The sequence below is a fragment of the Actinomadura scrupuli genome (assembly GCF_050971785.1).
Lineage (GTDB): Bacteria > Actinomycetota > Actinomycetes > Streptosporangiales > Streptosporangiaceae > Actinomadura_E > Actinomadura_E scrupuli.
In genome coordinates this window covers 110,876-166,034 of record NZ_JBPCCU010000013.1, presented here as the reverse complement: position 1 = coordinate 166,034, position 55,159 = coordinate 110,876, and the positions used below count along the sequence as shown (strand labels likewise).

The window sequence follows — 55,159 nt, the reverse complement described above, 5'->3', positions numbered from 1 at the left end:
TCAGATTCGCATCGAGGTCCAGGGTTCGTCGTCCTGTCAGGGTATTGATCAGCACCACCCGAAGGATGGGCGGCAAGCCGAGCGCCAGCATTGAAAACGTCTCACTGATGCCGGGATCGGCTGCGCAGGAGAACGGAAGCACCTGCACGGTGATGTGGTCCTGGTCGAAGACGTCGAGCAGTCGGTGCAACTGGGCGCGCATCGTCTCGGGACCGCCTCTGGGCCGCCGCAGCGCGGCCTCGTCGATCACCGTGTGGAACCGAGGCGGGTCGGCTCTCCGCAAGATGCGCTGCCGGGCCATGCGAAACGCGAGCAGATCATCCGTCCTGCCGAGCAGGCTCCCGCTCAGGCTCGATCGCATGATGGCGTGCGCGTATTCCTCGGTCTGGAGTAACCCGGGAATGAACTGGGTCTCCACGGAATCAAGCCGTGCCGCGTCCCACTCCAGTGAGGCGTAGTCGAGATCCGGGGCCGAGATCACGTCCTTGAACTCCGACCACCAGCCGTTCTGGCGTTCCTGCTCGGCCAGGGTCATCAGGGCCCGGTGCGGGCCGGGGGCGACGTCGTACACGTCGAGGATGTATTTGAGATCACGGGGGCGGAGCGGCTGCTGGCCCTGCTCGATCCGGCTGAGCGACGAGGCGGATCTGTCGAGGTGACGCTCGGCCGCCTTGAGCGTCATCCGGGCCCGTTCGCGGAGTTCGCGCAGGCTCCTGCCGATGTGGCGGAGCCGGACGGAGGACACCACTTCTTCCCGCATGAGGTCACAGTGTCACGCTCCGCAGTCATTCGGGCCGGGAGCGGACGGTTGTGGATTTCCCATTACGGGTCCTCCGGCCGTTGACGGAACGTGTTGTCCGGGTCGCCTTCCGCGACGAGGCTGGCGAGCGGCAACGAGGGGAAGGAACGGCGATGGCGCCTTGTGAGATCCGGTACGGGCTGCTGGTCCGGCCGGCGTGGGAACTGCGGGCGATCCCGGTCGGCACCTGGCTGGTGCTGCCGTGCCGCGCGGAGCCGGTGCTGTACGTCGCCGCCGGCAACGGCCGGAAGGACACGATCGTCGTCGTCCGGCGTGACGGTCACTGGCGGCTGCTGTGGCGGGGCGCGGAACTGGACGGCGGGCATCTCGGCGTGGCCGCCCGGCACATCGCGGCGGGGACCGCCGTATGACGGCGGAACCGGCGGAACCGGCGGTGCTCGGCTCGATCACGCTGCCCGGGGTCACGCGCTCGGCCGCCTGCGCCCGGCGCTTCACGCGGGACGTGCTCGGGCCGGAGCATCCGTCGCTGCACGACGTGCGGACCTGTGTCAGCGAGGGCGTCACCAACGCCGTCCTGCACACCGCCTCGGGCCGGGGCGGCACGGTGACCGTCACCTTCCGGGCCGCCGGAGGCATGATCGTCACCGAGGTGACCGACGACGGCGCCGGCGGGGCCCGGCCGTACGTCCGGGACGAGCCGTCCGCGGTGCACGGGCGGGGGTTGCGGATCATCGACGCGCTCACCCTCGCGTGGGGTTTCCGCGCGGACGGGGACCGGACCACCGTGTGGATGCGGTTCCCCGGGCCGGTGCCCGCGGTCCCCGGCACCGGCGGTTCCGAGCTCGCAAGATCGCCTGCGTATACGTCCCTGTCCAGCGGGTAGGCGTCATTGACCAGGGAAAATCGACCTCGACCAGTGAAAATCGACCCGAAATCGATTCGCACTCGGAGATCCTCATGACCACGACGAAGAGTCCGCAGGGGAAGGTACGCCCGGACCCCGGGCTGCTGGGCATCTATCTCAACGATCATCTGACCGGCGCCACCGCGGGCATGGAACTGGCCCGCCGGATGGCCGGATCACAGCACATGCCGGATGCGCGGGACGAGCTTCGGCGGCTGGCGGACGAGATCGCCGAAGACCGCGCCGCCCTCACCCAGATCATGGAAACGCTCGGCGTGCCCCTCCGGCACTACAAGGTCTACCTCGGCTGGGTCGCGGAGAAGGTCGGCCGGATCAAGCCAAACGGCCGGCTGGTGGGCCGCTCGCCGCTGAGCGACCTGCTCGAACTGGAGTCCCTGATGCTGGGCGTGGAGGGCAAGGCGGCGCTGTGGCGGGTGCTGCGCAACATCGCCGGAGCCGAGAGGCGGCTGGAGACGCGGCGGCTCGACAAGCTGATCGAGCGGGCCCAGTCCCAGTCGCGGACGCTGGGGGAGCTGCACCTGAAGGTCGCCTCGCGGACGTTCCACAAGACCTGACCGCCCGGCGGAAAGGGTCTCGCCGCAGGCGGGCGCGCGGTCCGGGCGTCAGCGTGCCCCGGGCGTCAGCGTGAGTCGTTGCGGACCAGCAGCGGCAGCAGCACCGTGTCGACCAGCAGCTCGGCCAGCTGGGCGTCCGGCATCGGGTCGCGCAGCAGCACCCGGTAGGTCATCAGGGCGGGCACCAGCCGCAGCATCATGCGCGGGTCGACCTCGGGGCGCAGGTCCCCGCGCAGCATCGCCCGGCCCAGGACCTTGCGGCCGCACTCGATGCGGGGGGCCAGGAACCGCTCCCGGAAGGCCTGGTCCAGCTCGGGATTGTCGCGCAGCTGGGACATGATCCGCACCAGCAGGTCGCCGTGGGCGGCGAACTCGCGGGCCATCCAGGTCGTCACGTACACCAGCTCGACGCGCAGCGAACCCTCGTCCGGGGGCTCGCTGGGCACCGGGCCGATGGCGTCCAGCAGCGCGTCCATGATCAGGTCGGCGGGGCGCGGCCAGCGTTCCTGCACCAGCCGGACGTCCGCCTCCGCGCGCTCGCCGACCTCCTGGTGGGTGAACTCGCGGTAGGAGCGCTCCGAGAGCAGGGCGAGCGCCGTCTCGAAGACGTCGCCGATCAGCAGATCCGTTCCGCCGTCCAGAGCGTGCACGACATCCCCTTCACCAGTCGACGGGTGTAGCGCTGGGTTTCCCGAGCGAGGCGCCCCCCGGCGCGCCCTGTCATGGGATGGCACTATATGGCCGCAGTCAACAATTTCGACAATGCCTGCCCGGATACGCCCGTTCCTGAGAAGGTTATCCGGCAGAGCCGGGGGCAAAAGGGACGGGCGGGGACCGTGGTCACGGGGCAAAGGCGCGCCCGTCACCGGCCCGCATCCATCCGTGAACCCGAATACTCCGATCCCTCCCGAGGAGACGACATGCCGTACGGACAGCTCGCCGAAGGCCAGGGCGCGATCACGCCGATCTCGCTGCCGAAGGGCCGCTACAAGACCATCGGCTTCATCGCCGACAACGGCCTGCAGAGCCTGCCGCCCGCGGCGTTGCGGGTGGCGGTCTACCACGGCGGCGGTGCCTGGAAGGTCGACCAGGTGACGGTCGACTCCACCAAGGGCCAGACGGTCGTGACCTTCACCGACCCGGCCGACACGTCCGGTATCTCGGTACGGCGTGAGGACGCGGGAGACGTGCACGTCGCCTGGGAGGTGTCCTGACCGGTGGCCGGCCTCCCGGGCCGCCGGCGCGCCGATGCTCCCCGCGCGCGAGCGTAGGGGTCAGCCGGGCCGCGCCGCCGCCGCACGGCGTGCCCGGCGGCGGCGCAGCGCCACCGCGGCCCGCACCAGCCGGATCGTGACCAGGGCGAACACCACGAGCGCGATCAGGGCCAGCACGGGCGCGAGCACCGCCAGCAGGCTCATGGTCAGCGAGACGGCGTCCTCGGCCGCGCTCACCACCGGGGTGCCGGTGCCCGCGGTGCCCACGTTGACCGCGGGCCGGACCCCGGCCTTGGTCAGGTGGACGGCGAAGGCCACGGCGATGCCCAGGACCCAGCCGATCCACGGGTTGTCGTGCATGAAGGACGAGGAGTCGACCTGACCGGCGGCGCTGGTGGCGGCGAAGACCGCGCCACCGGCCGCGGGCCGGATCAGCGTCTGGATCGCGTCGTTGAGGTGGTCGACCACGGCGACCTTGTCCAGCACGACCTCGGCGGCCAGCAGCACCGCCACGATCGCGAGCACCCAGCCGTTGCTCATCCAGCCGTACTCGTCCGGCAGCGTCACCGTGTGGGTGAGCATCGCCAGCAACCCGACCACCAGCACCGGGATATAGGCGTTCAGGCCGGCGGCGGCCGCCAATGACAGTCCTGTGACCATCGCGAACATCGAGTGGACCCCCGAATAGACGAGTGCTGCTTGGACCGACCATTCCCCGCGGCGGTTCCCTGTCCTCCTCCGGAGTGAGAAAACTCACCGGCGCCGCCCGGGAACACGACCGGCACCCGCGGACGTCCTCCAGTGGGGACAACTCCAGAGGGGGTGGCGGGTGACGCGATGGCGCAGGGTGCGGGAGCGTCTGGGCAGGCGCGGCACCACGGCACTGGCGGTGACGTCCGCCCTCGTCCTGATCGCCGTGATGGCGATCCCCTTCTCGCTCGGCGACGGCCCGCGGCGCTGCACGGGCCGCGGGTGCCTCACCAGGCCGTGGCCCGGGATCCCGTCGCCCCCGCGGCCGATCACCCCGCTGGAGGCCGCGACCCAGGGCGGCTACGTCGCGCTCGGGGACTCCTACTCCTCCGGGGAGGGCGCCTACGCCGTCACCGCCGACCGCGCCGTCGGCAACCGCTGCCACCGTACGTCCCAGGCCTACTTCCATCTCGTCGTGCAGGCCTTCCGCTTCGCCCGGGGCGCGGCGTTCTGGGCCTGCTCGGGCGCGACGACGTACAGCGTGCTGCACGGCAAGGGCGGCGAGCCGCCGCAGACCGACCGGCTCAGCGGAGACACCAGCCTGGTCACCCTCAGCGTCGGCGGCAACGACGCGGGCTTCTCCCGGGTGCTGGCCGGGTGCATGGTGCGGCTGCCGTTCTCGGCGGGCTGCCGCGAGCAGGGGCCGGCGATCACCGAGCGGCTGCTGGCGCTCCGCGCCGACCTCAGGACCGTGCTGGACACGGTGGTGCGGCGGGCCCCGGCCGCGCGGGTCCTCGTCCTGGGCTACCCGCGGCTGTTCTCGGAGGTCTCGGGCGGCTCGCTCGACAACCTCACCGTCGGCGACCAGCAGTGGCTCAACGGCCAGGGCCGCGTGCTCGACGAGCTGATCCGGCAGGTCGCCGCGGACGCCGACCGGCGGATCGTCGCGGCCAGGGGCAAGGGCAGCGTCGAGTTCGTGGACGCCTACCACGCGTTCGCCGGCCATGAGGTCGGCAGCGGCGAGCCGTACGTCAACGGGCTGGGCGTCGACCTGGTGAACCTGGTCGCCGAGTCGCGCAGCTTCCACCCCAACGCCTCGGGCTACCGCCACCTCGCGCAGCTGATCACCGCGCAGATCAAGACCGGCCCGCCCCGCCCCCTCCTCCAATTCCGCTGAGCCGGCCGCCCCACCGCCCCACCGCCGGTGGCTCAGGTTGAGGTGATCTTGTTGAGGCGCTCCAGGGCGTCGGCGAACTCCTCGACCATGTCGTAGACGACCTGGCGGGCGGGCTTGACGGTGTTCATCAGGCCGACGCACTGGCCGACGAAGTAGTTCGCCAGCTGCCGGGCGCCCTCGTTGCCGCTCTCGCTGACCTTGTTGACGTGCCGCAGCGCCCCCTCGGCGACGATCATCTGCAGCGGCATGGGCAGCGCGCCGGGGCTGTCGGGCCCCTCCCACTCCTCGGTCCACGCCGACCTGAGCTGGCGCGCGGGCTTGCCGGTACGGGACCGGGAGCGGATCGTGTCGCGGGAGGTGGCCGCGATCATCTTGGCCTTCACCACCGGCGGCGTCTCCGCCTCCTCGGTGGTGAGCCAGACCGAGCCGCACCAGACGCCGGAGGCGCCCAGGGCCATCGAGGCGGCCATCTGCCGGCCGGTGGCGATGCCGCCGGCGGCCAGCACCGGGACCGGGGCGACGGTGTCGACCACCTCCGGGACGAGCACCATCGTGGAGACCTCCCCGGTGTGCCCGCCCGCCTCGCCGCCCTGGGCGACGATCAGGTCCACGCCCGCGGCGACCTGGCGGCGGGCGTGCTCGACCGTACCGACCAGCGCCGCCACCGGCACCCCGGCGGCCCGCGCCTTCTCCACCATGACGGGCGGGGGAGCGCCGAGCGCGCTGGCGATGAGCCGGATCGGGTGGGAGAGCGACACGTCGATCAGCTCGGTGGCGCCCTCCTTGGTGACCTGGCGGGCACCGCCCTGGGCGGCGCGGGCGCCGTCGGCCCGGGAGAGGTCGGGGGCGGGCACGCCGTACTTCTCGAACAGGTGGGCCACGAACGCCCAGTGCTCGGCGGGGATGGCGCCGAGCACGGAGTCCATGCCCCCCTCGCCCCGGCCCGCCCGCTCCGCCGACGAGTCGATCTTGCCGGGCACCAGGACGTCCACGCCGTACGGCCGCCCGCCGACGTGGTCGTCGATCCAGCGCAGCTCCTCCTCGAGCCGCTCCGGGGTGTACGCCACGGCGCCGAGCACGCCGAAGCCGCCGGCGTTGGTGACGGCGGCGACCACGTCGCGGCAGTGGCTGAACGCGAACAGCGGGAACTCGATCCCGAACGTCTCGCAGACCTCGGTCTTCATGGCCGCTCCCTGGGTGCTTCAGGTGGTGCTTCGAGTGGGCTTCAAGGGATGCTGTCAAGGATGGCGGGTCAGGCCGGGCCGAAGAAGAGGTAGGCCTCGCCCTCCGGCGGGTGCCCGAAGCGGGCGCGCAGCGGCATGCCCTCGTGGAGGTCTCCCGCGCCGTCGAGCCGGGTGTGCAGCCACGGCCCCTCGTCGAGCTCGACCAGGGCCAGCACCACCGGTTCCGGTACGGTGCCGTCCTCGCGGGGCCGGCCGTGCGTGATCGTCCAGGTCACCAGCGTGGCCTGGCCGGACGACCGGGCCCAGGCGGGCTCCTCGCCGCCGCAGCCGGGGCAGGTGCTGGTGTCGGGAGCGGACCACCGGCTGCAGGCCTCGCACCGCCTGATCATCAGCCGGTCGGCCGCCGCGCCGTCGAAGAAGGCGTCGGTACGGCCGTCGCGCCGCAGGACTCCGAGGTCGGGGTGAGCGCCCATCTCAGGCTCCCTTGGCGTGCGGGCTGACGATCAGCGTGGAGTGGTGGTCGAGGATGCCGCCGTTGCCGCTGACCAGGACCACGTCGTTGGCGGGGACCTGCCGTTCGCCGCCCTCGCCGCGGGCCTGCACGACCGCCTCCGACAGCGGGGTCATGCCCCACATGTAGTAGGCCGACAGCTGACCGCCGCCGGTGTTGGTGGGCAGCGAGCCGCCGGGCCCGAGGGCGCCCGACGCGGCGAAGGCCCCGCCCTCGCCCTTGCCGCAGAAGCCGTAGTCCTCCAGCGACACCAGGACCGTGAAGGTGTAGCAGTCGTAGAGCTGGCACACGTCGACGTCGTCCGCGGTGATCCCGGCCATCTTCATCGCGATCGGCCCGGAGGTCGCGGCTCCGGTGGTCAGCCCGAACCCGCTGCCGCGCTCCTTGCGGTGACCGGGGTGGCCCTGGCCCCAGCCCCAGACGTGCACGGGCGGCCGGGCCAGGTCCCGCGCCCGGTCGGCGCCGGTGACCACGACGGCGATGGCGCCGTTGGAGACCAGGCAGCAGTCGAGCAGGTGCAGCGGCTCGGCCACCCAGCGGGAGTTCTGGTGGTCCTCGAGGGTGATCGGGTCGCGCAGCTGGGCGAGCGGGTTCATGGCCGCCCACTGCCGCGTGCTCACCGCGATGGCGCCCAGCTGCTCACTGGTGGTCCCGTAATGCGCCATGTGGCGCTGGGCGGCGAGCGCGTAGAAGGAGTTGACGCTGCGGAAGCCGAGCGCCGCCGTCATCCCGCCGTAGCCGTAGAACTCGCGGGCCGCCGGGGCGGCTCCGCCCCGGGCGGACCGGGCGGAGAAGTCGTAGGCGCTGCCCGCCGACTGCCGGGGCTTGAGCGGGGCGTCGGCGAAGACGCAGGCGACCGTGGTGGCGGCGCCGCTGAGCACCGACATGGCCGCGTACGACACCATCGCGCCGGCGGTCGCCCCGAAGGCGTTCACCTGGGTGAGCAGCCGCAGATCCGTCAGCCCGAGGGTCTCGGCCAGCTCGATGCCGGGCGAGCCGCCCATGCCGTGGCTGACCAGCAGGCCGTCGAGGTCGCCGAGCCCGAGGCCCGCGTCGGCCACGGCCCGGCGGACCGCGTCGGCGGCGAACCGGCGCGGGCTGGGACCGTACACCTTGCCGAGCTCGGTCATGCCGAGCCCGGCGATCGCCGCTCCGCCGCTCCGCTCACTCATGCGCCACCGCCGTGCGTCCCTCCACCTCGGCTACGTTCCCCCGGGCCACCGTACCGAATCACATTCGGTACGGCCACGGGGGGTGGGGACCGGGCCCGGCGAGACCGTCAGCCGGTGGCCTGCTCACAGCCGCCCGCCGGCGGATCGCCGTCCGCTCCACCCTCCGGCCTGCCCTCGTCCTGCCCCGGGTGGAGGAGCCGTGTCGTCCCCAGGTGCTATGTCGGGCTCGTACCATGGTGCGACGTGCAAGGGTCGGCGCATGTCTAGGGTCGGAGCGTGACAACGGGACGAGTGGTGGGCTATGCCCGGACGATGCGCGCACGGGCACCCTGGCGGTGGCTGACGCCCTCGGTGCGCTCCCGGGTCTTCGACGGCCTCCTCGCGCTCTTCGTCGTCACGGTGGACCTGGGGGCCCTGGTCCAGAAGACCGATGACGGCATCTCGGCCCGGGTCGTCCTCGTGGGCGTGCTGGTCCTGGTCCGCGGCGCCGCCCTGCTGCCGCGCCGGCGGCACCCGGTGGCCGTGCTCGCCGTCGTGGTGCTCCTCGACATCGCGACCCACGCGCTGCTGCCGAGCGCCGCCGATCTGCAGAGCGGCCCCGCGCTGATCGCGATGTACAGCTGCGGCAGGTACCGGCCGGTGGCGGTCGGCTGGATCGCCGGCGCCGCGGCCGCCACCGCCTTCAGCCTCTCCCTGCTGTTCTGGCCCGCGAAGAACGTCTTCAGTGGCTTGATCATCTTTGCGCTGACCATCGCGCTCGGCCAGTACATGCGGGTCCGCCGGGAGATGGCGGTGCGCCGCGGGGTCGAGCAGGCCGAGACCGCGGTGCGGATCGAACGCCAGCGGATCGCCCGCGAGCTGCACGACGTGGTGGCCCACCACATCAGCGTGATGAGCGTGCTCGTCGGCGCCGCCCGCACGACGATGGCGATCGACCCGGCGAAGGCGGCCGAGGCCCTGCTCACCACGGAGCGCACCGCCCGGGAGGCGCTGGCCGAGATGCGCCAGCTGCTCGCGGTGCTGCGCGCCGAGGGCACCGACGACCCCGAGCCCGCGCTCGGCGCCCGCGCCGCCGAGGTGCCCGCCCTGGTGGCCGCCGTGCGGGCGACCGGGCTGCGCGTCCACCTCGAGGTCGCCGGCACCGTCCGGGAACTCCCCGCCTCGGTGGACCTCGCGGTGTACCGCATCGTCCAGGAGGCGCTGACCAACACCCGCAAGCACGCGGCCGGGGCGCAGGCCTGGGTGTGGATCCGCTACGAGCGGGCCGCGGTCGCGGTGGAGGTGCTGGACGACGGCGGGAGCGGGGCCGCCGCGTCCACCGCCGCGCAGCCGGGCGGCGGCTACGGGCTGGGCGGCATGGCCGAGCGGGTGGCGCTGTGCGGCGGCCGGCTGCAGTCCGGTCACCGCCCCGAGGGCGGCTTCCGCGTGCAGGCCCGCATCCCGGTGCCGGTCACCGCCGAGATCGTCGCGCCCGCCGCCGTGGAGTCCCCGGCCGACCACGGTTCCTGAGCCGCGCCCAGGCCGGGCCCCCGCCACGGCCCGGACGGCGGCACGGGCTGGGCGACGGGCGCTCGCCGGCAGGGTTGACGTACGAGGGGACCGCGTGCCACGGTGTGCGCCTGGACCAGTGGCTGATCCACTGGACCACTTGCCCGCGGACCGTGAAGGTGCGACATGATCACCCCGATCACCCACGACACCGTCGTCGACGCCCTCGTCGGGCGCCTCCGCGACGACATCCTCGGCGGCGTCTACCCGCCCGGGTCGTACCTGCCCGCCGAGCGCGAGCTCGCCGTCAGCTACGGCATCACCCGCACCTCCCTCAAGCACGCGATGGTCCGGCTGGTGCAGGCCGGCCTGCTGGAGACCAGGCACGGCGTGGGCACCCGGGTGCTGGACTACGAGCGCTTCGGCGGCGCCGAACTGCTCCCCATGCTCGTCTCCACCCTCGGCCCGCAGTGGATGGCCGAGATCTTCGACGCCCGGCGCGAGGTCGGCGCGCTGGTCGCCGCCCAGGCCGCCGGGAACGCCGGCCCCGAGGACCACGAACGGCTGTGGACCCTGCTGGAGGAACTGCGCACCGCCCCGACCCCCTCCACGGCGCAGCTGACCGAGTGCGAGATCCACCGGGTGGTGGCCGCCGCCACCGGCAACCGGGTGTACGCGATGCTGGTCAACACCCTGCTCAGCGCCTACATGGAGGTGCGGGAGGCCTTCCAGCGGGCCTTCGAGGATCCCGCCGCCACCGCGGCCTGGATCACCCCGGTCATCACCGCCATCTGCGCGGGCAACGCCGACGGCGCCCGCGCGGCGGCGCAGGCGTACCTGCGCAGGACCGAACAGCTCATGCTCGCCCCCGCTCCGGAGAAGAGGTAGGCCGTGGCCCCCCGTCACACGATCTTCCGTGAGGTCATGGAGGGCACGATCCGGCTGGCCGGGGAGAGCCTGGAACGGCCGATGCGGCTGGAGCTGGCGGCCGACCTGCCCAGGGTGCTGACCCCCCGGGGCGACACCGAGGGCCCGCTGACCGGCCGGGTGCGGGTGCCGGGCTTCGCCGACGACCCGGAGGGGACCGGTCTCCTGCGGGTCGCGCCGATCGCGGGCAGGCAGATCCGGTACCGGCTGGACTTCGGCGCCGCGGACGGGCGGCGGCTGCACCTGGACGGGTGGAAGTCGGTCAGTTACCGCCGCCCGGTGCGCTCCATGACCCTGCTGCCCGCGACGGTCACCGACGCGGACGGCACCGTGGTGGGGGAGGCCACGCTGCGCTTCCACGTCCGGCGGGACCTGGCCCGCTTCCTGGCGAGCTTCCGCTTCCCCGCCCCCTCCGGGGAGCCGCCCGCCCCCGCCAGGGAGCCGTCCGGCTCCTCCGGGGAGTTCTCCGATCCCTCCGGCGGGCGGGGGGAGCTCCCGCACCTGCGGTCGCGCTGGCGGGGCCAGGCCGGCCGGCTGGAGGTCTGGTACACCACGATCACCGACCCGGCGACCGGCACCGGGGTGTGGCTGCACCACGAGCTGGTCGCCCCGGCCGGTGGCGGCCCCGCCAGGGCGCTCGGCTGGGCGGCGGTGTTCCCCCCGGGCGGGCCCCCGGTCTTCGGCCGGTTCGGGCCGGACGACCGGCGGCCGGGGCCGGGCTTCGCCGCCGGGGACGTGGAGGTGACCGGCGACCGGCTCACCGGTGCCGCCGGCGGCCTCACCTGGGACCTGCGCCGGACCGGCGGTGGCCCGACCCTCTACACCTTCCCGCGCTGGGCGTGGGAGCGGGAGCTGCTCCCGGCCGCCCAGATCGTGAACGCCCCCGCGGCCCGCTTCGACGGCACCGTGCGCTTCGGCGACCGGGTGCTGGAACTGGCCGGCGCGCCCGGCGGGAGCGCGCGCATCTACGGCCACGGCAACGCCCGGCGGTGGGCGTGGCTGCACGCAGACCTCGGCGACGGCGACGTCTGCGAGGTGGTCGCCGCCGTGTCGACGCGGCCGGGGCTGGACCGGCTGCCGCCGCTGCCCTTCGTACGGCTGCGGGTCGGCGGGGCCGAGTGGCCTTCCGGCGACCCCCTGCTGGCCGCGCTCCGGATGCGGGCCGACGTGCGGCTGCCCACCTGGACGGTACGCGGCCGGATCGGTGACCGGCGCCTCCGCATCGAGGTCACCCAGCGTCCGGAGGAGACGGTCTCGGTGGACTACGCCGACCCGGACGGCGCCCCCGCGGTGTGCCACAACTCCGAGCGCTCCGACGCCGTCATCACCCTGCAGCGCCGGACCGGCGGGCACTGGGCGGTCGAACGGGAGTGGCGGCTGGCGGGCACCGCCCACGCCGAGGTCGGGTTCCGATGACCGCCACCGGCCGGGCGGCCCGCATGGACGGCATGGTCGCCGCCCTGCTCGGCGTGGACGACCGGGAGGAGCTGCGGCGCCTGTCCGACCAGATCGACGGCATGGCCCGAGCACTCCCGGGCGCCGCCAGGCTCGGCCTGCGCGCCGGGGCCGGCACCCTCGACACGATGTCCCGGCTGCTCACCGGCCGGCATCTCGGTGACCTCGACCCCGCCGGGCGGGAGGCGGTCTGCTCGGTGGTGGCGGCCCGGCCGCTGGGCGCGCTGCTGGTCGAGACCCTCAAGGTGCCGGTGCTGCTGGCGGCCGGCGCCGACCACCTGCGCGGCCGGCTCGCCCCGGGCGGCACCGGGACCCGCCCGGACGCCGAGCTGGACTGCGTGCCCGCCGCCGAGTGGCCCGCCTGCACGACCGCGGACGCCGTGGTGATCGGTTCGGGGGCCGGCGGGGCGATGGCGGCGCGGACCCTCGCCCGCGCCGGTCTCTCGGTCGTCGTCCTGGAGGAGGGCCGCCGCTTCACCGTCGCCGAGTTCCGCTCCCGGCCGCCGCTCGACCGGTTCCTCGACCTCTACCGGGACGCGGGCTCGACCGTGGCGCTCGGGCGGCCCCCGGTGCTGGTCGCCACGGCCCGCGGCGTGGGCGGCACGACCCTGGTCAACTGCGGCACCTCCTATCGCACCCCGGACCGGGTGCTCGGCTACTGGGCCGGCGAAGGCGTCGACGCCGGCCGGTTCCGGGAACTGCTGGACGAGGTCGAGCGCACCCTCGAGGTGGCCCCGCAGCCGCTGGAGGCGATCGGCCGCAACGGGCTGCTCGTCCTGGAGGGCGCCCGGCGGCTCGGCTGGCGGGCCGCGCCGCTGCGCCGCAACGCCCCCGGCTGCGACGGCTGCTGCCAGTGCGTGGCCGGCTGCCCGGAGAACGCCAAGAACGGCGTCCACCTCAACGCCCTCCCGCAGGCGTGCGCGGCCGGAGCGCGCATCGTCACCCACGGCTGGGCGGAGCGCATCCTGCACGAGCGCGGCCGGGCCACCGGGGTCCGGATCCGGCGGCCGGACGGCTCGGCGGCGGAGATCCTCGCCCCGCTGGTGCTGGTCGCCGCCGGCGCCACGCAGACCCCGCCGCTGCTGCGCCGCTCCGGCCTGGGCGGCCATCCCGGGCTCGGCCGGGGCATGGCGGTGCACCCGGCGACCAGCCTGGCCGGCCGGTTCGACGAGCCCGTCGTGTCGTGGTCGGGAGTGCTGCAGAGCGTCGGCGTCGAGGAACTGCACGATCAGGGCATCCTGATCGAGGCCACCGCCAGCCCGCCCGGCATGAGCTCGTTCGTGCTGCCCGGCGTGGGGCGGGCCCTGCGCGCCGAGCTGGCCGGCGCCGACCACCTCGCGGTCATCGGGGCCATGGTGGCCGACGCCCCGTCGGGACGGGTGCTCGGCCGGCGCCGGCCGGTCCTGCGGTACGACCTCGCCCGCGCCGACGCCGCCAAGCTGCGCACGGCCATCGTGGCGATGGGCCGGATCCTGTTCGCCGCCGGGGCCCGGGAGGTGCTGACCGGGCTGGCCCGCCACCCGGTCGCCCGCACCCCCGCTGAGCTGGCCGATCTCGTGGCGGGCCTGCCCGCGGGCGAGCTGCATCTGGCGGCCTTCCACCCGACCGGCACGGCACGGCTCGGCCGCGATCCGCAGCGGGCCCCGGCCGCTCCCGACGGCCGGCTGCGCGGCGTGGACGGGGTCCACATCGCCGACGCGTCGGTGCTGCCCACCTGCCCCGAGGTCAACCCGCAGCTCAGCATCATGGCGATGGCGCTCGCCGTCGCCGAGGCCGCCGCACACCGCGTCTCCCGCCCCTGAGCCCTACCCCGGGGTCAGGGGCCGGTCTTGGCGAAGCGGTCGGTGGCCTCGATGAGCCGGTGCAGGATGCCGGGCTCGTCGAAGGCGTGCCCCGCGTCGGGCACCAGGTGGAAGTCCGCCTCGGGCCACTCCCGGTGCAGGTCCCACGCGGTGGCGGGCGGCGTGCAGACGTCGTAGCGGCCCTGCACGATGACGCCCGGGATGTGACGGATCTTGTCCATGTCGCGCAGGAGCTGGTCCTCGGAGAAGAAGCCCTCGTTCACGAAGTAGTGGCTCTCGATCCGGGCGAAGGCGACCGCGTAGTCGGCCTCACCGAAGTGGTCGACGAGCTCCTTGTTGGGCAGCAGGGTGATCGCCCCGCCCTCCCAGCGGGCCCACGCCCGGGCAGCCTCGACCCGTACCTCGCGGTCCGGCGAGTTGAGCCGGGAGTGGTAGGCCGCGATCAGGTCCTCGCGCTCGTCCTCCGGGATCGGCGCCACGTACTCCTCCCAGAGGTCGGGGAAGATCAGGGACGCGCCCTCCTGGTAGAACCAGTACAGCTCGAAGGGGCGCAGCGTGAAGATCCCGCGCACCACCAGCTCGGTCACCCGGTCCGGGTGGGTCTGCGCGTAGGCCAGCGACAGCGCGCTGCCCCAGGAGCCGCCGAACACCAGCCAGCGCTCGATGCCCAGGTGCTCGCGCAGCCGCTCCATGTCGGCCACGAGGTTCCAGGTCGTGTTCGACTCCAGCGACACCTCCGGATCGCTGGCGTGCGGCGTGCTCCGCCCGCAGTTGCGCTGGTCGAACAGCACGATCCGGTACGCCTGCGGGTCGAACTGCCGGCGGTGCTCCTCCGTGCACCCCCCGCCGGGCCCGCCGTGCAGCATGACGGCGGGCTTACCGTCCGGATTGCCGCATACCTCCCAATAAATCTGGTTTCCTGCGCCGACGTCGAGACGTCCGGAGTCGTACGGTTCGATCGGCGGGTACAGCGTGCGAAGCTCCATGATCCGCAATTCTCCCATCCTCGGGTTGCGCTGGTGGCGGACACCTCCCGCTCGCCACGCGCCTCACCTGCCACAGCGGCCGGAAGGCCCCTCCGCCCGGCGAAATCGGGGGCCCAACCCTGGCTAACAGGGCAAACGTTTCTTGACACGGCATTAGAGTCTTCCTTGTGAACGATCTGAATGGATCGGGCGGTTCGCGCGGCCTGCCCCAGCACGCCTCGCCCTGGCTCCCCCAGAAGGCAGGCGGTCTACCAGCGGTCCCTCAGACGGCGGGCCTGCCCGGCGTGCCGGACAAGGCTTCCCTGCCCGACAAGGTGGGGCAGTCGTGGGACATCGTCGAGCGGCTGAAGGACATGGCCGACCTGCTGGGCGACGCCCTCGCCGCCGGTGAGCGCAGGGTCGCGGAGGCGCAGAGCGAGGCCGCGTCCCTGGTGGCGACCGCGCAGAGCGACAAGGAGTCCGCGCAGCGTGACGCGGCGTCCGCGTGGGGCGAGGCGCAGCGCGCCCGGGCGCAGGCCGAGCAGGCCGAGCGCAAGGCGACCGAGGCGCAGAACGAGGCCGCCGCCCAGATCGCCGCGGCACAGAAGGAACGCGAGAGCGCCCAGCGGGACGCCGCGGCCGCCTGGAACGAGGCGCAGCGCGCCCGGGTCCAGGCCGAGCAGGCCGAGCGCAAGGCGACCGAGGCGCAGAACGAGGCCGCCGGCCAGATCGCGGCCGCCCAAGCCTCCGCCCAGCAGGAGCGCGAGAGCGCCCAGCGGGACGCGGCGTCGGCGTGGGGCGAGGCGCAGCGCGCCCGGGCGCAGGCCGAGCAGGCCGAGCGCAAGGCGACCGAGAACGAGGCCACGGCCCGCCAGATGATGTCCCAGCGGGAGTCGATGCGCGACGCGCTCGAGGAGGCCCGCCGGTCCGCCGAGGAGGCCACGGCGGCGCGCCGCACCGCGGAGGCCGAACGCGACCGGCTGGCCGAGCAGTCCGCCGACCTGTCCCGGATGCTGGAGACCACCCAGTCGGAGCTGTCGGCGATGCGGGCCAAGCTCGCCGACACCGAGATGTCGATCCAGAACCTCACGCACACCGCGGCCGGCGCGGCCAAGGACGCCGAGGCGGCGCGCCGCCGTTCCCAGGAGCTCGACGCCGAGCGCCAGGAGGCGCTGGAGGCCGCCAAGCAGGCCGAGGCGGGACGCGAGGTGGCCCTCCAGGGCCAGCTGCGGGCCGAGTCGGCTCAGGCGCGGGCGGAGTCCGAGCGCACGCTCGCCATGGGCAAGGCCGAGACGGCGGCGAAGGAGCGCGACGGGGCCATGGCCGCGATGCGCCAGATGGCGGCCGAGCGGGACACCGCCGTCGAGACGCTGCGCGAGCGCGACCAGTGGGTCGACCAGCTCGCCGCCGCCGTCACCGAGCAGCGCGACACCCTGGCCTCGCTGTCGGCCGAGCGGGACGCGGCGCGGACGGCCGCGGACCAGGCCCGCAACCTCATCGACGAGCTCACCCGCCAGCTGAGGACGATCATGCCGGGGGCCCAGCCGCTGGCCGACGTCGCCCAGCTTTCGGCTCTGGGCGGCAGCCGGGATCCGCACAACGGATTCTCCGGCTGAACCACCGCACCGCCACCGGTTCCCTCGCCTGGCCCGACTCCATGCGCAGCTCACCCCCGTTCGACTGTTATTCTGGTGGCCCGTGGACAGGGCGGTTCACATCCGCCGATAGAGCGACCACGGGAGTGTCTTCTTGCCTTCGGCAGCCACTGGTAGATCACGAGCTACCAAGCACATCTTCGTCACCGGCGGTGTCGCCTCCAGCCTCGGAAAAGGGCTGACGGCATCCAGTCTCGGACGGCTTCTCACCTTGCGCGGCCTGCGGGTCACCATGCAGAAGCTCGACCCCTACCTCAATGTCGACCCCGGCACGATGAACCCCTTCCAGCACGGCGAGGTCTTCGTGACCGACGACGGGGCCGAGACCGACCTCGACATCGGCCACTACGAGCGCTTCCTGGACACCGAACTGCACGGCTCGGCGAACGTCACGACGGGCCAGGTCTACTCCAACGTGATCGCCAAGGAGCGGCGCGGGGAGTACCTCGGTGACACCGTGCAGGTGATCCCGCACATCACCAACGAGATCAAGGACCGGATCCGCGGCATGGCCGAGCCCGGTGTGGACGTGGTCATCACCGAGGTCGGCGGGACCGTCGGCGACATCGAGTCGCTGCCGTTCCTGGAGTCGGTCCGGCAGATCCGGCACGAGATCGGCCGGGACAACGTCTTCTGCCTGCACGTCTCGCTGCTGCCCTACATCGGCCCGTCGGGCGAGCTGAAGACCAAGCCGACCCAGCACTCGGTCGCCGCGCTGCGCAGCATCGGCATCCAGCCGGACGCGATCGTGTGCCGCTCCGACCGGCCCATCACCCAGGGCCTCAAGCACAAGATCAGCCTGATGTGCGACGTGGACCGGGAGGCGGTCGTGTCGGCCGTCGACGCGCCCAGCATCTACGACATCCCGAAAGTGCTGCACTCCGAGGGCCTGGACGCCTACGTCGTGCGCCGGCTCGGGCTGCCCTTCCACGACGTCGACTGGCGGCACTGGGACGAGCTGCTGCGCGTGGTGCACCGGCCGGCCCGCGAGGTCACGATCGCGCTCGTCGGCAAGTACATCGACCTGCCCGACGCCTACCTGTCGGTCACCGAGGCCCTGCGGCACGGCGCCTTCGGCAACGACTCCCGGGTCAACATCCGCTGGGTGCCCAGCGACAGCTGCGCGAGCCCCGAGGGCGCCCAGGAGGAGCTCGACGGGGTCGACGGCGTGCTGATCCCCGGCGGCTTCGGGGTGCGCGGCATCGAGGGCAAGATCGGCGCGATCAGGCACGCCCGCGAGCGGCGGATCCCGATCCTGGGGATCTGCCTGGGCCTGCAGTGCATGGTCATCGAGGCCTCCCGGTCGCTGGCCGGCATCGAGGGGGCGGGCAGCGCCGAGTTCGAGGAGAAGATCTCCGACCCGGTCATCGCCACCATGAGCGACCAGATCGACGTCGTCGCCGGGGAGCGGGACATGGGCGGCACGATGCGCCTGGGCCTGTATCCGGCCAACCTCGCCGAGGGGTCGGTCGTCCGCGGGCTCTACGGCAAGCCCAAGGTCGAGGAGCGGCACCGGCACCGCTACGAGGTCAACAACGCCTACCGCGAGCAGCTGGAGCACGCCGGCCTGGTCTTCAGCGGCGTCTCGCCGGACGGCCGCCTGGTGGAGTACGTCGAGCTGCCGCCCGAGGCGCACCCGTTCTTCGTCGGCACCCAGGCGCACCCGGAGTTCCGGTCCCGGCCGACCCGGCCGCACCCGCTGTTCGCCGGTCTGGTCGCGGCGGCCCTGACCTACGCGGACGGCCGTCGCGAGGCGGACGCGGTGCCGGCTTCATGACGGCATCGACGGACGTCAGGGACGTGCCCGAACGCTGGGAGGTCGTCGAGAGCATCGACCGTTTCGCCGGGCACGTCGTCAAGGTCCGTACCGACGTGGTGCGGATGCCCGACGGCGACGGCACGGGCATCGCCCGGCGCGACATGATCGCCCATCCCGGCTCGGTCGGGGTGCTGGCGCTCGACGAGGACTGCCGGGTGCTGCTGCTGCGGCAGTACCGGCATCCGGCCGGCCACCTGCTGTGGGAGGCGCCGGCCGGACTGCGCGACGTGGCGGGCGAGCCGCTCCGGGAGACCGCCGCGCGCGAGCTGATCGAGGAGGCGGGGTACCGGGCCACCGAGTGGCACACGCTCGTCGACCTGTTCACCTCTCCCGGGATGTCCGACGAGCGCGTGAGGATCTTCCTGGCCCGCGGGCTGACCGAGGTCCCCGTGGCGGAGATCGGCTTCGAGCGGGTCCACGAGGAGGCCGACATGCCGATCGTGTGGGTGCCGCTGGACGAGGCCGTCGCGAAGGTGTTGGCCGGTGATATCCACAATTCACTCGCGGTGACCGGTATCTTGGCCGCCTACGCCGCCCGCGCCACGGATTTCCGCGACCTGCGGGCGGCGGACGCCCCGGAGGGCTGACCCGGCGATCAGTGCCCGTCCCTACCGCCAGGGCGGGCATGATGGGGCAGGTCACGGGGACGGCCAGGGGCGAGCAGCGAGCGAGGCGATGAGCACAGCGCGCGGGAGCGAGCCGGTGAGCGTGCCCGGTCAGGCGGTCACCGGCGGCGTCACCCCGGCCGGTTCCCCGGCGGCCGCCCTGGACTCGGCCGTGCGCGGCTACCTCGACCACCTGGCCGTGGACCGCGGCCTCGCCGAGAACACCCTCAGCTCCTACCGGCGGGACCTGCGCCGGTACGCCGCCGTGCTCGCCGAGCGCGGCCGCCAGTTCATCGGCCAGGCCGGCGAGGACGACGTGCTGGCCTTCCTCAGCGGCCTGCGGGAGGGCGACCAGCGGCATCCGCCGCTGTCGGCCGGGTCGGCCGCGCGGGCCGTCGTCGCGGTGCGCGGGCTGCACCGCTTCGCGCTCCGCGAGGGCCTCGCCACGGCCGATCCCGCCCGTGAGGTCAAGGCGCCCGCCCCGCCCCGGCGGCCGCCCAAGGCGATCTCCACCGGCGACGTGGAGAGGCTGCTGGCCGCGGCCGGGCCCGAGGACACCCCGCGCGGCCTGCGCGACCGGGCGCTGCTGGAGCTGCTGTACGGCTCCGGGGCGCGCATCTCCGAGGCGGTCGGGCTGGACATCGGCGCGCTGGACCTGGGCGGCGGGCTCGCCCGGGTGCCCGGCAAGGGGGGCAGGACCCGGATGGTGCCCATCGGCGGCCACGCCCGGCGTGCCGTCGAGGCCTACCTGGCCCGGGCCCGGCCCGAGCTGGCCAGGGCGGGGCGCGGAGGGCCGGCGCTGTTCCTCAACGCCCGGGGCGGGCGGCTGTCCCGCCAGGGGGCGTGGATGGTGCTGCGCGCCGCCGCCGGCCGGGCCGGGCTGCGCGATGTGTCCCCGCACACACTCCGGCATTCCTTCGCGACCCATCTCCTCGACGGCGGCGCCGACGTCCGGGTGGTCCAGGAGCTGCTCGGGCACGCCTCGGTCACGACCACCCAGGTCCCTACGCTGCTGACGGTCCAGCTGCTGCATGAGGTCCATGCCGCATCCCACCCCCGGGCGCGGGAATGAGCGGCGGGCGGTGGGCCGCGGGCGGGGCCGGGCCGCCTGTCGTTCCGCGAGTCGCCTTGCCGTCGGGTGACACGATCCGTAGAGTCCGGGTCTTGACGGCATGTCCTGGCCGCGGGGAGGTTCGAAGCTGTTGACCAGCACACAGCACGCCGCGGAGAAAGTGCTCGCGGCCGCCATCGAGACGGATCCCCGTCTCTCCCTGGGCCCGACCCGGCGGCCGGTGCCGTCGTTCCCCGATCCGGAGCCGCTGGCCGAGCACGGCCCGGCCCGCATCGTGGCCGTCTGCAACCAGAAGGGCGGGGTGGGCAAGACCACCACGACCATCAACCTGGGCGCCGCGCTGGCCGAGCAGGGCCGCCGGGTGCTGCTGGTCGACTTCGACCCGCAGGGCGCGCTCTCGGTGGGGCTGGGGCAGGGCGACCCGCGCCAGCTCGAGATGACGGTCCACAACCTGCTGCTGGAGCGCGGGGTCGAGTGGGAGGACATCCTGCTGGAGACCACCGTCGAGGGCATGGACCTGCTGCCCAGCAACATCGACCTGTCCGGGGCCGAGGTCCAGCTCGTGCACGAGGTCGGCCGGGAGTACATCCTGCAGCAGTGCCTCAAGCCCGCGGTGGAGCACTACGACTACATCCTGATCGACTGCCAGCCCTCCCTGGGCCTGCTGACGATCAACGCGCTGGCCGCCAGCCAGGGCGTGCTGGTGCCGCTGGAGTGCGAGTACTTCGCCATGCGCGGCGTGGCCCTGCTGATGGAGACCATCGAGAAGGTCCAGGCCCGGATCAACCCCGACCTCATGATCGACGGCTTCCTGGGCACCATGTACGACTCGCGGACGCTGCACACCCGCGAGGTGCTCGGCCGGGTCGTCGAGGCGTTCGGCGACAAGGTCTTCCACACGGTGATCAACCGTACGGTCCGGTTCCCCGACGCCACCGTGGTCGGAGAGCCGATCACCACCTTCGACTCGTCCTCGATGGGCGCCAACGCCTACCGCGAGCTGGCCAAGGAGGTGCTCGAACGATGGCGGCTGATGGGCTGACCCCGCCGGGCCCGCCCGCCGTCGCCCTGCCGCTGCGGCGCCTGCCGGGCTGACCAGGGCGTGTTCGGCGCCGGATGCGAGGTCCGGGCCGTGATTCCGTTACCGTCATAGATGTGACCGACACCGCTGCGCCCCAGAGCGAGGACCTGGCCGGAGACCTCTCCGGGCCCCCGCGCGGCGCCGGTGCGTCCGAGATCCCCGAGGCCCCCGACCTCCCTCCGGCCGGCAAGGCCCGGGGGTTCGAGGTCCACCTGGACAACTTCGAGGGCCCCTTCGACCTGCTGCTGGGCCTGATCTCCAAGCACAAGCTGGACATCACCGAGGTGTCCCTGCACAAGGTCACCGACGAGTTCATCGCCTTCATCCGCTCCTACGGCAAGGAGTGGGACCTCGACCAGGCCAGTCACTTCCTGCTGGTCGCGGCCACCCTGCTCGATCTCAAGGCCGCGCGGCTGCTGCCCTCCGGGGAGGTCGACGACGAGGAGGACCTCGCCCTCCTGGAGGCCCGCGACCTGCTGTTCGCCCGGCTGCTGCAGTACCGCGCCTACAAGGAGGTCGCGAGGTTCCTGGCCGGGCGGATGGCCGAGGAGGCCAAGCGCTTCCCCCGCCTGGTGCCGATGGAGCCGCGCTTCGCCGACATGCTGCCCGAGGTGCTGCTCGGGCTGGGGCCGGCGGAGTTCGCCCGGCTCGCCGCCCGGACGTTCGCGCCGAAGGCCGTGCCGACCGTCTCGGTCGAGCACATGTATCAGCCTGCGGCCAATGTCAAGGACCAGGCCGCTATCATCGTCGCGCAGCTCCGTCGGCTGCGGCGGTCCACCTTCCGGGCCCTCACGGCCGACTGCGCGGGGACGTTCGAGGTCGTGGCGCGCTTTCTGGCACTCCTGGAGCTGTATCGCGAGCAGGCGGTCTCCTTCGAGCAGCTCGAGGCCCTCGGCGAGCTGCACGTGACCTGGACCGGCAGCGACGAGGGGGAGATCGTGGTCGGCGACGACTATCAAGGCGCACCGGAGCCGAACGGGGACGACGACAGTGACTGACGGGGTGTACGACGTGCCGGTCCCTGCGGACGAGACCGACGAGGCAACACCCGGCGGGCACGGCCCCGGCCTGCCCGGGGAGCCGGCGGACCGCGAGCCGGGCGACGGAGCGACGGGGGAGACCGGCGGCTCCGCGGCGGCCCCGGCCGCCCCGGAGCCGGAGGAACGGCCGGGTCTGCGCGCCTCCCTGGAGGCGATCCTGCTGGTCGTCGACGAGCCGGTCGCCGAGGTGACCCTCGCCCAGATCCTGGAGCGGCCCCGCGATCAGGTCGTGGCGGGGCTGCGGGAGCTGTCGCAGGAATACACCGAGCAGGGCCGGGGGTTCGATCTGAGGGAGATCGCCGGTGGCTGGCGGTTCTACACCCGGGACGTCTGCGCCCCGGTGGTGGAGCGGTTCGTGACCGACGGCCAGCAGACCCGGCTCACCCAGGCCGCGCTGGAGACCCTCGCGGTGGTCGCCTACCGCCAGCCGGTCAGCCGGGCCCGCGTGTCGGCGATCCGCGGGGTCAACAGCGACGGGGTCATCCGGACCCTGACGCTGCGGGGCCTGATCGAGGAGTCGGGGCAGGACCCCGACACCCAGGCCCACCTTTATCGCACCACCGGATACTTCCTGGAGCGGCTGGGGCTGCGCGGTATCGAGGAACTCCCCGAACTCGCCCCCTACCTGCCCGACGACATTGAAGGCATCGAGGACATAGCGAAGTGAACGACAACGAAGGTGTCCGGCTGCAGAAGGTCCTGGCGGACGCCGGGATCGGCAGCAGGCGGCACTGCGAGGAACTGATCGCCGAGCGCCGGGTGCAGGTCGACGGCAAGGTGGTGGCCTGGTTCGGCGCCAAGGTGCATCCCGAGCAGGTCGTGATCCACGTGGACGGCAAGCGGGTCGAGACCCGGGCCGCCACCCGCTACTACGCGGTCAACAAGCCGCGCGGCGTGGTGAGCACCATGTCCGACGAGAGGGGCCGGCGGAGCCTGGCCGCCTATGTCGGGGAGGTGCCGGAACGGCTGTTCCACGTCGGCCGGCTCGACACCGACACCGAGGGGCTCATCCTGCTCACCAACGACGGGGAGCTGGCGCACCGCCTGACCCACCCGTCGTTCGGCGTCACCAAGACCTATGTCGCCGAGGTGGCGGGGCCGATCGCGCGGGACCTCGGCCGGCGGCTGCTCAAGGGCGTGACCCTGGAGGACGGCGTGGTGAAGGCGGACGACTTCCGCATCGTCGAGCAGTCCGGCAGGCGCTTCCTGGTCGAGGTCAAGCTGCACGAGGGCCGCAAGCACATCGTGCGGCGCCTGCTGAAGGAGGTCGGGCACCCCGTGCGGCAGCTGGCCCGGACCGAGTTCGGCCCGGTCAAGCTGGGTCGGCTCAAGCCCGGTGCGATCCGCGCGCTGACCCCCCGGGAGGTCGGCGAGCTGTACGCGGCCGTCGATCTTTAGCATGGGGCCGGGTAGGCGGTACCGCCCGGTAGGGCGGCACGCGGTGTGACGGAGGGGACTGAAATGGCGGTACGGGCGGTTCGCGGCGCGACGCAGGTCGACGCCGACGATCGGACGCTGATCCTGGAGGCGACGACCGAGCTCGTCGCCGAGGTGATGGCGCGCAACGAGCTCACCACCGACGACGTCATCAGCGTGATCTTCACGGCGACCCCGGATCTGACGTCGGAGTTCCCGGCGCTGGCGGCCCGCAAGCTGGGTTTCCACGAGGTGCCGCTGCTGTGCGCCGCCGAGGTCGACGTCCCGCACGCGCTGCCCCGGGTGATCCGGCTGATGGCGCACATCGAGACGGACCGCCCCCGCTCGGCGATGCAGCACGTCTACCTGCGCGGCGCCACGGCCCTGCGGCTCGACATCGCCCAATGACCTCCGTGATCATGCAATCGTTCGGCGAACGATTGCATGATCACGACGTGAACGGAATCGATAGGCTGAGGTAGTGACAGAAGAAGGCTTCCCGCGGCGGATCGTCGTGGTCGGCACCGGGCTGATCGGCACGTCGATCGCGCTGGCGATGCGCGAGCGCGGCGCCGAGGTGCTGCTCGCCGACCGGGACACGGCGTCGCTGCGGCTGGCGGTCGAGCTCGGGGCCGGATCGGCCCTCCCGGAGGATGATCACGGGACGCCCGCGGACCTCGCCGTGCTCGCCGTACCGCCCGCGGCGGTGGCCGCGGCCCTGCTGGAGGCGCAGAAGCGCGGGCTGGCCCGGGTCTACACCGACGTCGCCAGCGTCAAGGCCCGCCCGCTGGCCGAGGCCGCCGAGCTGGGCTGTGACCTGACCACCTTCGTGGCGGGGCACCCGCTGGCCGGACGGGAGCGATCCGGCCCGGCCGCGGCGCGGGCCGACCTGTTCCTCGGCCGCCCCTGGGCCCTGTGCCCGTCACCGGAGTCCTCCGCCGCGGCGGCCGAGGCGGTCACCGCCCTCGCGCGGGCCTGCGGGGCCGAGCCGCTCACCGTCAGCGCCGCCGAACACGACCGGGCGGTCGCGCTGGTCTCGCACGGGCCGCACGTGGTGTCGGCCGCGATGGCCGCCCGGCTCGGCGACGCCCCCGAGGTGGCGCTGGGCCTGGCCGGCCAGGGCGTACGCGACGTCACGCGGGTCGCGGCCAGCGACCCGGCCCTGTGGATCGGCATCCTCAGCGCCAACGCCGGGCCGGTGGCCGACGTCCTGGACGCGGTCGCCGGAGATCTCGCCCTGGCGGCCGCGATGCTGCGGGCCGGCGCCGAGAACCGCGGGGCGGTGGCGGAGGTCGCGGCCGACAAGGTCACCGAGCTGCTGCGGCGCGGCGCCGCCGGCCGGGGGCGCATCCCCGGCAAGCACGGCGGCCGGCCGCGCTCGTACGCCCTGGTGTCGGTCGTCATCCCGGACCGTCCCGGCGAGCTGGCCCGGCTCTTCCAGGCCGCCGGAGACGCCGGCGTCAACATCGAGGACGTCGCGATCGAGCACTCCCCGGGCCTGCCGGTCGGTGTCGCCGAGCTCTCCGTCCGGCCCGAGGCGGCGGAGGGGCTCGCCGAGGCACTGCGCGCCCGGGGCTGGTCCGTCCCCGGCTGATCCCCGGCCACCTGGACGATCTTCCTTGCCCGGGCGGGTGACGGCCCCCCGGGCGCCGATCACCGCGGGATCGGGGCGATCGGCCCCGCGCGGCCGGTACTCTGGTCCGTTGGGGCTTGCACGAGTACGTGGGGAATGACAGATGAGGAGACCGCGACAGGCGGTCCCTCCGGCGCGGGCCGGCGGCCCGGTACGCAGGTGGGAGAGAAACAGACGTGACGATCGTCATCGCCATGGACGGCCCCTCGGGCTCCGGTAAGTCAAGCGCCGCCAAGGGGGTGGCCCGCGCCCTGGGGCTCCGCTATCTCGACACCGGTGCGATGTACCGGGCCATGACGTGGTGGATGCTCTCCCAGGGCGTGCCGGTCCAGGACGCGGAGCAGGTGGCCGCACGGGCCGCCGAACCGGTGCTGGAGCCGGGCACCGACCCCGACGCGCCCGCCATCCGCATCGACGGCACCGACGTGTCCGGCCCGATCCGGACCCGCGAGGTGACCAACGCGGTCAGCGCCGTCAGCTCCGTGCCCGCGGTGCGGGAGCGGCTGGTCGCGCTGCAGCGTGAGATCATGGCTGCGGGGGACATCGTCGCGGAGGGCCGTGACATCGGCACCGTCGTCGCACCCGGCGCACCGGTCAAGATCTTTCTCACCGCGAGTGAGGAGATCCGGGCCCAGCGGCGGGCCGGGGATCTGACCACCGACCCGGCAGCCACGGTGCAGGTCCTGCTCCAGGAGCAGGCGCGCCGGGACCGGCTGGACTCCACCCGCAAGGCATCCCCGATGACCAAGGCCGACGATGCCGTCGAGATCGACTCCACCGAGCTGAAGCTCGATGAGGTCGTCGACGCGGTCGTACGGCTCGTGAAGGAGCGCGCGGCCGCCCTCTGAGGGCACGCCGCGGCACGCTCGCCAGCAGAAATCAGAGACATCGTGACCGAGTACGACATCCACCTCCAGGACCTCTCCGAGGACGAGCAGGGGCCACTGCCCATCGTGGCGGTGGTCGGCCGCCCCAACGTCGGCAAGTCCACCCTGGTCAACAGGATCATCGGCCGCCGTGAGGCGGTCGTCGAGGACGTTCCCGGCGTCACCCGCGACCGGGTCGCCTACGACGCCGAGTGGCAGGGCCGCCGGTTCACCGTGGTCGACACCGGCGGCTGGCTGCCGGACGCCGAGGGGCTGGCCGCCGCCATCGCCGAGCAGGCCCGGCTGGCGGTGGACCTGGCCGACGTGGTGATGTTCGTGGTGGACGCCACCGTGGGCGCCACCGACGTGGACGAGGCCGTGGTCGAGATCCTGCGGCGCTCCGGCAAGCCCATCGTGCTGGTCGCCAACAAGGTCGACGACATCGGCGCGGAGTCCGACGCGGCGGCGCTGTGGTCGCTGGGCATCGGTGAGCCGATGGTCGTCAGCGCGCTGCACGGCCGGGCGAGCGGTGACCTGCTCGACGCGGTGCTCGGGGCGCTGCCCGAGCCCGCCCCCCGCGAGACCTTCGGCCCGGCCGGCGGGCCGCGCCGGGTCGCCCTGGTCGGCCGGCCCAACGTCGGCAAGTCGAGCCTGCTCAACAAGCTCGCCGGCGAGCAGCGGGCCGTCGTGCACGAGGTCGCGGGCACCACCCGCGACCCGGTCGACGAGCTGATCGAGCTGGGCGGCAAGACCTGGCGGTTCGTCGACACCGCCGGCATCCGCAAGCGGCACCGGGAGAACCAGGGCGCCGACTTCTACGCCACCCTGCGGACCCAGTCGGCACTGGAACGCTCGGAGGTCGCGGTCATCCTGGTGGACGCCAGCGAGCCGCTGGCCGAGCAGGATCTGCGCATCGTCTCCATGGTGATCGAGTCCGGCCGCGCGCTGGTGATGGCCTTCAACAAGTGGGATCTGCTCGACGAGGAGCGCCGCTTCTACCTCGACCGGGAGATCGACCGGCAGCTGCACAACGCCCGCTGGGCGTCGCGGGTCAACATCTCCGCCAAGACCGGCCGGCACGTCGAGAAGATGGTGCCCGCCATCGAGACCGCGCTGGAGAGCTGGGGCCACCGGGTGCCGACCTCCAAGCTCAACACCTTCTTCGCCGACCTGGTCGCCTCCCACCCGCACCCGATCCGGGGCGGCAAGCAGCCGCGCATCCTGTTCGCCACCCAGGCGAGCATCCGGCCGCCGAAGTTCGTGCTGTTCACCTCGGGCTTCCTCGAGTCCGGTTACCGCCGGTTCATCGAACGCCGCATCCGTGAGGAGTTCGGCTTCGAGGGCAGCCCCATCGAGGTCACCATGAAGATCCGCGAGAAGCGCGGCAGCAAGAAGAAGTGACGGGCCCGTGACGCGCGGCGGCGGCCGCCCCTTCCGGGGCGGCCGCCGCCGGGTGCGTCACTCGCCGCTGCGGAAGCCGGCCACCTTCTGGTCGGTCGGCTCGGCCGCGTCCCGCTGCTTGCGCGTGCGCTGGGGCAGCGGCGGGGGCTGGTCCGCCGGGCCGGGCGAGGTGTCGTACCGGGGCGCCCGCTCGTCGAACCGGGGCTGGGCCGGGAAGGGCGTCGTCTCCGGTCCGGACTGGCGGGCGTACCTGCCCGGGCCGGGCGCCGGGGTGAACGGCGGTGCCGCCGGGCCCGGGGCCTCCGGGCCGGGGGCGTACCGCTCGCCCTCGTGCTGGTCCGGTACGGGGTCGTACTCCTGGACGTAGGGCTCGGACAGCGCCGCGTCGCGGACCCCCACGACGGCGAGCCGGCCCAGCGCCAGCGCGGCGAAGAACAGGATGGCCACGCCGAGGCCGGAGAAGAAGGCGAGCTGCTCGGCCACCTGACGGCCGATGCTGCCCACCGGGCCGCCCGCCGCGGGCGTGTGGTCCTTGGTCCACAGCGTGCTCACCGCGGTGCCGACGACGAACCAGGCGCCGCCGAGCGCGGCCAGCCAGGCGCCGAGCATCGCGATGGCGCGGTTGGCGCTGGAGAGCAGGATCAGGCCGCCGATCACGGTGGCGGCGGCCGGGAGGACCTCCAGCAGCAGCCGTCCCGAAGTGGAGACCCAGGCCTTGTCGGGTGTGTAGGCGAAGTCGGCGTACGGGCCGACGAAGGGAATGAGGCCTCCCCAAAGCCCTAGCAGCACCAGCAGTGTTCCGCTGAGCGCGCCACGGCTGCGGGGGACCCGTAGCGTTCCGGTCATCAGGGATCCCTCCTGACCAGGTGGGACAGGGATGTGTCGGCCAGCCCTGTACCCCGGGGAAGCGCGTTCATGCCGGGATGGTGCGGTGGGGGAAGAATCGCACCTATGGGGTTGAACTTCGAAAAAAGCGACCAGACCTCCGCAGAGCGCGACATCGCGCTCGTCTACGCACTGGAGGACCCACCCGACGACTGGCACGCGGCGGTGTTCCTCGCCGGTCCGACTCCGCGTGATCCGTCCGTCGCGTCCTGGCGGCCGGCCGCGATCGAGCGGCTGCGGGAGCACTGGCGGGGTGACGGCCGGCTGGTGGTCTTCGTGCCCGAGCACCGCCACGGCCCGCACGACGACTACCGGGGCCAGGTCGAGTGGGAGGAACGGTGCCTGCACCTGGCCGACGTGGTCATGTTCTACGTGCCGCGCGACCTGACGACCCTGCCCGCCTTCACCACCAACGTCGAGTGGGGCATGTGGTACGACTCCGGCCGGGCCGTCTTCGGCGCCCCGCCGGACGCGCCGGGCAACCGCTATCTGCTGCACCACGCGGCCGCCCGGGAGGTGCCGACGGCGACGACGCTCGGCGGTACCGTCCGGGCCGCGCTGGCCGAGGTCGGCACGGGCGTCCACCGGGCGGGCGGAGAGCGCGAGGTGCCGCTGCTGATCTGGCGCACCGGGAGCTTCCAGCGCTGGTACGCCGCCCAGCGCGCCGCCGGCAACACCCTGCGGGGCGCCCGGCTGCTCTGGACCTTCACCCCGGGCGCCGTGCGGGGGCCGGTCTTCTACTGGGCGCTGCACGTCAGCGTGCACGTCGCCGCCGAGGACCGGGTCAAGTCGAACGAGGTGGTGATCTCCCGCCCCGGCATCAGCACGGTCGCGCTCTACCGGCCCGCGCCGCGGCTGGACGACACCACGGTCGTCCTGGTGCGCGAGTACCGCAGCGCGGCGTCCGGGCCCGACGCCTTCGTGCACGAACTGCCGGGCGGGACGGGTGCGGGGGACCCGCTGACCCGGGCGGTGAACGAGGTCGCCGAGGAGACCGGTCTGGTGCTCGACCCCGCCCGGCTGCGCGCGCACGGCAGCCGCCAGGTCGCGGCGACCATGTCCGCGCACCACGCGCATCTGTTCTCCGCCGAGATCACCGAGGCCGAGCTGGCACGGCTGCGTCCCGGGGAGGTACACGGGAACGCGGCGGAGACGGAGCGCACGTACCCGGAGGTCACCACCTTCGGCCGGATCCGCACCGGCGCCCTGGTCGACTGGGCGACGCTCGGGATGCTGACCGAGGCCCTGATGCCGGCGGCCGGGGGCCCCGCCGGGCGGTGACCGCAACGGGCCCCATGAGCGCCGTGGCAGATGATCCGCTGGACCGGCGCCGTCACCGTACGGGGTGGTCGGTGCTTTTTGCGGCGGCTTGCGCGGAACCTGGCGGTAGCCATGGCATCCTGTGGCCCTCAGTGATCACAGTCTGACGATCCGTCACAGGTGACCTCATGTCCTCATCGGCTCGAAGATCGGTACGAAGTTCGGTACGAGGGAGGCTCTTCCGGCGTCCGGGGGAGCAGCCGGGGAGAGCGGCGGAGCGGCACGCCACGCTGCTCCGGGAGGCCGCGCGGTTCGCGGAGCTGTTCCATGCCGAGTGCCCCGACTCCACCCCGGCCGACCTGCGGTTAGCCGAGATCCAGGACGAGATCGCGCAGACCGGCACCTACACGCACACCCCGCGGGAGCTGGCGTTCGGCGCCCGGGTGGCCTGGCGCAACAGCAGCCGGTGTATCGGCCGCCTGTACTGGCGGAGCCTGCGCGTCCGGGACCGCCGCGAGCTGTCCGGCGCCGACCAGGTCGCCGCCGAGTCGTTCCGGCATCTGGCCGAGGCGACGGCCCGGGGCCGGATCCGTCCCACGATCACGGTCTTCGCGCCGGACCGCCCGGGCCGGCCCGGGCCGCGCATCTGGAACGACCAGCTGATCCGCTACGCGGGGTACCGGCAGCCCGGCGACCGGGTGGTGGGGGACCCGATGACCGCCGGTCTCACCCAGGTGGTCCGTGACCTGGGCTGGCCCGGCGGCCCGGGTACCCCCTTCGACCTGTTGCCGCTGGTGGTCCAGTCCGGGGGCGGCCCGCCCCGGTTCTTCCCGCTCCCGCCGGAGGTCGTCCTCGAGGTGCCGCTCGGCCACCCGGACTTCGCGTGGTTCGCCGGGCTGGGGCTGCGCTGGCACGCCGTGCCCGCCATCTCCAACATGAGCCTGGAGATCGGCGGCATCCGCTATCCGGCGGCCCCGTTCAACGGCTGGTACATGGGCACCGAGATCGGGGCGCGCAACCTCGGCGACGCCGCCCGGTACGACCTGCTCCCGGCGGTCGCCGCGGGGCTCGGGCTCGACACCGCCCGCGAGGCGAGCCTGTGGCGCGACCGGGCACTGGTCGAGCTCAACGTGGCGGTGCTGCACTCGTTCCGCACGGCGGGGGTCACCATCACCGACCACCACACCGAGTCCCGGCGCTTCCTGATCCATCTGGACCGGGAGGAGCGCGCCGGGCGGGTGTGCCCGGCCGACTGGTCCTGGATCGTGCCGCCGATCTCCGGCTCGGCCACCCCGGTCTTCCACCGCTCCTATCGCGACGCGGACCTGCGGCCCGGATACGTCCCGAACGACCGGCCCTACGAGACGGCGGACTGACCTCGGCCGCCTCCCGGACGCCCGGCCGGCCGGGCCGGGCGTCCCACGGGCGCGCGGGTGCTTTCCCGCCGTCGCCCCTCTCCTGCCCGCGACCCCCCGGCTGACCTGCGGGCACGCCGGAATCCCGCGACCCGCCGCTCCCGGGGGCCCTGGCGGCCCCGTCGTTCGCCGGTTCGCAACGAATCGCTGGTGCATGCCGGGAAGAACGCAACGAATCTCCGCCTTCAAGCAAGGTCACCGCATTGGTCCGCCGGTGTCGCTGTCTCTATCCTTTCGATCAAGACCCGTTCGGCGGCCTACCGGCCATGTCCCGGGCGGGTCCAGCCGACCCCTGCCGTCCCTTGGGAGAGACCCTTGTCCATTTCGCCGGCAATGGAGCCATCGTCGCTTCCGCACGTCGCCCCGGGCACCACCCCCGCCCCGGCCGAGCGGGTGGCCCTGCGACGCCACTTCCTGATGTGCCGCCCCGCTCACTTCGCCGTCGACTACGCGATCAACCCCTGGATGGACCCGTCGGCGGGCGCGGACCGGCAGCGCGCGGTCGAGCAGTGGGAGGCGCTGCGGGCGGCCTACGTCGGCCTGGGCCACGAGGTCAGCCTGATCGACCCCATCGAGGGGCTGCCCGACATGGTGTTCGCCGCCAACGGCGCCCTGGTCGTCGGCGGCCGTGTGTACGGGGCGAAGTTCGCCCACCCCGAGCGGGCGGCGGAGGGCCCCGCCTACGCCGAGTGGTTCCGCGGCCGCGGCTTCACCGAGGTCCGCGAGCCCGCGCACACCAACGAGGGCGAGGGCGACTTCCTGACCATCGGCGACACCATCCTGGCCGGCACCGGTTTCCGTACGGACGTCACCGCGCACCAGGAGGCCCAGGAGTTCCTCGGCCGCGCGGTGGTGACGCTCCGGCTCGTCGACCCGCGGTTCTACCACCTCGACACCGCGCTGTTCCCGCTCGGCGACGACAACGTCGCGTACTACCCGGGCGCGTTCTCGCCGGGCAGCCGGGCGGTGCTGGAGCGGATGTTCCCCGACGCCGTCCTCGCCTCCGCCGCGGACGCCTCGGTGCTCGGGCTGAACGCGGTCTGCGACGGCCGGAACGTCGTGGTCAACCTTGAGGCGACCCGGCTCATCCAGCAGCTCGAAGAGCGGGGTTACCGGCCCATCGCGGTGGACCTGTCCGAACTCCGCAAGGCCGGCGGCGGCCCCAAGTGCTGCACCCTGGAGATTCGCCTCTAGCGCTGGGCTTTTGCCGGGTTTTCCGGATTCGGTGCCGAAGCTTTGCCGTGCTGCCCCGGGTGCGGACCGATACGCACCGCGACGGATGTGCTACCTTGGGTCGCGGTTGTAGTCGTTGATTTCGCTGGATCGCATGATCGCTCGCGGAGTTCATGACCGCGGGCTTATCTCTCGGGGGATGGTTTCCGCAGCAGCTGCAGGCAATGCGCAGTGCATGCCTGGACGTCGATCTCAGGAGATCTCACATGGCACAAGGCACCGTGAAGTGGTTCAACGGCGAAAAGGGCTTCGGCTTCATCAGCCAGGATGAAGGCGGCCCGGACGTGTTCGTTCACTTCAGTGCCATCCAGGGTGACGGATTCCGCAACCTCGAAGAGGACCAGCGGGTCGAGTTCGAAGTCACCCAGGGGCCGAAGGGGCCGCAGGCCGAGAAGGTCCGCGCGATCTAGTCTTTTCGCACGTTTCCAAAGCCCACGCGGTGTCCACCGTGTGGGCTTTGTCATGCCCGGCGCGCCCGGCCGGGACCGGGCGCCCGGGGCGCCCAGGTCGACCCTCGGCCCAGCGAGGGCAGAGGCATTTTTGCCCTCTCAACTGCGATGTCCTACGCTGACCGCGTGACGACGTTCCGGATCAGCGAGACGGCCGCGCTGCTGGGCGTCAGCGCGGACACGGTGCGCCGCTGGGTCGACACCGGCCGGTTGGCCGCGACCCGACAGGACCACGGGCAGCGCCTCGTGTCCGGCACCGACCTGGCCGCGTTCGTCCGTGCGCAGGCGCGCGGCGACGACGAGCCGGGCGCGCGGTCCTCCTCGGCGCGCAACCGGCTGCGCGGCATCGTGACCGACGTCGTACGCGACGGGGTGATGGCCCAGGTCGAGATCCAGGCCGGCCCGTTCCGGGTGGTCTCGCTGATGAGCCGCGAGGCCGCCGACGAGCTCGGGCTCGAGACCGGGGTGGTCGCGGAGGCCGTCATCAAGTCCACCAACGTCGTCGTCGAGCTGCCCGGTCCGGGGTGATCCGGCCGTGAGCCAGGGGCGTCCGCCGGCCGGGGCGGGATTCGCATCGCCGTGACCACGGGCGGCGCGGGGCCGCGCGACCACCGTAGGGACACCGAACCGGTGCGCGGCCGGGTGCCGGGCCTGCTGATCGTGCCCGCGCTGCTCGGCCTGGCGTTCCTGGTGCTGCCGCTCGTGGGGCTGCTGACGCGCGCGCCCTGGTCCACGCTGGGCACCCGGCTGGCCCGGCCGCAGGTGCTGGACGCGCTCCGGCTGTCGCTGGTCACCGCGACCCTGGCCACCGCGCTCTGCGTGCTGCTCGGCGTGCCGCTCGCCTGGCTGCTGGCCCGCGTGTCGTTCCGCTGGCGCCGCCTCATCCGCGCGCTGGTGACCGTACCGCTCGTGCTGCCCCCGGTGGTCGGCGGCGTCGCGCTGCTGCTCGTCCTCGGCCGGCGCGGCCTGCTCGGCCGGTGGCTGGACTCCGCGTTCGGGATCACGCTGCCGTTCTCCACCGCCGGAGTCGTGCTGGCCGAGGCCTTCGTGGCCATGCCCTTCCTGGTCATCAGCGTCGAGGGCGCCCTGCGCGGCGCCGACCTGAGGTACGAGGAGGCGGCCGCCACCCTCGGCGCCTCGCGCTGGACGGTCTTCCGCCGGGTCACCCTGCCGCTGGTAGCGCCCGGCGTCGCCGCCGGGGCCGTGCTGTGCTGGGCCCGGGCGCTGGGGGAGTTCGGCGCCACCATCACCTTCGCGGGCAACTTCCCGGGGCGGACGCAGACCATGCCGCTGGCGGTCTACCTCGCCCTGGAGACCGACCCGCAGTCGGCGATCGTGCTCAGCCTGGTCCTGCTGCTGGTGTCGGTGCTGGTGCTGGCGGGGCTGCGCGACCGATGGATCACATGACGGCCCTGGACGCCCGGCTGGTCGTGCGGCGGCCGGCCTTCGTCCTCGACCTCGCGCTCACCGCCGAGCCGGGTGAGGTCGTGGCCCTGCTCGGCCCCAACGGCGCCGGGAAGACCACCGCCCTGCGCGCGCTCGCCGGGCTCACCGCGCTGTCGTCCGGGCACATCCGGCTCGGCGGTGCGGCCCTGCACACCCTTCCGGCCGAGCGCCGCCAGGTGGGCGTGGTCTTCCAGGACCATCTGCTGTTCCCGCACCTCACCGCCCTGGACAACGTCGCGTTCGGGCTGCGGTGCGCGGGCGCCCGCCGGGCGGAGGCACGGCGGCAGGCCGCCGGGTGGCTGGACCGGGTGGGCCTGGCCGGCCACGCCCGGCACCGGCCCCGTGCCCTCTCCGGTGGCCAGGCCCAGCGGGTCGCGCTCGCCCGGGCGCTGGCCGTACGGCCCCGGATGCTGCTGCTCGACGAGCCCCTCGCGGCGCTGGACGCACACACCCGGCCGGAGATCCGCTCCGATCTGCGCCGCCACCTGGCCGACTTCACCGGCGTCACGATCCTGGTCACCCACGACCCGCTCGACGCGATGGTGCTCGCCGACCGGCTGGTCGTCATCGAGGCCGGCCGGGTCGTCCAGCAGGGCACCCCCGCGCAGGTGGCCCGCCACCCGCGCACGGACTTCGTCGCCCGCCTGGTCGGGCTGAACCTCTACCGCGGCTCCGCCCGCGCCCACACCGTCACGCTGACCGGTGACCTGGGGCGGGGTCTCACGCTCGACACGGCCGAGTCGTCGGACGGCGAGGTGTTCCTGGCCTTCCCGCCGTCGGCCGTGGCGCTCTACCGCACCAGGCCCGACGGCACGCCGCGCAACCTCTGGCGGACGACGATCGCCGGCATCGAGCGGCACGGCGACCACCTCCGCGTCCATCTCGACGACCCGCTGCCGGTCGCCGCCGACATCACCGCCGGTGCCGTCGCCGAGCTGGGCCTCGCCGAGGGCAGCGAGGTCTGGGCCGCGGTCAAGGCCACCGAGACCCACGCCTACCCCGCGTGAGAGCCCGGCGCGGCTACCAGGAGGCGGCGCCCGCGAACGACGTGGGCGCCGGGTCGTAACCGAGCCGGCCGCGGGCCGCGGTGAGGTCCAGGGTCCGCTCGACCGCCAGATGGCTGAGCGCGTAGCGGGTGAGGCGGGGCGGCCGCCGGCTTCCCGCCAGCAGGAACGCGCCCTCGACCGCGCTCGCCACCGGCCAGACCGCCCGCAGCGGCAGATAGGCGGTCCGGGCCCGGACACCGCGCTCGGCGAGGATCGCGCGCAGCGCGTCGTCCAGGGTGACCGGCTCGGCGTCGGTGACGTTGAAGACGCCGTGGTCCACGGGCCCGGAGACCGCCAGCAGGCAGGCCTGGACCAGGTTGCCGATCGAGGTCATGCTGATCCGCTGCCGTCCGTCGCCGACGCCGAGCAGCACCCCGCCGCGCACCGCGGACAGGATCCGGGGCAGGATCGTGGTGTCGCCGGGCCCGTAGACGGCGTGCGGGCGCAGGATGACCGCCCTGGCCCCGCTCGCCAGGACGGCCCGCTCGGCCGCGGCCTTGGACGCGCCGTATCCGTTGAGGTAGCGGCGGACCGGCGCCCGGTCCTCGGCCGCCATGACGGTGGGCCGGTACGGGTCGTACACGCTGGCGGTGCTGACGTGCACGAACCTGGCGCCCGGGAACGAGGCCAGCACGTTCCTGGTGCCGTCCACGTTGGTGGCGAAGAACTCCCCGATCGGCCCCCAGTCGGAGACCGTCCCCGCGCAGTGCACCACCGCGTCGGCCGCCGGGGCGCCGTCCAGCGGCCCGTCCGTGATGTCCCACCGCCGGTAGTGCGCCCCGCCGACGTGCTCCGGCGCCACCCGGGCGCGCCGGCCGCAGGCGAGGACCTCGTATCCCCGTCCGGCCAGCGCCCGGCACACCGCCCCGCCGACGAACCCGGACGCACCCGTCACCGCGACCCGCATGCCCGTCATGGCGGGAGGGTGACGAGCTCGCGGAGCCGGGCGCGGTCCAGCTTGCGGCTGCGGCCGGAGCGCGGCAGCTCCGGCAGCACCACGATCCGGTCCGGCAGCGCGTCGTGGTCGATGACGTCCGGCAGCTCGCGGGCCAGCCGGACCGCCAGCCCCTCGCCCTGCCCGGCCCCGGTGCGGGCACCGTGATCGGCTCCGTGATCGGGCGTGACGACGGCGAGCACCACCTCCTCGTCGCCTGTCTCGGGGTCGGGGAGGCCGACGATGGCGGCGTCGGCGACCCCGTCGAGGGCGGCGATCGCGGGTTCGTACAGGCCCGGGTAGAGGTTGAACTTGCCGCGGATCAGCATGTCCTTCTTACGGCCGATGAGCACCAGGCGCCCGGACTCGTCGAACCGGGCGAGGTCCCCGGTCGGCAGCCGGTCCAGCGGCGGGTCCCCCAGGTAACCGCGGCACAGGTTGGGCCCGGACAGCAGCAGCTCGCCGTCCCCGGCGAGCTCGGCCCCGACTCCGGGGAGCGGAGCGCCGAGCAGATCACCCCCGGTGCCGGACGCGGTGTGCGCGAGCTTCTCGGCGGCGGACGCGATCGCGACCGGGAGGATCTCCGTCATCGCGTAGACCGACAGCACCTGTGCGCGGGGGGCCGCCGCCACCGCCCGCCGCAGCACCCCGGCCGGGGCCGGCGCGGCGCCCAGCAGTACGTACCGCAGCCGGCCGGGCAGCCCGCCCGGAGCCGCGTCGAGGATCTCCGCCAGGTGCACCGGGACGCAGAAGGTGTGGGTGGCTCCGCGCTCGCGCAGGTGCCGCAGGAAGGTCTGCGGGGAGCCGAACAGCGGCGGCATCGACCAGAGCGCGCCGGAGATGAGGGTCGGCAGGCCCAGCATCAGCTGGTCGGTGTGCACCACGTCGCCCGGGCCGAGTGGCAGCCGGGTCCGCAGCAGTTCCAGCGCCGCGGCCAGCGAGGCCCCGGTGTGCACCACGGCCCGTGGCCGCGACGTCGTCCCCGAGGTGAAGATGACCACCGCCGGCGCGTCCACCGGCGGGTAGGCGAGGTCGTCCCCGCCGCCGGGGGCGGGCCCCCGTGTCAGGGCGTCCAGCGACAGCGCGCCCCGGGGCACGCCGGGCAGCCACCGCCCCGCGTGCACGTGCCGCTCGACCTCCAGCCGGGACAGGTCGGGCAGCAGCAGCCCCCGGCGGCGGGCGTACGAGCGGACCGGGCGGAGCCGGCTGGCGGCGTAGAGCAGCGACTCGGCGGCGGCCCAGCGGGGCCGGGCCAGCTTCATCCGGGCGGCGAACATCTCCGGCCCGGCCCCGGGGTCGGCGAACACCACCACCCCTCCGGCGGCGAACACCCCGAGCGCGAGCACCAGGGAGTCCGGCGACGGCCGGACCGAGAACAGCACGCCGTCGCCGGGCTCCAGCCCGGCCCCGGCCAGCCCGTGCCGCACGGCGAGCACCCGCCGGCGCAGCTCCCCGTAGCGCAGCGCGGTCCCGTCCCCGGCGACCAGCGCCACCTCGTCCGGGGTGGCGGCCGCCTGCTCGAGCACGAGCCGTACCAGGCTCATGCCGCCGCCTCGCGGGCGACGACCAGCGTGCGGTAGGTGGGGATCAGGACACCGCGGGCGGGCGCGCGGCGGACGATCCGCAGCGGCGCCGCGGCCAGCACCACCCGGGCCACCGCCCGGATCTCGGACATGGCCAGCGGGAACCCGATGCAGAAGTGCGGCCCGGCACCGAACCACAGCCGGCGCAGCTCCGGCGGCTGCGGCCGATCGAGGTCGAACGGGCCGAACGCCCGGCAGCAGGTATGGGTGGCGATCAGCACCCGGTCACCCGGCCGGATGGCCACGCCGCCGATCTCCACGGGCGCGTGCACGCTGCGCAGCATGATCGGGGTCGGCGTGGTGAACCGCATGGCCTCGTCGACCGCCTGGCCGAGCAGCCCCGGATCCCCGGCCACCCGGTCGAGCTGCCCGGAGTCGTGCAGCAGGGCGATCAGCCGGGGCACCAGGGTGGCCACCGTCTCGGTGCCGGTCAGGAAGAACGCCCCCGCCGCGCCGCGGGCCTCCTCCTCCGACAGCCCGAGGACGCGCATCCGGCCCATCACCGTGCGCTCGTCGCCGGAGCGGTAGGCCTTCGCCGCGATGTCCCCGATCGGGTCGAGCACCCGCCGTGCCCTGGCCACCTGCGGAGGGGAGAGCGTACGGGTGCGTACCGACACCATGGAGACGATCTGCTCGCCCTGCTCGAACAGGTGCCGGTAGTCGCCCTCCGACCCCGCCTCCAGCCCGATGACCTCGCAGATCACCGCGCCGGCCATGACCCGCATGGTGTCCACCAGGTCCACCTCCGCGCCGTCGCCGAGCTCCCGGGCGAGCCGGTCCAGCGGCTCGGCCAGGACCCGGGCGCACAGCCGCTCGGTGTAGGCGGGGGTGAACAGCTCGGTCAGCCTGCGCCGCAGCGCCCGGTGCGCCGGGCCCTCCATGTTGAGCAGCACCGAGGGGCCCAGCACCGGGGTCCAGAGATCTCCCGGCGAGCCCGGGCCGTCCTTGCGGAAGGTCTCCCCATCGAGCAGGATCTCCCGGGCCACCGCGGCGTCGTTCACCACCACGCCGACGCCCGGCACCCGGACGATCGGGCCGCGCCGGCCCAGCCAGCGCAGCATCGGGTAGACCAGCGGATGGGCGGCCAGCTGGACGCGCCGCTCCCACGCCCGCGCGGACCTGCTCAACGGATGTCCACGACGTCGGGGGTGTAGCGGTGGTCGGCGTACCAGCCGAGCGTGCCGACCAGCCCGTACGCCCGCAGCCGCCGGACCGAGCCGTAGACCACCATGTCCTTGCGCAGCCCGTACTCCGTGGTCAGCTTCCGGACCCGGTTGACCAGCGCGCGGTCCTCGTGCACGTCCTCGATCCGGGTGCGCGGGAAACCGCCGCTGAGCTCGTAGAGCTCGGCGGTGACGGCGAGGTTGCAGCCGGGCATCATGACGTACGGCCCGAGGTAGGCCGGATCCTGGTTGCCGGGGCGGAACCTGCCGAAGAACGCCGCGAACGCCACCACCGAGGGGAGCAGCCGCCGCTCCCACCACTTCAGCCGGAACTCGTCGGTGCGCGGGCGGAGCGGGCCGCTGACCAGCCGCAGCCCGTCGCCGAACGCCCGCTTCACCGCGGCGATCCACTCCGCCGACGGCAGGCAGTCCGCGTCGGTACGGGCGATGTGGGTGGCCCCCTGGGAGATGGCGAACCGGATGCCGGTGTCGGCCGCCGCGCCGGTGCCCTTCTCCGGTTCCTCGATCAGGCGCAGGTCCAGTTTCCCCTCGTACTCCCTGACGACCTCGGCGGTACCGTCCGTGCAGACGTTGTCGACGACCACCAGGGTGAAGCCGGGGTCGGTCTGCTCGGTCAGCCGGCGCAGCGTCGCGCCGATGGAGCGCTCCTCGTTGTAGGCCGGGACGACCACCCACAGGGCCATGCCCATGGAAGGCGTCGTGTCACCTGGGGAACCCCCCGAGCCCTCCGCGCGTCGCCGCGTGTCACTTGTGGGGGGACGACCCCCCACGCCCCCCGCGCGTCGCCGCATCAGAGCTCCGCGAAGACGACGCCGAGGCTGATCCCGCCCGCCAGGCCGACCAGCGCGATCCGGTCGCCCGGGCCGCAGCGGCCCTCCTCGAGCGCGGTGGCCAGCTGCAGCGGGAGGCTGGCGGAGGCGACGTTGCCGTGCTCCCGCACGGTGACGACGAGCTTCTCCGGTGGAATGCCGAGCATGCCGCGCATCATCTCCAAGTAGGGCATCGTCACTTGATGGACGCAGACGACCGCAAAATCGTCCCAGCTCAGCCCGGTCTTGGCCAGCGCGTCCAGATACAGTCCCGGGCCCACGCCCAGGAACACGTCCTTCAGCTTCCGGCCGTCCCCGTGGAAGTAGTAGCCGTCGGGGTCGTGCGGGCGCATCGAGCCACCGCCGGGCACGGTGGCGATGTTCCAGGCCGTCGACTCGGCCGAGAAGTCCCGGTAGAAGATGCCGCCGCTCTCCGCGGCCTCCAGCAGCATCGCCGCCCCGCCGTCCGACAGCGTGTAGCCGGCGAACGAGTCCACGAACTGCGCCCGGTCCTTGATCTTCCAGCGGGTGGCCCGGGACGGGTTCTCACCCGAGCAGATCAGCACCCGCCGGTACTGGCCCATGCCGATCATGGCCTCGGTCACCTGCATGGCGTTGACGAAGCTGTTGCAGGCGTTCTTGACGTCGAAGACGGCGCAGGTCGCGCCGAGCTTGGCCGCGACGATGTGCGAGGTCGCGGGCTCGACGAGGTCCTGCGAGGCCGAGGCGAAGATGAGCAGGTCGAGGTCGCCGGCGGTCATGCCCTGGTTGGCCAGCAGCTTGGCGGCGGCGGCCACGGCCAGGTCCGAGGCCTGCTGGTCGTCGCGCATCTCGTGGCGCCGGCCGATCCCGGTCATCCGCCCGAAGATGCTGGAGGGAGGCACGTACCCGCCGCTCTCGGCGATCACGCGCTGCTCGATCTCGGCGCTGGTGAGGGTCTTCTCCGGCAGGTATGCCGCGACGGCGGTGATCCTGGTTCTCATGGGGGCCTCTCGTCCGATGGGATCCGTGAGCGCATCCGGGCAGGGTCGTGCGGCGGGCGGGGATCAGTCGAGGCGTACGCGCAGGCTCTCGTACGCGGGGACGACCACGCGGTGGGCGGCCTGCCGGGACACCACGCGCCACGGACGGCCCGCCGCGGTCAGGGTCTCCACCATGCGCCGCACCTGGGTGCGGGCGATCGCGGCGCCCAGGCAGAGGTGACGGCCGGCGCCGAACCACAGCTGCCGGTTCTCCGGCAGGTAGTCGCGGGTGATGTCGAAGCGCCCCGGGTTGTTGTTGGAGACGTAGGTGAGCAGCATGACCCGGTCGCCGGCGCGCAGCGTCCGGCCGGCGACCAGGGTGTCCTTGCGGACGTGGCGGCCGATCGTCGGAGCGGGCGTGGTGACCCGCAGCCCCTCGCGCACGGTCGCGTCGATCAGTGACGGGTCGGCGAGCAACCGGGCCTGCTGCCCGCTGTCGTGCAGGAGCGCGATCGTCCGGGCCATCGCCGACGAGCCGGTCTCGGTGCCCGCCACCGACAGCAGGGTGCCGATCCCCCGGGCGAGCGGGACGCTGAAACCCAGGTCCCGGCAGCGGCCGAGGACGCTGTCGCGGTCGGCCTCCGGGTAGCTGGCCTCGACGTTCCGGGTGATGAAGGCGATGATCTCCCGGGCCTCCTCCAGCACCGGCTCGGGGATCCGCGTGTCGGACTCGGTGCCCAGCGCGAACGTGGCCAGCCGCAGCCCGGCGTCGAACACCTCGCGGTACGGCGCGTCCGGGTCGCCGGTGACCTCCTCGGCCGAGAGGTCCAGGCCGAGCAGGTCGCTGATGAGGCGTCCCGAGAGCAGCCGGGCGGACTCGGCGATGTCGACGGTCTCACCCGCGGCCAGCCGCTCCCGGATCGACCGGAAGCAGGCCCCCTGGGACCGCTCGACGAGCTTGCGGGCGCTGTCCTCGGTGAACAGGTCACGGACGTGCGTGCGGAACTCGACGTGGCCGGTCCCGGTGAACAGCGGCGTCATCTCCTCGCCCATGAGCTGGATCCACATGTGCCCGACGCCGCCCTCGCCGACCATGTCGAAGCCGCTCTCGTTCTTGAGGATCTCGCGGCAGAGCACCGGATCGGTGACGATCCAGCCGAGCTTGGGGACGCGCCGGATGCGCCCGGCGAACCGGGCCGCCCGCAGCAGGGTGGACAGGGCCGGGTTGCCGGTCTTGAGCAGACGGGCCTCGTGCCGTTCGGCCACTGCCATGGTCCAGCCCTTCTATGATCATGTACGTAACTGTTCGTGGCTCACTGTAGGCAATGGGGCCACCGGTGAGCCAGGCCCATTTCGGGCCCGGACGGCCCCGGGCGGTCAGCCGAGGCGTACGCGCAGGGTGTGGTACGCGGGGATGATCACCTGCCGGGCGGCCTCGCGGGACACGACGCGCCACGGGCGGCCCTCCGCCGTCACCGTCGCCAGCATGCGCCTGACCTCCGCGCGGGCGATGGCGGCGCCCAGGCAGAGATGGCGGCCGCCGCCGAACCACAGCTGCCGGTTCTCGCGGCGGTGGTCCTGGGTGATGTCGAAGGTCCCGGCCCTGTTGTTCGCGACGTAGGTGAGCAGCGTGACCCGCTGGCCGGCGCGCAGCCGGCGCCCGCCCACCGTCGTGTCCCGCCTGACGTGCCGCCCGATCGCCGGCACGGGCGTGGTGATCCGCAGTCCCTCGCGCACGGCTCCCTCGATCAGCGTGGGATCCGCCAGCAGGGCGGCCTGCTGCCCGGTGTCGTGCAGCATGGCGACCGTGCGGACCATCGCGGACGCCGCGGTCTCCGTCCCGGCCACCGCGAGCAGGGTGCCGAGCCCCCGGGCCATGGTGAGGCTGAAGCCCAGCTCCCGGCAGCGTCCCAGGATGGTGTCCGGCGGGGCGGCCGGGTAGCTGTTCTGGACGTTCCTGGTGATGAACGAGATGATCTCCCGGGCCCGCTCGAGCAGTTCGGCGGGGATCTCGTCGGGGCTCGCGGTGCCCAGCGCGAAGCGGGCCAGCCGTACCACCGCGTCGAACACCGTGCGGTAGGGCTCGTCGGGATCGCCGGCGACCTCGGCGGTCAGATCGATGCCGAGCAGGTCGCAGATGATGCGCCCGGACAGCAGCCGGGAGGACTCGGCGAGGTCGACGGTCTCGCCCGCCGCGAGCCGTTCGCCGATCGACCGGAAGTAGTCCCCCTGCGACCGTTCGACGATCTCCAGGGCGCCCTTCTCGGTGAACAGGTCGCGGGTGCGGGTGCGGAACTCGACGTGGCCCACGCCGCTGAACAGCGGCTCCAGCTCGTCGCCGAGCAGCTGCATCCACATGTGCCCGGCCCCGCCCTTGCCCAGGATGTCGAAGCACCGCTCGTTGTTGAGGACCTCGCGGGCGAGCAGCGGATCGGTGACGACCCAGCCGAGCCGGGGGAGCCGCCGGATGCGCCCGGTGAACCGGGCCGCCCGCAGCAGGCTGAACATGCCGGGGTTGCCGGCCTTCATCAACCGGGTCTCGTGCCGTTCGGCCACCGACATGGACTGCCCCTTCTTGATGAACACTGTCGTTCGTCATCGGCACCCTAAGTTGCCAGAGCGACGAATGGGAGTTCTCGGGCCGGATACCTCGGTTCGGCCCCCGCCGGCGCCGGGCCGGGTCCGTGCCCGGCCCCCGCCCGGATCTGCGGATCGGCCACGCCCGCCGCCGTCCGGAGGCGCCGCTGGCCTCTTCCGGCCAGCCGCCCCCGGTGGGCGCGGGTGCTGATCACCACGAGATTGACCCCGCCGAACGCCGTTCGAGAGGATGGGCCGACATCGCCCTCGGAGGGGGTCGCCGATGCTGCTCGGGGACATCGCCCATCGCGGCGCCGTGCTCTGGCCGGACCGGTGCGCGTTCACCTGGGGCGGGCGGCGGCGCGACTACCGCGAGCTGGCCGCGCGGGTGGACCGGCTGCGCGGGCTGCTGGCCGCCGGGGGAGTACGGGCGGGAAGCCGCGTCGCGCTGCTGTCGGTCAACGTGCCGGAGGTACTGGAGGCCACGTTCGCCGCGTCCCTCCTCGGGGCGGCCGTCGTGCCGCTCAACGTCCGGCTGACTCCCGCCGAGATCCGCTTCCAGGTGGCGGACGCGCAGGCCCGGCACGCGATCGTCCATCCGGCGCTGGCGGCCCTCGCGGTCGGCAGCGGGCTCTTCGAGCTCACCCACTGGACGATCGGCCCGGAACTGGACGCGGCCCTGGACGCCGTGCCGGAGGAGGTGCCCGGGAGCGAGGCCGCACGCCCGTCCGGGGACACGCCGGTCATGCAGCTCTACACCTCCGGCACCACGGGACGCCCCAAGGGCTGCCTGCTCACCGACCGGGGCTGGGTGGCGTCGACCGTCAACGCGGTCCTGGCCTTCGGGCTGACGGGTGAGGACCGCCTGCTCGGAGCGCTGCCGCTGTTCCACGTCGCGGGGTTCGGGGCCGCGCTCGGCACGCTGTCGGCCGGCGGCACGGTGGTGTTCCCCGGCGGGGCGTCGATCGACGAGGCCTGGGCGCTCGTCAGGGAGCACGGCGTCACCGTCGCCGTCTTCGCCGCAGGGACCTGGCGGGCGCTGCGCCACCCGGAGGCCGTGCCCGGGCGGCTGCGGCTGGTCTTCGGGATGGCGGGCATCGAGCGGCCCCGGACGCTGGAGGCGCTCAGCGTGGCGGGCTGCGACTTCCGGGGCGTGTACGGCTCGACCGAGGCCGGCAACTTCGTCCTGGTCTCCACGCTGGCCGACGAGCTGGAGCGCCCCGGCACGGCCGGCCGGCCGCTGCCGCCCTTCGACCTCGCGATCGAGGGCGGCGGCGACACCGGTGAGCTGCTGATCAGGGGCGCGAGCCTGATGGCGGGCTACGCCGGGCTGCCCGAGGCCACCGCCACCGCGCTGGCGGGCGGCTGGCTGCACACCGGTGATCTGCTGCGCAGGGACGCCGGCGGCTTCTTCTACTTCGTCGACCGCGCCAAGGACATGATCAAGACGGGCGGGGAGAACGTCTATCCCGCCGAGGTCGAACGCGTGCTCCTCGAGCATCCGGGAGTGGCCGACGTGGCCGTCGTCGGCGTCCCCGACCGGCGCTGGGGGGAGGCGGTGAAGGCGCTGGTGGTCGCGGGCGGGCCGCTGACGCCGGAGGAGCTGGACGACCACTGCCGCGGGCTGCTGGGCGGCTTCAAGCGGCCCCGGTGGTACGAGCTGGTCGAGGCCATCCCGCGCAACCACTCCGGCAAGATCCTCAAACGCGAGCTCCGTGCCGCCCACGACCCCGCCACCGCGGTCCGCCTCCCCGAAGGACGCTGATCGGGCGCACCGGCCCAGGCGATCCAGGGCCGCCGCGCGGAGCCCCGGGAACGCCGCCACCGCGCCCCTTCATGGCCGGATGCGGCTTCCCGCGGAGGGCTGACGGCGGCCGGGAACAGTGATCTAATCTCCTTCACTCAACTGCGCGGACGTTTCATGACTTATCGGGCGTCCCACGCATCACCTCGTTGAAGGAGACCCCTTGGCCATCCGCAGGCCCGCCGTACTCGCGGCGACCACCGCGCTCGCCCTGATCCCCGCGCTGACGGCCGTCACCCCGGCCCAGGCCGCCCCCGCCGCCCGGGTCGCCGCCGCACCGGCGGCCGCCCCCACGCCCCAGGAGCTGATCCAGCTGGTCCTGACGGCGTTCCCCGCCAACATCCAGGCCGATGTCCAGCAGATCCTGGCCGGGGACTTCGTCGGCGGGCTCACCCTGCTGCTCACCGACGCGAGCAAGCTCACCGCCACCGACCTCCAGACCATCGCCGCCAACCTGCAGGCGCTGCTGGGCCAGCTCCCCCTGCCGCAGCAGACGCAGCTGCGGACCCAGCTCAAGAGCGGCCTGAGCAAGCAGGAGGTCGTCCAGGTCCTGCTCGCCCCGCGCTGACCTCGGCCGCACCAGGATCCACCAGCACCCCGGGACCGGTCACCGGCGCGAACCGGGCCCGCGGGCGAGGGCGGGCGGGCCCCCGCCCGGCCCGCCATGACCCTCGTCGCCCGCCGGGACGAGAGCGCCCTCGACACCGGCCCTCCCGGCACCCCGGTTCACGGCACCGAGTCGGCGCTCGCTTACCATCGCGGGCATGACGGTGCCGCCCGAAGAGCTCGAACTGGCGGCCGCCTTTCCCGCGGCCGACCGTGATCGCTGGCGGGAGCTGTTCAAGGGAGTGCTGCGCAAGTCCGGCGCCGCCACCGAGGACACTCCGCTGGAAACGATCGAGGAACTCCTCTCCACCACGACCTACGACGGCATCACCGTCGCGCCCCTCTACACGGCCGAGGACGCCGTCCCCGGCCGGCCCGGGCTGCCGCCCTACGCCCGGGGGGTGCTCCCGGGCGCCGAGGTCGTGGCGGGCTGGGACGTACGCCAGCGGCACGCGCACCCAGACCCGGCGGTGACCCGGGCCGCGGTCGCGGCCGACCTGGAGAACGGCGTCACCTCGGTGTGGCTGGCGCTCGGCCAGGGCGGGCTGCCGGTCACCGCGCTGCCGGAGGCCCTGGGCGAGGTCTACCTCGACCTCGCGCCGGTGATCCTGGACGCCGGTGCCGAGACGCGGGCCGCCGCCGAGGCGTTCTTCGCGCTGGCGGCCGGCCGCGGGGTCGAACCGGCCCGGCTGACCGGCGGCCTCGGCGCCGACCCGCTCGGGCTGGCGGCCCGCACCGGCGCCCCGGCCGAGCTGGAGCCCGCCGCCGAGCTGGCCGTGCGGTGCGCCCGCGAGTACCCGGGGCTGCACGCGATCACCGTCGACGCGACCGTCTACCACGACGCCGGGGCCGGTGACGCGCAGGAGCTCGGCTGCTCCGTCGCCACCGGCGTCGCCTACCTGCGGGCCCTGACCGGTGCCGGGCTCGGCATCGACGAGGCCCTGCGGACGCTGGAGTTCCGGTACGCCGCCACGGCGGACCAGTTCCTGACCATCGCCAAGCTGCGGGCGGCCCGGCGGCTGTGGGCCCGCGTCGCCCAGGCCTGCGGCGCCTCGCTGGGGGAGGGCGGCCAGCGCCAGCACGCCGTCACCTCCTCGGCCATGATGACCGCCCGCGACCCGTGGGTGAACATGCTGCGCACCACGATCGCCGCCTTCGCGGCCGGGGTCGGCGGGGCGGACGCCGTCACGGTGCAGCCGTTCGACGCCCGCCTCGGGCTGCCCGACGACTTCGCCCGCCGCATCGCCCGCAACACCCAGGCGCTGCTGCTCGAGGAGGCCAGCCTCAGCCGGGTCGCCGACCCGGCGGGCGGCTCCTGGTACGTCGAGCACCTCACCGAGGAACTGGCGCAGACGGCTTGGGCGTGGTTCCAGGAGATCGAGCGGGCCGGGGGAGCCGCCGCGGCGCTCCGCGACGGCCTGATCGAGGAGCGGCTGGCCGCCACCTGGGCCCGGCGCCGGGACAACCTGGCCCACCGGCGCGACCCGCTCACCGGGGTCAGCGAGTTCCCCGACCCCACCGAGAGCCTCCCGGTCCGTACCGCCGCCCCGGAGCCGCCCGGCGGCGGGCTGCCGCGGATCCGGTACGCGCAGGACTACGAGGCGCTGCGGGACGCCGCCGACGCGCACACCGAGCGCACCGGGCGGCGGCCCGGCGTGTTCCTGGCCACCCTGGGGCCTCCCGCGGCCCACACCGCGCGGGCCACCTTCGCCGCCAACCTCTTCCAGGCCGGCGGCCTGCGGACCGAGCGCAGCGGGCCCGGCACCGACCCGGCGGCCATCGTCGCGGCGTTCCGCGAGAGCGAGACCGACCTGGTCTGCCTATGCTCGAATGACAAGGTCTACACCGACCACGCCGGGCCGGTGGCGCAGGCCCTGCGGGCCGCGGGCGCCAAGCGGGTCTGGCTGGCCGGCACGGGGGAGTACCCCGGCGTCGACGCCCGGCTGTTCGCCGGCTGCGACGCGCTCGAGGTGCTCCGCACGGCCCTGGACGATCTGGGAGTGGCGCGATGATCCCCGACTTCGGCGAACTGGACCTCGGGCCGGTGGCCCCCGGCGGCGACGCCGCCCGCTGGCGGGCCGCCGTGGAGGAGGCCACCGGCAAGGAGCTCGAGGCCCTCACCTGGGACACCCCCGAGGGCATAGCGGTCAAGCCGCTCTACACCGGCGAGGACCTGGCCGGCCTGGACTTCCTCGGCACCTACCCCGGCATCCCGCCGTACCTGCGCGGCCCCTACCCCACGATGTACGTCAACCAGCCGTGGACCATCCGGCAGTACGCCGGCTTCTCCACCGCGCAGGAGTCCAACGCCTTCTACCGGCGCAACCTGGCGGCCGGGCAGAAGGGCCTGTCGGTCGCCTTCGACCTGGCAACGCATCGCGGCTACGACTCCGACCACCCCCGGGTGGCCGGTGACGTGGGCATGGCCGGGGTCGCCATCGACTCCATCTACGACATGCGCCAGCTCTTCGACGGCATCCCGCTGGACCGGATGAGCGTGTCGATGACCATGAACGGCGCGGTGCTGCCGGTCCTGGCGCTGTACGTCGTGGCCGCCGAGGAGCAGGGGGTGGCGCCCGAGCAGCTCGCCGGGACCATCCAGAACGACATCCTCAAGGAGTTCATGGTCCGCAACACCTACATCTATCCGCCCGCCCCCTCGATGAAGATCATCTCCGACATCTTCTCGTACACCTCGCAGCGGATGCCCAAGTTCAACTCCATCTCGATCTCCGGCTACCACATCCAGGAGGCCGGGGCCACGGCCGACCTGGAGCTGGCCTACACCCTCGCCGACGGCGTGGAGTACCTCCGGGCCGGCCGGGACGCCGGGCTGGACATCGACGCGTTCGCGCCGCGGCTGTCGTTCTTCTGGGCGATCGGCATGAACTTCTTCATGGAGGTCGCCAAGCTGCGGGCCGCCCGGCTGCTGTGGGCCAAGCTGGTCAAGGAGTTCGAACCCCGCAACGCGAAGTCGCTGTCGCTGCGGACGCACTGTCAGACCTCGGGCTGGTCGCTGACCGCGCAGGACGTGTTCAACAACGTCGCCCGCACCTGCGTGGAGGCGATGGCCGCCACCCAGGGCCACACCCAGTCGCTGCACACCAACGCCCTCGACGAGGCGCTGGCCCTGCCCACCGACTTCTCCGCCCGGATCGCCCGCAACACCCAGCTGCTGCTCCAGCAGGAGTCCGGCACCAACCGGGTGATCGACCCGTGGGGCGGCAGCGCCTACGTCGAGCGGCTGACCTATGACCTGGCCCGCCGGGCCTGGGGGCACATCCAGGAGGCCGAGGCCTACGGCGGCATGTCCAAGGCCATCGACGAGGGCATCCCCAAGATGCGCATCGAGGAGGCCGCCGCGCGCACCCAGGCGCGGATCGACTCCGGCCGGCAGCCGGTCATCGGGGTCAACAAGTACCGCCCGGACGGCGACGAGCACATCGAGGTGCTCAAGGTCGACAACACCTCCGTGCGCGCCCAGCAGCTCGACAAGCTCCGGCGCCTGCGCGAGGAGCGCTCCGAGGACGAGTGCCTGCGCGCGCTGGAGGCCCTCACGCGGGCCGCGGACGCCGCGGCGAACGGGTCCCGCCCGCCCGGGCTGGAGCAGAACCTGCTCGCGCTGGCGATCGACGCGGCCCGTGCGAAGGCCACGGTCGGCGAGATCTCCGACGCGCTGGAGAAGTCCTTCGGGCGGCATTCCGCGCAGATCCGTACGATCTCGGGGGTGTACCGCGACGAGGCGGGAGCCGCCACCAACATCGACAAGGCCCGCGAGGCCACCGACGCCTTCGAGGAGGCCGAGGGCCGCAGGCCGCGGATCCTGGTCGCCAAGATGGGCCAGGACGGTCACGACCGCGGTCAGAAGGTGATCGCGACCGCCTTCGCCGACCTCGGCTTCGACGTGGACGTGGGCCCGCTGTTCCAGACCCCCGGCGAGGTCGCCCGGCAGGCCGTCGAGTCCGACGTGCACGTCGTGGGCGTCAACTCGCTGGCCGCCGGGCACCTGACCCTGGTGCCGTCGCTGCGCGCCGAGCTCGCCGCCCTGGGCCGGGAGGACATCATGATCGTCGTTGGCGGGGTCATCCCGCCGCAGGACTACGACGAGCTGCGCGCCTCCGGCGCCTCGGCGATCTTCGGCCCGGGCACCGTCATCGCCGACGCCGCCCTCGGCCTGCTGGCGGAGCTGTCCGGGAGGCTCGGCCACGGGTGAGACCCTCCCTCGACGACTACGTGACCGGGGTGCGGGAAGGCTCCCGGGCCTGGATCGCACGGGCGATCACGCTGGTGGAGTCGACCCGGGCCGACCACCGGGACCTCGCACAGCGGCTGCTGGTCGAGCTGACGCCGTTCTCCGGGCAGGCGCGCCGGGTGGGCATCTCCGGCGTGCCGGGCGTCGGCAAGTCCACCTTCATCGACGTCCTCGGCAGCCGCCTCACCGGCTCGGGGCACCGGGTCGCGGTGCTCGCCGTCGACCCGTCCTCGACCCGCACGGGCGGCAGCATCCTGGGCGACAAGACCCGGATGCAGCGGCTGTCGGTCGATCCCGGCGCCTTCATCCGGCCCTCCCCGACGGCCGGCACCCTCGGCGGGGTGGCCAAGGCGACCCGGGAGGCCATGGTGGTGGTCGAGGCCGCCGGCTTCGACGTGGTCCTGGTGGAGACGGTCGGGGTCGGCCAGTCGGAGACCACGGTCGCCGAGATGGTCGACTCGTTCCTGTTCCTCACGCTGGCGCGCACCGGCGACCAGCTCCAGGGCATCAAGAAGGGCATCCTCGAGCTGGCCGACGTGATCGCCGTGAACAAGGCCGACGGGCCGTTCGAGCTCGATGCCCGCAAGGCCGCCCGCGAGCTGGCCGGAGCACTGCGCATGCTGCGCGCCGCCGACGCCGCGTGGACCACCCCCGTGCTGACCTGCAGCGCCCGCGAGGACGTCGACGTCGACACGGTGTGGCAGCACCTCGTACGGCACCAGGAGGGGCTGGCCGCCTCCGGCGAGCTCGCGGCCCGGCGGCGCCGCCAGCAGGTCCGGTGGACCTGGTCCATGGTGCAGGACCGGCTGCTGACCTCCCTGCGGCGGCACCCCGCCGTGCGAGAGCTCGTCCCCGGGCTGGAACGCCAGGTGCTCGACGGCACCCTCACCCCGGCGCTGGCCGCCGAGCAGATCCTCAAGGCGTTCTCGACGCCGGAGTGACCGGCAGACGGGCCAGCAGCGCGTCCGCCGCCCGCCGCGACGGCACGACGTGCACCTGGGCGTCGCCCGCGTGCTCGGCGATGAGCTCCCGGACCCGCGGCGCCGTGCGACGGCGGTAGCTCCACACGTACCGGAGGAACTCCCAGGTGATGCGGTCGTCCACCCCCGCCCGCTGGGCCCGCCGGCCGGCCCGGCCCCGCACGGCGCCGCCCAGCAGCCGCCGGGTGATGCCCCACAGGCACACGGCCGGCGGCAGGTCGAGGAAGACCACGGTGTCGGCCCGTCGCAGCCGGATGGGGAGGGTGGAGGTGTGGTCGCCCTCGATCACCCAGCGCGGGGAGGCGACCAGCTCCCGCTGGAGGGCGGCGAACCGGTCGCCGGGCAGCGGCCGCCGGCCGGAGTCGCGGTACACGACGTCCAGATGCACGACCGGGGAGCCGAGGAGGGCGCCGAGCCGCCGGGCGAAGGTGGTCTTGCCGCTGCCTCCGCAGCCGACGACGACGGTCCTGCGCAGCCGGGGCGCGGTGACCCAGTGCGAGTAGACGGCCGGTGGGGACCCGCGCGACATGGTGGCCACCTGTTCCCTCACGACGCCGTCAGGAGGCGGCCGCGGCGCGGGCGCCCTGGATCGCCTTGCTCAGCGCGCGGGGCACGGGCCCGGCGGCCTCGCTCAGCTCGGCGATGCGGCGCTTGTTCGCGCGCCGCACCGAACGCGGCATCACCGTCCTGATCTCCCCGGCGGCGGCCAGCGCGACCAGCGCGGCGTCCAGGGGATCCAGCCGGGACACCGGCCGCCCGCCGCGCAGGGCCGACGACACCGTGTCGGCCAGCCGTTTGACCACCCGGGGGTCCCGGACGGTCACGGAGGTCACCGGAAAGATCCTCAGCACCCGGCGCTGCTCCAGCCGGATCCAGCCGCCCGCGGCGAGCCGGTCGCGGACGCTCGCGGCCGCCTGCCGGCCGCCCTTGGCGACCCAGTGCCGCCAGTACCGGGGGCGGGATCCGGCGATCTGCCGCAGTACGTCGGCGAGCAACGGGTCCGCGAGGGCGGCGGCGTCCCCGGCACGGGGCTTGCCGCCCACGTCGGTGAGGTGACCGGCCAGCAGCAGGTCGGCGAGGGCACCGGCGCGCATGATGTAGCCCAGCTCCGAGCGGCCCGTCAGGCGGCCGCGCTCGGTGTCGTAGGCCAGGAGGTAGAGCCTCGCGGGCAGTGATTCGGGGACGTCCACGTCATTCCCTTCCGTCGGGTCCAGGGCTCGTTCCGGCCTCGTTCCGGGCCGGCCGGCCGGGGCGGCGCATCCGCCCGGCGTCGCCCGGCATCCGGCCGGCGTCGCTGAGGGCGCGGCGGAGCAGGAACTCGATCTGGGCGTTGGTGCTGCGCAGCTCGTCCCCGGCCCAGCGCGCCAGCGCGTCGTGCACGGCGGGGTCGAGCCGCAGCAGGATCTTCTTGCGTTCGGAGGTCATCCGGGCGGTTCCGCCTCAGTGGTAGAGCGAGCCCGTGTTGACGACGGGCTGGGCGTCCCGGTCGCCGCACAGCACCACGAGCAGGTTGCTGACCATGGCGGCCTTGCGCTCCTCGTCCAGCTCGACGACGTTGTTGTCGGCCAGCCGGGTCAGGGCGGACTCCACCATGCCGACGGCGCCGTCGACGATGCGCTGCCGGGCGGCCACCACCGCGCTCGCCTGCTGCCGCCGCAGCATCGCCTGGGCGATCTCCGGGGCGTACGACAGCCGGGTGATCCGGGACTCGATGATCTTCACCCCGGCGGCCGCCACCCGCACCCCGATCTCGGTGGACAGCTTGGCGGTGATCTCGTCCGCGTTGTCGCGCAGGGACAGGCCGTTGTCGTGCGAGTCGTACGGATAGCTGCCGGCGATGTGCCGGACCGCCGTCTCGGTCTGGATGGCGACGAACTCCACGAAGTCGTCCACCTCGAAGACGGCCTTGGCGGTGTCCTCGACCTGCCACACGACGACGGCGGCCATCTCGATCGGGTTGCCGTCGAAGTCGTTGACCTTGGCGATGTCGGTCTCGTGGTTGCGGATGCGGGTCGAGATCCGGCGCCGCGAGGTGAGGGGGTTCACCCAGCGCAGCCCGTCGGTCCGGACCGTACCGACGTAGCGGCCGAGGAACTGCACGACCCGCGCCTCGCCGGGCGCCACCGCGATCAGGCCGCAGGCCAGGAAGACCGCGCCCAGGCTGAGCACCGCGCCCAGCACGATCAGCGTCACGGCCGCGGCGGTGTCACCGCCGGAGGCGAGCACGATGCCCACCGCCGTGGCGGCGCCGCCGGCCAGCAGGCCGAGCACCGACAGGCCGAGCACCGGCAGCCCCGGGGCGCCTCGCGCCACCCGCTCGGAGACCTGGGGGTCGGGCATGTCGACCGCGACGTCCACTTCGTCCATCATCGCTTCCTCTCCCAACATCGATGGCACGAGCATATCATTGTGATATCACTTTTAATAGAGCGGGGGCCGAATCCCCCATGCAGGGCGAACTCCGCGAACCACCCGGGCGTCTCATGTCCGAGGGCACGAGGCGACACGGTGGGTGGTTCATGGTGCGACTGGTGCGGGAGCTGCGCGGCGGCGGCGTCGCGACGTGGTTCGAGGAGACCGCCACGGACGGCGACGGCCGGCCCAGGAAGTCCTGGCTCACCCGCGAGCGTTACTACGCGGCCCTGCTCTCCTGCCTCGGCTCGGGCTCGCCGGCCTCGCCGGGCAGGCGGGCCGAGCGGGACGAGGTGGTCGCGGTGGCCGGGGAGAGGTCCCCGTCGACGTTGTACCTGCTCGTCTCGGACCGGGCGAAGGGCGGCCTGCGGGAGCGGGCGGAGCAGGAGTTCGCCGTGGCCGAGCGCGCCCAGGCGGCCGGCAGGCGCTGGGACGTGGTGGACAACCTGGCCGTCGAGACGAAGGTGTGGAGCTTCCGGGATCACCGCGAGGGATGGCTGCGGGGCTGGAGGCGGCCCAGCACGACGACCGCAGATTCGCGGCGGAGACACTGGTGCGGGTGCTGGCCGCCTGGGCGGTCTGCAACCGGCCCATCGCCGCGTACCTCGATCACCTGCCGCCGCTGACGGCGGTCCAGGACCTGTGCCTCATCCTGCCCGGCACGGTGGCGCCGGACCGGGCGGCGTCGTTCCTGCGCTCGGTGGCCGAGGCTGCTCTGGGCCCGCTGGGCGGTTCACCGTCCGCTGTCCTGAACACCGTCCACGAGGCCCTCATGGACCTGGGGTTCCGGCGCTCGCCGTCCTACCTGGACGAGCTGCTGGAACGGTCGGTGGAGTCCCTCGACGAGATCGGCTACCTGCTGCCGCGGCTGTCCGGGCCGGACCGCCGCCGCATCGTCGCCGTGCTGTCCCCGCAGCTCGCCGAGCTGCGCCGGGCGCTGGACAAGGAGGAGGGCCGATGACCGGGTCGCCGGGCGGCGGGGAGGCGCGGCTGTCCGGCCGCCTGCAGTGCCTGCTGCACCGGGCCGAGCAGACCGGCCGGCTGGACGCCCTCGAGGAGCTGCACGCCGAGGCGGTGGCCGATCCGGAGGTCTCCCCGCACGTGAGCCTGTTCGTCGAGTGCTGCCTGGAGGGGCTGCGCAGCCGGTCCCGGCCGGTGGGCGACTCGGTGGCGGTCTGGGACGCGCTGCGGGAGCGCGCCGAGCGCCGCCTCGGCCCCGCCGACACCACCCTGATGAGCATCCGGTCGTTCCAGGTGCAGTACACCCGGCGGCGCGGGCGCCCGGCCGATCTCGACGCGGGGGTCGCCCTGTACCGGGAGGAGTGGGAGCTGCGCCGCGAGCACCTCGGCGAGGACGACTACCGGACCCGCGTCACCCGCGCCAACCTCGGCCTGGCGATCCGGGACCGGGCCCGGCCCGGCGATCTGGACGAGGCGCTGAAGATCCTCGAATCGGAGGCGGGCGACCGGCTCGCCCGCTATTCGGGCACACATCCGTTCACCTGGGACGTCCAGACCGTGCTGGCGCAGACCCGCGTCCGGGCGGCCGAGGCGGTCGGCGACCCGGGGGAGCGCCGCCGCCACGCCACCAGGGGGCTGGAGCTCGCGCGGCAGGTCGCCGGGCAGCGGCGCCGGCGGTTCGGCTGGGCCGACGCGGCCACGCTGCGGGCACAGCTCGTCGCGGCGCACGCGCTGCTGCTGCTCGGCCGTGCGGCCGAGGCCGTACCGGAGATCCGGCACGTGCGGACGGCGGCCCGAGTGCGGCAGGTGGCGCTGGACCCCGGCTGGCCGGAGTCCCTGCTGGCGGCCGGGCTGGCGGCGCTGGGGGACGAGGCGGCCCTGGCCATGGCCGAGCGGGCGCTCCGGCTGCGCGAGTCGCACTACCCGCGGGGGAGCAGACAGGTGACCGA

Annotated in this window: 55 protein-coding genes (2 of these 55 cut by a window edge); 36 read left to right on the top strand and 19 right to left on the bottom strand. The window is 73.6% G+C overall.

The window, feature by feature from the left end; translation table 11 throughout:
- Positions 1–760, bottom strand: partial view of a helix-turn-helix domain-containing protein gene (locus ACRYCC_RS40020; protein ID WP_433819308.1) — the 5' portion only. 95 nt of this gene lie to the left of the window's left edge; the window shows 760 of its 855 coding nt (coding positions 1–760); the start codon lies at positions 758–760; its stop codon lies beyond the left edge, outside the window.
- Positions 761–912: 152 nt separating this feature from the next.
- Here ACRYCC_RS40020 and ACRYCC_RS40015 point away from each other — a divergent pair, with 152 nt between their 5' ends.
- The 3 genes from ACRYCC_RS40015 to ACRYCC_RS40005 all read left to right on the top strand — a co-directional run bounded on the left by ACRYCC_RS40015 (position 913) and on the right by ACRYCC_RS40005 (position 2,239).
- The gene (locus tag ACRYCC_RS40015; RefSeq protein ID WP_433819307.1) at positions 913–1,170 is read left to right on the top strand and encodes a hypothetical protein; all 258 of its coding nucleotides are present in this window, start codon (positions 913–915) and stop codon (positions 1,168–1,170) included.
- On the top strand, positions 1,167–1,643 hold the full coding sequence (locus ACRYCC_RS40010) for an ATP-binding protein (RefSeq protein ID WP_433819306.1): 477 nt from the start codon (positions 1,167–1,169) through the stop codon (positions 1,641–1,643). Before ACRYCC_RS40015 ends, ACRYCC_RS40010 begins: the two co-directional genes overlap by 4 nt.
- 74 nt (positions 1,644–1,717) lie before the next feature.
- Positions 1,718–2,239, top strand: coding sequence for a hypothetical protein (locus ACRYCC_RS40005; RefSeq protein ID WP_433819305.1), 522 nt, complete (start codon positions 1,718–1,720; stop codon positions 2,237–2,239).
- 65 nt (positions 2,240–2,304) lie between these two features.
- On the opposite strand, the gene ACRYCC_RS40000 is transcribed toward ACRYCC_RS40005, so the two are convergent.
- Complete coding sequence (locus ACRYCC_RS40000) at positions 2,305–2,889, bottom strand: TetR-like C-terminal domain-containing protein (protein WP_433819304.1); 585 nt, start codon at positions 2,887–2,889, stop codon at positions 2,305–2,307.
- Between the two features lie 270 nt (positions 2,890–3,159).
- Here ACRYCC_RS40000 and ACRYCC_RS39995 point away from each other — a divergent pair, with 270 nt between their 5' ends.
- Positions 3,160–3,453, top strand: a complete 294-nt coding sequence (locus ACRYCC_RS39995) for a hypothetical protein (RefSeq protein WP_433819303.1) — start codon at positions 3,160–3,162, stop codon at positions 3,451–3,453.
- Between the two features lie 60 nt (positions 3,454–3,513).
- On the opposite strand, the gene ACRYCC_RS39990 is transcribed toward ACRYCC_RS39995, so the two are convergent.
- Complete coding sequence (locus ACRYCC_RS39990; RefSeq protein ID WP_433819302.1) at positions 3,514–4,122, bottom strand: DUF4126 domain-containing protein; 609 nt, start codon at positions 4,120–4,122, stop codon at positions 3,514–3,516.
- A 160-nt stretch (positions 4,123–4,282) separates the two neighbouring features.
- Here ACRYCC_RS39990 and ACRYCC_RS39985 point away from each other — a divergent pair, with 160 nt between their 5' ends.
- Complete coding sequence (locus ACRYCC_RS39985) at positions 4,283–5,320, top strand: SGNH/GDSL hydrolase family protein (RefSeq protein ID WP_433819301.1); 1,038 nt, start codon at positions 4,283–4,285, stop codon at positions 5,318–5,320.
- 32 nt (positions 5,321–5,352) lie between these two features.
- Here the strand turns inward: ACRYCC_RS39985 and ACRYCC_RS39980 are convergent, their stop codons facing one another.
- The 3 genes from ACRYCC_RS39980 to ACRYCC_RS39970 form a co-directional block, all read right to left on the bottom strand.
- Positions 5,353–6,504 (bottom strand): NAD(P)H-dependent flavin oxidoreductase, encoded by a 1,152-nt coding sequence (locus ACRYCC_RS39980; RefSeq protein ID WP_433819300.1) that lies wholly within the window; start codon positions 6,502–6,504, stop codon positions 5,353–5,355.
- Between the two features lie 68 nt (positions 6,505–6,572).
- Complete coding sequence (locus ACRYCC_RS39975) at positions 6,573–6,977, bottom strand: Zn-ribbon domain-containing OB-fold protein (RefSeq protein ID WP_433819299.1); 405 nt, start codon at positions 6,975–6,977, stop codon at positions 6,573–6,575.
- 1 nt (position 6,978) lies between these two features.
- On the bottom strand, positions 6,979–8,187 hold the full coding sequence (locus ACRYCC_RS39970; protein WP_433819298.1) for a thiolase family protein: 1,209 nt from the start codon (positions 8,185–8,187) through the stop codon (positions 6,979–6,981).
- A 276-nt stretch (positions 8,188–8,463) separates the two neighbouring features.
- On the opposite strand from ACRYCC_RS39970, the gene ACRYCC_RS39965 reads away from it, so the two are divergent.
- The 4 genes from ACRYCC_RS39965 (at position 8,464) to ACRYCC_RS39950 (ending at position 13,859) form a co-directional block, all read left to right on the top strand.
- The gene (locus ACRYCC_RS39965) at positions 8,464–9,696 is read left to right on the top strand and encodes a sensor histidine kinase (RefSeq protein ID WP_433819297.1); all 1,233 of its coding nucleotides are present in this window, start codon (positions 8,464–8,466) and stop codon (positions 9,694–9,696) included.
- 165 nt (positions 9,697–9,861) lie between these two features.
- Entirely contained in the window at positions 9,862–10,563 is a 702-nt protein-coding gene (locus tag ACRYCC_RS39960; RefSeq protein ID WP_433819296.1) for a FadR/GntR family transcriptional regulator, read from the top strand.
- Between the two features lie 3 nt (positions 10,564–10,566).
- Positions 10,567–12,018, top strand: coding sequence for a tocopherol cyclase family protein (locus ACRYCC_RS39955; RefSeq protein WP_433819295.1), 1,452 nt, complete (start codon positions 10,567–10,569; stop codon positions 12,016–12,018).
- Positions 12,015–13,859 (top strand): GMC family oxidoreductase N-terminal domain-containing protein, encoded by a 1,845-nt coding sequence (locus tag ACRYCC_RS39950; RefSeq protein ID WP_433819294.1) that lies wholly within the window; start codon positions 12,015–12,017, stop codon positions 13,857–13,859. The genes ACRYCC_RS39955 and ACRYCC_RS39950 overlap by 4 nt, the downstream gene beginning before the upstream one ends.
- Positions 13,860–13,873: 14 nt before the next feature.
- Here ACRYCC_RS39950 and pip read toward each other — a convergent pair whose 3' ends face one another.
- Complete coding sequence (pip, locus tag ACRYCC_RS39945) at positions 13,874–14,845, bottom strand: prolyl aminopeptidase (RefSeq protein ID WP_433819293.1); 972 nt, start codon at positions 14,843–14,845, stop codon at positions 13,874–13,876.
- 167 nt (positions 14,846–15,012) lie between these two features.
- Here pip and ACRYCC_RS39940 point away from each other — a divergent pair, with 167 nt between their 5' ends.
- The 12 genes from ACRYCC_RS39940 (at position 15,013) to der (ending at position 27,412) form a co-directional block, all read left to right on the top strand.
- Entirely contained in the window at positions 15,013–16,440 is a 1,428-nt protein-coding gene (locus ACRYCC_RS39940) for a coiled-coil domain-containing protein (RefSeq protein ID WP_433819292.1), read from the top strand.
- Between the two features lie 133 nt (positions 16,441–16,573).
- Positions 16,574–18,256 (top strand): CTP synthase, encoded by a 1,683-nt coding sequence (gene pyrG, locus ACRYCC_RS39935; protein ID WP_433819291.1) that lies wholly within the window; start codon positions 16,574–16,576, stop codon positions 18,254–18,256.
- Positions 18,253–18,885 (top strand): NUDIX domain-containing protein, encoded by a 633-nt coding sequence (locus ACRYCC_RS39930; protein WP_433819290.1) that lies wholly within the window; start codon positions 18,253–18,255, stop codon positions 18,883–18,885. The genes pyrG and ACRYCC_RS39930 overlap by 4 nt, the downstream gene beginning before the upstream one ends.
- A gap of 88 nt (positions 18,886–18,973) precedes the next feature.
- Positions 18,974–19,975: a site-specific tyrosine recombinase XerD gene (locus ACRYCC_RS39925; RefSeq protein WP_433819289.1), complete on the top strand. Its 1,002-nt coding sequence runs from the start codon at positions 18,974–18,976 to the stop codon at positions 19,973–19,975.
- 130 nt (positions 19,976–20,105) lie between these two features.
- Entirely contained in the window at positions 20,106–21,017 is a 912-nt protein-coding gene (locus ACRYCC_RS39920) for a ParA family protein (RefSeq protein WP_433819288.1), read from the top strand.
- A gap of 74 nt (positions 21,018–21,091) precedes the next feature.
- On the top strand, positions 21,092–22,054 hold the full coding sequence (locus tag ACRYCC_RS39915; protein WP_433819287.1) for a segregation and condensation protein A: 963 nt from the start codon (positions 21,092–21,094) through the stop codon (positions 22,052–22,054).
- 70 nt (positions 22,055–22,124) lie between these two features.
- Entirely contained in the window at positions 22,125–22,763 is a 639-nt protein-coding gene (scpB, locus tag ACRYCC_RS39910; RefSeq protein WP_433819384.1) for an SMC-Scp complex subunit ScpB, read from the top strand.
- Entirely contained in the window at positions 22,760–23,494 is a 735-nt protein-coding gene (locus ACRYCC_RS39905; RefSeq protein ID WP_433819286.1) for a pseudouridine synthase, read from the top strand. The genes scpB and ACRYCC_RS39905 overlap by 4 nt, the downstream gene beginning before the upstream one ends.
- A gap of 63 nt (positions 23,495–23,557) precedes the next feature.
- A complete protein-coding gene (gene aroH / locus ACRYCC_RS39900) occupies positions 23,558–23,920 on the top strand; it encodes a chorismate mutase (RefSeq protein WP_433819285.1) in 363 nt (120 codons plus the stop codon).
- 73 nt (positions 23,921–23,993) lie between these two features.
- The gene (locus ACRYCC_RS39895) at positions 23,994–25,106 is read left to right on the top strand and encodes a prephenate dehydrogenase (RefSeq protein ID WP_433819284.1); all 1,113 of its coding nucleotides are present in this window, start codon (positions 23,994–23,996) and stop codon (positions 25,104–25,106) included.
- Positions 25,107–25,321: 215 nt separating this feature from the next.
- A complete protein-coding gene (gene cmk / locus ACRYCC_RS39890) occupies positions 25,322–25,993 on the top strand; it encodes a (d)CMP kinase (RefSeq protein WP_433819283.1) in 672 nt (223 codons plus the stop codon).
- A gap of 42 nt (positions 25,994–26,035) precedes the next feature.
- Positions 26,036–27,412, top strand: coding sequence for a ribosome biogenesis GTPase Der (gene der, locus ACRYCC_RS39885; protein WP_433819282.1), 1,377 nt, complete (start codon positions 26,036–26,038; stop codon positions 27,410–27,412).
- A 57-nt stretch (positions 27,413–27,469) separates the two neighbouring features.
- Here the strand turns inward: der and ACRYCC_RS39880 are convergent, their stop codons facing one another.
- Positions 27,470–28,258: a hypothetical protein gene (locus ACRYCC_RS39880; RefSeq protein WP_433819281.1), complete on the bottom strand. Its 789-nt coding sequence runs from the start codon at positions 28,256–28,258 to the stop codon at positions 27,470–27,472.
- Between the two features lie 105 nt (positions 28,259–28,363).
- Between ACRYCC_RS39880 and ACRYCC_RS39875 the strand changes: the two genes are divergently transcribed.
- The 7 genes from ACRYCC_RS39875 to ACRYCC_RS39845 all read left to right on the top strand — a co-directional run bounded on the left by ACRYCC_RS39875 (position 28,364) and on the right by ACRYCC_RS39845 (position 35,107).
- Positions 28,364–29,578: a nucleoside 2-deoxyribosyltransferase domain-containing protein gene (locus ACRYCC_RS39875; RefSeq protein ID WP_433819280.1), complete on the top strand. Its 1,215-nt coding sequence runs from the start codon at positions 28,364–28,366 to the stop codon at positions 29,576–29,578.
- A gap of 167 nt (positions 29,579–29,745) precedes the next feature.
- Positions 29,746–30,933, top strand: a complete 1,188-nt coding sequence (locus tag ACRYCC_RS39870; RefSeq protein WP_433819279.1) for a nitric oxide synthase oxygenase — start codon at positions 29,746–29,748, stop codon at positions 30,931–30,933.
- A gap of 372 nt (positions 30,934–31,305) precedes the next feature.
- Positions 31,306–32,166 carry a dimethylargininase gene (ddaH, locus tag ACRYCC_RS39865; RefSeq protein WP_433819278.1) on the top strand — a complete coding sequence of 287 codons (861 nt, stop codon included), beginning with the start codon at positions 31,306–31,308 and terminating at the stop codon, positions 32,164–32,166.
- Between the two features lie 245 nt (positions 32,167–32,411).
- Positions 32,412–32,615, top strand: a complete 204-nt coding sequence (locus ACRYCC_RS39860) for a cold-shock protein (RefSeq protein ID WP_433819277.1) — start codon at positions 32,412–32,414, stop codon at positions 32,613–32,615.
- A gap of 165 nt (positions 32,616–32,780) precedes the next feature.
- Entirely contained in the window at positions 32,781–33,182 is a 402-nt protein-coding gene (locus ACRYCC_RS39855) for a TOBE domain-containing protein (protein ID WP_433819276.1), read from the top strand.
- Between the two features lie 51 nt (positions 33,183–33,233).
- On the top strand, positions 33,234–34,061 hold the full coding sequence (locus ACRYCC_RS39850; protein WP_433819275.1) for an ABC transporter permease: 828 nt from the start codon (positions 33,234–33,236) through the stop codon (positions 34,059–34,061).
- Complete coding sequence (locus ACRYCC_RS39845; RefSeq protein WP_433819274.1) at positions 34,058–35,107, top strand: ABC transporter ATP-binding protein; 1,050 nt, start codon at positions 34,058–34,060, stop codon at positions 35,105–35,107. The genes ACRYCC_RS39850 and ACRYCC_RS39845 overlap by 4 nt, the downstream gene beginning before the upstream one ends.
- 13 nt (positions 35,108–35,120) lie before the next feature.
- Here ACRYCC_RS39845 and ACRYCC_RS39840 read toward each other — a convergent pair whose 3' ends face one another.
- The 7 genes from ACRYCC_RS39840 to ACRYCC_RS39810 all read right to left on the bottom strand — a co-directional run bounded on the left by ACRYCC_RS39840 (position 35,121) and on the right by ACRYCC_RS39810 (position 43,204).
- On the bottom strand, positions 35,121–36,062 hold the full coding sequence (locus tag ACRYCC_RS39840) for an NAD-dependent epimerase/dehydratase family protein (protein WP_433819273.1): 942 nt from the start codon (positions 36,060–36,062) through the stop codon (positions 35,121–35,123).
- Entirely contained in the window at positions 36,059–37,624 is a 1,566-nt protein-coding gene (locus ACRYCC_RS39835) for a class I adenylate-forming enzyme family protein (protein WP_433819272.1), read from the bottom strand. The genes ACRYCC_RS39840 and ACRYCC_RS39835 overlap by 4 nt, the downstream gene beginning before the upstream one ends.
- Positions 37,621–38,790 carry a cytochrome P450 gene (locus ACRYCC_RS39830; protein ID WP_433819271.1) on the bottom strand — a complete coding sequence of 390 codons (1,170 nt, stop codon included), beginning with the start codon at positions 38,788–38,790 and terminating at the stop codon, positions 37,621–37,623. The genes ACRYCC_RS39835 and ACRYCC_RS39830 overlap by 4 nt, the downstream gene beginning before the upstream one ends.
- Positions 38,787–39,536 carry a glycosyltransferase family 2 protein gene (locus tag ACRYCC_RS39825; protein WP_433819270.1) on the bottom strand — a complete coding sequence of 250 codons (750 nt, stop codon included), beginning with the start codon at positions 39,534–39,536 and terminating at the stop codon, positions 38,787–38,789. Before ACRYCC_RS39825 ends, ACRYCC_RS39830 begins: the two co-directional genes overlap by 4 nt.
- Positions 39,537–39,637: 101 nt before the next feature.
- Positions 39,638–40,639: a 3-oxoacyl-ACP synthase III family protein gene (locus ACRYCC_RS39820; protein WP_433819269.1), complete on the bottom strand. Its 1,002-nt coding sequence runs from the start codon at positions 40,637–40,639 to the stop codon at positions 39,638–39,640.
- Positions 40,640–40,702: 63 nt separating this feature from the next.
- Entirely contained in the window at positions 40,703–41,890 is a 1,188-nt protein-coding gene (locus ACRYCC_RS39815; protein ID WP_433819268.1) for a cytochrome P450, read from the bottom strand.
- A 105-nt stretch (positions 41,891–41,995) separates the two neighbouring features.
- Entirely contained in the window at positions 41,996–43,204 is a 1,209-nt protein-coding gene (locus ACRYCC_RS39810) for a cytochrome P450 (RefSeq protein WP_433819267.1), read from the bottom strand.
- Positions 43,205–43,478: 274 nt separating this feature from the next.
- Between ACRYCC_RS39810 and ACRYCC_RS39805 the strand changes: the two genes are divergently transcribed.
- From ACRYCC_RS39805 to meaB, 5 genes are all read left to right on the top strand, one after another.
- On the top strand, positions 43,479–44,960 hold the full coding sequence (locus ACRYCC_RS39805; RefSeq protein ID WP_433819266.1) for a class I adenylate-forming enzyme family protein: 1,482 nt from the start codon (positions 43,479–43,481) through the stop codon (positions 44,958–44,960).
- Positions 44,961–45,162: 202 nt separating this feature from the next.
- Positions 45,163–45,567, top strand: coding sequence for a hypothetical protein (locus ACRYCC_RS39800; RefSeq protein ID WP_433819265.1), 405 nt, complete (start codon positions 45,163–45,165; stop codon positions 45,565–45,567).
- Between the two features lie 196 nt (positions 45,568–45,763).
- On the top strand, positions 45,764–47,617 hold the full coding sequence (locus ACRYCC_RS39795) for a methylmalonyl-CoA mutase family protein (RefSeq protein ID WP_433819264.1): 1,854 nt from the start codon (positions 45,764–45,766) through the stop codon (positions 47,615–47,617).
- Positions 47,614–49,818 (top strand): methylmalonyl-CoA mutase, encoded by a 2,205-nt coding sequence (gene scpA / locus ACRYCC_RS39790; protein WP_433819263.1) that lies wholly within the window; start codon positions 47,614–47,616, stop codon positions 49,816–49,818. The genes ACRYCC_RS39795 and scpA overlap by 4 nt, the downstream gene beginning before the upstream one ends.
- Positions 49,815–50,798 carry a methylmalonyl Co-A mutase-associated GTPase MeaB gene (gene meaB / locus ACRYCC_RS39785; RefSeq protein WP_433819262.1) on the top strand — a complete coding sequence of 328 codons (984 nt, stop codon included), beginning with the start codon at positions 49,815–49,817 and terminating at the stop codon, positions 50,796–50,798. Before scpA ends, meaB begins: the two co-directional genes overlap by 4 nt.
- Here the strand turns inward: meaB and ACRYCC_RS39780 are convergent.
- Genes ACRYCC_RS39780 through ACRYCC_RS39765 form a run of 4 tightly spaced genes read right to left on the bottom strand, consistent with a single transcriptional unit; the run spans position 50,773 to position 53,207 of the window.
- The gene (locus ACRYCC_RS39780; RefSeq protein ID WP_433819261.1) at positions 50,773–51,366 is read right to left on the bottom strand and encodes a P-loop NTPase family protein; all 594 of its coding nucleotides are present in this window, start codon (positions 51,364–51,366) and stop codon (positions 50,773–50,775) included. The genes meaB and ACRYCC_RS39780 overlap by 26 nt on opposite strands.
- A gap of 28 nt (positions 51,367–51,394) precedes the next feature.
- Entirely contained in the window at positions 51,395–52,027 is a 633-nt protein-coding gene (locus ACRYCC_RS39775) for a GOLPH3/VPS74 family protein (RefSeq protein ID WP_433819260.1), read from the bottom strand.
- A 1-nt stretch (position 52,028) separates the two neighbouring features.
- Positions 52,029–52,262 (bottom strand): type II toxin-antitoxin system antitoxin, encoded by a 234-nt coding sequence (locus tag ACRYCC_RS39770; RefSeq protein ID WP_433819259.1) that lies wholly within the window; start codon positions 52,260–52,262, stop codon positions 52,029–52,031.
- A 15-nt stretch (positions 52,263–52,277) separates the two neighbouring features.
- The gene (locus tag ACRYCC_RS39765; protein WP_433819258.1) at positions 52,278–53,207 is read right to left on the bottom strand and encodes an SPFH domain-containing protein; all 930 of its coding nucleotides are present in this window, start codon (positions 53,205–53,207) and stop codon (positions 52,278–52,280) included.
- 149 nt (positions 53,208–53,356) lie between these two features.
- Between ACRYCC_RS39765 and ACRYCC_RS39760 the strand changes: the two genes are divergently transcribed.
- The 3 genes in view from ACRYCC_RS39760 to ACRYCC_RS39750 are tightly spaced (each overlapping or abutting the next) and all read left to right on the top strand, a layout consistent with a single transcriptional unit that may run on beyond the window.
- A complete protein-coding gene (locus ACRYCC_RS39760; RefSeq protein WP_433819257.1) occupies positions 53,357–53,875 on the top strand; it encodes a hypothetical protein in 519 nt (172 codons plus the stop codon).
- Positions 53,803–54,210, top strand: coding sequence for a dihydrofolate reductase family protein (locus tag ACRYCC_RS39755; protein WP_433819256.1), 408 nt, complete (start codon positions 53,803–53,805; stop codon positions 54,208–54,210). The genes ACRYCC_RS39760 and ACRYCC_RS39755 overlap by 73 nt, the downstream gene beginning before the upstream one ends.
- On the top strand, positions 54,207–55,159 hold the 5' portion of the coding sequence (locus tag ACRYCC_RS39750; protein WP_433819255.1) for a hypothetical protein. The gene runs 34 nt beyond the window's last position; the window shows 953 of its 987 coding nt (coding positions 1–953); the start codon lies at positions 54,207–54,209; its stop codon lies beyond the right edge, outside the window. Before ACRYCC_RS39755 ends, ACRYCC_RS39750 begins: the two co-directional genes overlap by 4 nt.

What these genes read in the sequence shown, in the direction of transcription:
- ACRYCC_RS40015 (WP_433819307.1), top strand. Translation starts at nt 913, where the DNA reads ATGGCGCCTTGTGAGATCCGGTACGGGCTGCTGGTCCGGCCGGCGTGG.
- ACRYCC_RS40010 (WP_433819306.1), top strand. Translation starts at nt 1,167, where the DNA reads ATGACGGCGGAACCGGCGGAACCGGCGGTGCTCGGCTCGATCACGCTG.
- ACRYCC_RS40005 (WP_433819305.1), top strand. Translation starts at nt 1,718, where the DNA reads ATGACCACGACGAAGAGTCCGCAGGGGAAGGTACGCCCGGACCCCGGG.
- ACRYCC_RS39995 (WP_433819303.1), top strand. Translation starts at nt 3,160, where the DNA reads ATGCCGTACGGACAGCTCGCCGAAGGCCAGGGCGCGATCACGCCGATC.
- ACRYCC_RS39990 (WP_433819302.1), bottom strand. Translation starts at nt 4,122, where the DNA reads ATGTTCGCGATGGTCACAGGACTGTCATTGGCGGCCGCCGCCGGCCTG.
- ACRYCC_RS39980 (WP_433819300.1), bottom strand. Translation starts at nt 6,504, where the DNA reads ATGAAGACCGAGGTCTGCGAGACGTTCGGGATCGAGTTCCCGCTGTTC.
- ACRYCC_RS39975 (WP_433819299.1), bottom strand. Translation starts at nt 6,977, where the DNA reads ATGGGCGCTCACCCCGACCTCGGAGTCCTGCGGCGCGACGGCCGTACC.
- ACRYCC_RS39970 (WP_433819298.1), bottom strand. Translation starts at nt 8,187, where the DNA reads ATGAGTGAGCGGAGCGGCGGAGCGGCGATCGCCGGGCTCGGCATGACC.
- ACRYCC_RS39960 (WP_433819296.1), top strand. Translation starts at nt 9,862, where the DNA reads ATGATCACCCCGATCACCCACGACACCGTCGTCGACGCCCTCGTCGGG.
- ACRYCC_RS39950 (WP_433819294.1), top strand. Translation starts at nt 12,015, where the DNA reads ATGACCGCCACCGGCCGGGCGGCCCGCATGGACGGCATGGTCGCCGCC.
- pip (WP_433819293.1), bottom strand. Translation starts at nt 14,845, where the DNA reads ATGGAGCTTCGCACGCTGTACCCGCCGATCGAACCGTACGACTCCGGA.
- ACRYCC_RS39930 (WP_433819290.1), top strand. Translation starts at nt 18,253, where the DNA reads ATGACGGCATCGACGGACGTCAGGGACGTGCCCGAACGCTGGGAGGTC.
- ACRYCC_RS39925 (WP_433819289.1), top strand. Translation starts at nt 18,974, where the DNA reads ATGAGCACAGCGCGCGGGAGCGAGCCGGTGAGCGTGCCCGGTCAGGCG.
- ACRYCC_RS39915 (WP_433819287.1), top strand. Translation starts at nt 21,092, where the DNA reads ATGCGAGGTCCGGGCCGTGATTCCGTTACCGTCATAGATGTGACCGAC.
- aroH (WP_433819285.1), top strand. Translation starts at nt 23,558, where the DNA reads ATGGCGGTACGGGCGGTTCGCGGCGCGACGCAGGTCGACGCCGACGAT.
- ACRYCC_RS39880 (WP_433819281.1), bottom strand. Translation starts at nt 28,258, where the DNA reads ATGACCGGAACGCTACGGGTCCCCCGCAGCCGTGGCGCGCTCAGCGGA.
- ACRYCC_RS39875 (WP_433819280.1), top strand. Translation starts at nt 28,364, where the DNA reads ATGGGGTTGAACTTCGAAAAAAGCGACCAGACCTCCGCAGAGCGCGAC.
- ACRYCC_RS39870 (WP_433819279.1), top strand. Translation starts at nt 29,746, where the DNA reads ATGTCCTCATCGGCTCGAAGATCGGTACGAAGTTCGGTACGAGGGAGG.
- ddaH (WP_433819278.1), top strand. Translation starts at nt 31,306, where the DNA reads ATGGAGCCATCGTCGCTTCCGCACGTCGCCCCGGGCACCACCCCCGCC.
- ACRYCC_RS39860 (WP_433819277.1), top strand. Translation starts at nt 32,412, where the DNA reads ATGGCACAAGGCACCGTGAAGTGGTTCAACGGCGAAAAGGGCTTCGGC.
- ACRYCC_RS39845 (WP_433819274.1), top strand. Translation starts at nt 34,058, where the DNA reads ATGACGGCCCTGGACGCCCGGCTGGTCGTGCGGCGGCCGGCCTTCGTC.
- ACRYCC_RS39840 (WP_433819273.1), bottom strand. Translation starts at nt 36,062, where the DNA reads ATGACGGGCATGCGGGTCGCGGTGACGGGTGCGTCCGGGTTCGTCGGC.
- ACRYCC_RS39835 (WP_433819272.1), bottom strand. Translation starts at nt 37,624, where the DNA reads ATGAGCCTGGTACGGCTCGTGCTCGAGCAGGCGGCCGCCACCCCGGAC.
- ACRYCC_RS39825 (WP_433819270.1), bottom strand. Translation starts at nt 39,536, where the DNA reads ATGGGCATGGCCCTGTGGGTGGTCGTCCCGGCCTACAACGAGGAGCGC.
- ACRYCC_RS39820 (WP_433819269.1), bottom strand. Translation starts at nt 40,639, where the DNA reads ATGAGAACCAGGATCACCGCCGTCGCGGCATACCTGCCGGAGAAGACC.
- ACRYCC_RS39815 (WP_433819268.1), bottom strand. Translation starts at nt 41,890, where the DNA reads ATGGCAGTGGCCGAACGGCACGAGGCCCGTCTGCTCAAGACCGGCAAC.
- ACRYCC_RS39805 (WP_433819266.1), top strand. Translation starts at nt 43,479, where the DNA reads ATGCTGCTCGGGGACATCGCCCATCGCGGCGCCGTGCTCTGGCCGGAC.
- ACRYCC_RS39795 (WP_433819264.1), top strand. Translation starts at nt 45,764, where the DNA reads ATGACGGTGCCGCCCGAAGAGCTCGAACTGGCGGCCGCCTTTCCCGCG.
- scpA (WP_433819263.1), top strand. Translation starts at nt 47,614, where the DNA reads ATGATCCCCGACTTCGGCGAACTGGACCTCGGGCCGGTGGCCCCCGGC.
- ACRYCC_RS39780 (WP_433819261.1), bottom strand. Translation starts at nt 51,366, where the DNA reads ATGTCGCGCGGGTCCCCACCGGCCGTCTACTCGCACTGGGTCACCGCG.
- ACRYCC_RS39770 (WP_433819259.1), bottom strand. Translation starts at nt 52,262, where the DNA reads ATGACCTCCGAACGCAAGAAGATCCTGCTGCGGCTCGACCCCGCCGTG.
- ACRYCC_RS39765 (WP_433819258.1), bottom strand. Translation starts at nt 53,207, where the DNA reads ATGATGGACGAAGTGGACGTCGCGGTCGACATGCCCGACCCCCAGGTC.
- ACRYCC_RS39760 (WP_433819257.1), top strand. Translation starts at nt 53,357, where the DNA reads ATGGTGCGACTGGTGCGGGAGCTGCGCGGCGGCGGCGTCGCGACGTGG.